Origin of the sequence: Methylobacterium iners (genome assembly GCF_022179305.1) — a bacterium.
Lineage (GTDB): Bacteria > Pseudomonadota > Alphaproteobacteria > Rhizobiales > Beijerinckiaceae > Methylobacterium > Methylobacterium iners.
The window spans coordinates 1-49,555 of record NZ_BPQP01000069.1; the positions used below are offsets into that span (position 1 = coordinate 1).

General features: G+C 68.5%; 49 protein-coding genes and 2 pseudogenes. 24 read left to right on the plus strand and 27 right to left on the minus strand.

What is annotated here, in order from left to right; all coding sequences use genetic code 11:
• Window positions 1–237 (plus strand): annotated as a pseudogene (locus tag MFF55_RS20025) (ATP-dependent zinc metalloprotease FtsH); the annotation flags it as partial.
• 197 nt (window positions 238–434) lie between these two features.
• Window positions 435–1,775 (plus strand): phosphoglucosamine mutase, encoded by a 1,341-nt coding sequence (glmM, locus tag MFF55_RS20030; protein WP_238245872.1) that lies wholly within the window; start codon window positions 435–437, stop codon window positions 1,773–1,775.
• Window positions 1,776–2,124: 349 nt separating this feature from the next.
• Here the strand turns inward: glmM and MFF55_RS20035 are convergent, their stop codons facing one another.
• On the minus strand, window positions 2,125–2,508 hold the full coding sequence (locus MFF55_RS20035; protein ID WP_238245873.1) for an MmcQ/YjbR family DNA-binding protein: 384 nt from the start codon (window positions 2,506–2,508) through the stop codon (window positions 2,125–2,127).
• A 188-nt stretch (window positions 2,509–2,696) separates the two neighbouring features.
• On the opposite strand from MFF55_RS20035, the gene MFF55_RS20040 reads away from it, so the two are divergent.
• Complete coding sequence (locus tag MFF55_RS20040; RefSeq protein WP_238245874.1) at window positions 2,697–3,575, plus strand: outer membrane protein; 879 nt, start codon at window positions 2,697–2,699, stop codon at window positions 3,573–3,575.
• Window positions 3,576–3,742: 167 nt separating this feature from the next.
• The gene (locus MFF55_RS20045) at window positions 3,743–4,558 is read left to right on the plus strand and encodes an outer membrane protein (protein ID WP_238245875.1); all 816 of its coding nucleotides are present in this window, start codon (window positions 3,743–3,745) and stop codon (window positions 4,556–4,558) included.
• A 7-nt stretch (window positions 4,559–4,565) separates the two neighbouring features.
• On the opposite strand, the gene MFF55_RS20050 is transcribed toward MFF55_RS20045, so the two are convergent.
• Entirely contained in the window at window positions 4,566–5,255 is a 690-nt protein-coding gene (locus MFF55_RS20050) for a retropepsin-like aspartic protease family protein (RefSeq protein WP_238245876.1), read from the minus strand.
• The gene (locus MFF55_RS20055; protein ID WP_238245877.1) at window positions 5,252–5,467 is read right to left on the minus strand and encodes a DUF1289 domain-containing protein; all 216 of its coding nucleotides are present in this window, start codon (window positions 5,465–5,467) and stop codon (window positions 5,252–5,254) included. The genes MFF55_RS20050 and MFF55_RS20055 overlap by 4 nt, the downstream gene beginning before the upstream one ends.
• A 220-nt stretch (window positions 5,468–5,687) precedes the next feature.
• On the opposite strand from MFF55_RS20055, the gene MFF55_RS20060 reads away from it, so the two are divergent.
• Together MFF55_RS20060 and MFF55_RS20065 are read left to right on the plus strand one after the other, a co-directional pair.
• Window positions 5,688–7,016, plus strand: coding sequence for an NAD(P)/FAD-dependent oxidoreductase (locus tag MFF55_RS20060; protein WP_238245878.1), 1,329 nt, complete (start codon window positions 5,688–5,690; stop codon window positions 7,014–7,016).
• Between the two features lie 13 nt (window positions 7,017–7,029).
• Window positions 7,030–7,350, plus strand: a complete 321-nt coding sequence (locus MFF55_RS20065) for a hypothetical protein (protein WP_238245879.1) — start codon at window positions 7,030–7,032, stop codon at window positions 7,348–7,350.
• A gap of 121 nt (window positions 7,351–7,471) precedes the next feature.
• On the opposite strand, the gene MFF55_RS20070 is transcribed toward MFF55_RS20065, so the two are convergent.
• The 7 genes from MFF55_RS20070 to MFF55_RS20100 all read right to left on the minus strand — a co-directional run bounded on the left by MFF55_RS20070 (window position 7,472) and on the right by MFF55_RS20100 (window position 15,041).
• A complete protein-coding gene (locus MFF55_RS20070; protein WP_238245880.1) occupies window positions 7,472–8,305 on the minus strand; it encodes a sterol desaturase family protein in 834 nt (277 codons plus the stop codon).
• A 101-nt stretch (window positions 8,306–8,406) separates the two neighbouring features.
• On the minus strand, window positions 8,407–9,273 hold the full coding sequence (locus MFF55_RS20075) for a creatininase family protein (protein ID WP_238245881.1): 867 nt from the start codon (window positions 9,271–9,273) through the stop codon (window positions 8,407–8,409).
• Between the two features lie 169 nt (window positions 9,274–9,442).
• Window positions 9,443–10,714, minus strand: a complete 1,272-nt coding sequence (locus MFF55_RS20080) for an O-antigen ligase family protein (RefSeq protein WP_238245882.1) — start codon at window positions 10,712–10,714, stop codon at window positions 9,443–9,445.
• Window positions 10,715–10,838: 124 nt separating this feature from the next.
• Complete coding sequence (locus MFF55_RS20085) at window positions 10,839–12,296, minus strand: Do family serine endopeptidase (RefSeq protein WP_238245883.1); 1,458 nt, start codon at window positions 12,294–12,296, stop codon at window positions 10,839–10,841.
• A 126-nt stretch (window positions 12,297–12,422) separates the two neighbouring features.
• Window positions 12,423–13,058 (minus strand): phasin family protein, encoded by a 636-nt coding sequence (locus MFF55_RS20090; protein ID WP_238245884.1) that lies wholly within the window; start codon window positions 13,056–13,058, stop codon window positions 12,423–12,425.
• Between the two features lie 60 nt (window positions 13,059–13,118).
• Window positions 13,119–13,481 carry a phasin gene (locus tag MFF55_RS20095; RefSeq protein WP_238245885.1) on the minus strand — a complete coding sequence of 121 codons (363 nt, stop codon included), beginning with the start codon at window positions 13,479–13,481 and terminating at the stop codon, window positions 13,119–13,121.
• 294 nt (window positions 13,482–13,775) lie between these two features.
• Complete coding sequence (locus MFF55_RS20100) at window positions 13,776–15,041, minus strand: glycosyltransferase (protein WP_238245886.1); 1,266 nt, start codon at window positions 15,039–15,041, stop codon at window positions 13,776–13,778.
• 125 nt (window positions 15,042–15,166) lie between these two features.
• Here MFF55_RS20100 and MFF55_RS20105 point away from each other — a divergent pair, with 125 nt between their 5' ends.
• Both MFF55_RS20105 and MFF55_RS20110 read left to right on the plus strand, forming a co-directional pair.
• Window positions 15,167–16,456, plus strand: a complete 1,290-nt coding sequence (locus MFF55_RS20105; RefSeq protein ID WP_238245887.1) for a glycosyltransferase family 4 protein — start codon at window positions 15,167–15,169, stop codon at window positions 16,454–16,456.
• 49 nt (window positions 16,457–16,505) lie between these two features.
• Entirely contained in the window at window positions 16,506–16,688 is a 183-nt protein-coding gene (locus tag MFF55_RS20110; protein ID WP_238245888.1) for a hypothetical protein, read from the plus strand.
• Between the two features lie 217 nt (window positions 16,689–16,905).
• Here MFF55_RS20110 and MFF55_RS20115 read toward each other — a convergent pair whose 3' ends face one another.
• From MFF55_RS20115 to MFF55_RS20130, 4 genes are all read right to left on the minus strand, one after another.
• Window positions 16,906–19,239 (minus strand): amylo-alpha-1,6-glucosidase, encoded by a 2,334-nt coding sequence (locus MFF55_RS20115; RefSeq protein WP_238245889.1) that lies wholly within the window; start codon window positions 19,237–19,239, stop codon window positions 16,906–16,908.
• A gap of 149 nt (window positions 19,240–19,388) precedes the next feature.
• On the minus strand, window positions 19,389–20,522 hold the full coding sequence (locus MFF55_RS20120) for a glycosyltransferase family 4 protein (RefSeq protein ID WP_238245890.1): 1,134 nt from the start codon (window positions 20,520–20,522) through the stop codon (window positions 19,389–19,391).
• Between the two features lie 238 nt (window positions 20,523–20,760).
• Window positions 20,761–21,516, minus strand: coding sequence for a ComF family protein (locus tag MFF55_RS20125; RefSeq protein WP_238245891.1), 756 nt, complete (start codon window positions 21,514–21,516; stop codon window positions 20,761–20,763).
• 79 nt (window positions 21,517–21,595) lie between these two features.
• Window positions 21,596–22,093: a hypothetical protein gene (locus MFF55_RS20130; RefSeq protein ID WP_238245892.1), complete on the minus strand. Its 498-nt coding sequence runs from the start codon at window positions 22,091–22,093 to the stop codon at window positions 21,596–21,598.
• A 155-nt stretch (window positions 22,094–22,248) separates the two neighbouring features.
• Here MFF55_RS20130 and MFF55_RS20135 point away from each other — a divergent pair, with 155 nt between their 5' ends.
• The 3 genes from MFF55_RS20135 (at window position 22,249) to MFF55_RS20145 (ending at window position 24,076) form a co-directional block, all read left to right on the plus strand.
• The gene (locus tag MFF55_RS20135) at window positions 22,249–22,755 is read left to right on the plus strand and encodes a DUF2243 domain-containing protein (protein WP_238245919.1); all 507 of its coding nucleotides are present in this window, start codon (window positions 22,249–22,251) and stop codon (window positions 22,753–22,755) included.
• 65 nt (window positions 22,756–22,820) lie between these two features.
• Window positions 22,821–23,714: a methyltransferase domain-containing protein gene (locus MFF55_RS20140; protein ID WP_238245893.1), complete on the plus strand. Its 894-nt coding sequence runs from the start codon at window positions 22,821–22,823 to the stop codon at window positions 23,712–23,714.
• Window positions 23,711–24,076 (plus strand): DUF427 domain-containing protein, encoded by a 366-nt coding sequence (locus MFF55_RS20145; protein ID WP_238245894.1) that lies wholly within the window; start codon window positions 23,711–23,713, stop codon window positions 24,074–24,076. Before MFF55_RS20140 ends, MFF55_RS20145 begins: the two co-directional genes overlap by 4 nt.
• Window positions 24,077–24,082: 6 nt before the next feature.
• Here the strand turns inward: MFF55_RS20145 and MFF55_RS20150 are convergent, their stop codons facing one another.
• Both MFF55_RS20150 and MFF55_RS20155 read right to left on the minus strand, forming a co-directional pair.
• On the minus strand, window positions 24,083–25,396 hold the full coding sequence (locus tag MFF55_RS20150) for a flavin monoamine oxidase family protein (protein WP_238245895.1): 1,314 nt from the start codon (window positions 25,394–25,396) through the stop codon (window positions 24,083–24,085).
• Between the two features lie 13 nt (window positions 25,397–25,409).
• Window positions 25,410–26,357, minus strand: coding sequence for a Kelch repeat-containing protein (locus tag MFF55_RS20155; RefSeq protein WP_238245896.1), 948 nt, complete (start codon window positions 26,355–26,357; stop codon window positions 25,410–25,412).
• A gap of 180 nt (window positions 26,358–26,537) precedes the next feature.
• Here MFF55_RS20155 and MFF55_RS20160 point away from each other — a divergent pair, with 180 nt between their 5' ends.
• From MFF55_RS20160 to MFF55_RS20170, 3 genes are all read left to right on the plus strand, one after another.
• A complete protein-coding gene (locus MFF55_RS20160; protein WP_238245897.1) occupies window positions 26,538–27,254 on the plus strand; it encodes a sulfate transporter family protein in 717 nt (238 codons plus the stop codon).
• 133 nt (window positions 27,255–27,387) lie between these two features.
• On the plus strand, window positions 27,388–29,568 hold the full coding sequence (locus MFF55_RS20165; RefSeq protein WP_238245898.1) for a GumC family protein: 2,181 nt from the start codon (window positions 27,388–27,390) through the stop codon (window positions 29,566–29,568).
• A 1-nt stretch (window position 29,569) separates the two neighbouring features.
• Window positions 29,570–30,895, plus strand: a complete 1,326-nt coding sequence (locus MFF55_RS20170) for a VpsF family polysaccharide biosynthesis protein (protein WP_238245899.1) — start codon at window positions 29,570–29,572, stop codon at window positions 30,893–30,895.
• A gap of 18 nt (window positions 30,896–30,913) precedes the next feature.
• Here the strand turns inward: MFF55_RS20170 and MFF55_RS20175 are convergent, their stop codons facing one another.
• Window positions 30,914–31,711 (minus strand): HugZ family pyridoxamine 5'-phosphate oxidase, encoded by a 798-nt coding sequence (locus tag MFF55_RS20175; protein WP_238245920.1) that lies wholly within the window; start codon window positions 31,709–31,711, stop codon window positions 30,914–30,916.
• Between the two features lie 295 nt (window positions 31,712–32,006).
• Between MFF55_RS20175 and MFF55_RS20180 the strand changes: the two genes are divergently transcribed.
• The 5 genes from MFF55_RS20180 to MFF55_RS20200 all read left to right on the plus strand — a co-directional run bounded on the left by MFF55_RS20180 (window position 32,007) and on the right by MFF55_RS20200 (window position 36,016).
• Window positions 32,007–32,717, plus strand: a complete 711-nt coding sequence (locus MFF55_RS20180) for a response regulator transcription factor (protein WP_238245900.1) — start codon at window positions 32,007–32,009, stop codon at window positions 32,715–32,717.
• A gap of 64 nt (window positions 32,718–32,781) precedes the next feature.
• Window positions 32,782–34,536, plus strand: coding sequence for a sensor histidine kinase (locus tag MFF55_RS20185; protein WP_373874845.1), 1,755 nt, complete (start codon window positions 32,782–32,784; stop codon window positions 34,534–34,536).
• Window positions 34,533–35,084 (plus strand): HPr kinase/phosphorylase, encoded by a 552-nt coding sequence (locus MFF55_RS20190; RefSeq protein WP_238245901.1) that lies wholly within the window; start codon window positions 34,533–34,535, stop codon window positions 35,082–35,084. The genes MFF55_RS20185 and MFF55_RS20190 overlap by 4 nt, the downstream gene beginning before the upstream one ends.
• Window positions 35,085–35,208: 124 nt before the next feature.
• Window positions 35,209–35,610: a PTS sugar transporter subunit IIA gene (locus tag MFF55_RS20195; RefSeq protein ID WP_238245902.1), complete on the plus strand. Its 402-nt coding sequence runs from the start codon at window positions 35,209–35,211 to the stop codon at window positions 35,608–35,610.
• A gap of 85 nt (window positions 35,611–35,695) precedes the next feature.
• Window positions 35,696–36,016, plus strand: coding sequence for an HPr family phosphocarrier protein (locus MFF55_RS20200; protein ID WP_238245903.1), 321 nt, complete (start codon window positions 35,696–35,698; stop codon window positions 36,014–36,016).
• A 6-nt stretch (window positions 36,017–36,022) separates the two neighbouring features.
• On the opposite strand, the gene MFF55_RS20205 is transcribed toward MFF55_RS20200, so the two are convergent.
• The 3 genes from MFF55_RS20205 to MFF55_RS20215 form a co-directional block, all read right to left on the minus strand.
• Complete coding sequence (locus MFF55_RS20205) at window positions 36,023–36,907, minus strand: GNAT family N-acetyltransferase (RefSeq protein WP_238245904.1); 885 nt, start codon at window positions 36,905–36,907, stop codon at window positions 36,023–36,025.
• A 119-nt stretch (window positions 36,908–37,026) separates the two neighbouring features.
• Window positions 37,027–38,124 carry a CobW family GTP-binding protein gene (locus tag MFF55_RS20210; RefSeq protein ID WP_238245905.1) on the minus strand — a complete coding sequence of 366 codons (1,098 nt, stop codon included), beginning with the start codon at window positions 38,122–38,124 and terminating at the stop codon, window positions 37,027–37,029.
• 31 nt (window positions 38,125–38,155) lie between these two features.
• Complete coding sequence (locus MFF55_RS20215) at window positions 38,156–39,643, minus strand: D-alanyl-D-alanine carboxypeptidase family protein (RefSeq protein WP_238245906.1); 1,488 nt, start codon at window positions 39,641–39,643, stop codon at window positions 38,156–38,158.
• 258 nt (window positions 39,644–39,901) lie between these two features.
• On the opposite strand from MFF55_RS20215, the gene queE reads away from it, so the two are divergent.
• The gene (queE, locus tag MFF55_RS20220) at window positions 39,902–40,534 is read left to right on the plus strand and encodes a 7-carboxy-7-deazaguanine synthase (RefSeq protein ID WP_238245907.1); all 633 of its coding nucleotides are present in this window, start codon (window positions 39,902–39,904) and stop codon (window positions 40,532–40,534) included.
• Between the two features lie 98 nt (window positions 40,535–40,632).
• Here the strand turns inward: queE and MFF55_RS20225 are convergent, their stop codons facing one another.
• On the minus strand, window positions 40,633–41,613 hold the full coding sequence (locus MFF55_RS20225) for a hypothetical protein (RefSeq protein WP_238245908.1): 981 nt from the start codon (window positions 41,611–41,613) through the stop codon (window positions 40,633–40,635).
• 160 nt (window positions 41,614–41,773) lie between these two features.
• Here MFF55_RS20225 and queD point away from each other — a divergent pair, with 160 nt between their 5' ends.
• The 4 genes and pseudogenes from queD to MFF55_RS20245 form a co-directional block, all read left to right on the plus strand.
• On the plus strand, window positions 41,774–42,130 hold the full coding sequence (gene queD, locus MFF55_RS20230) for a 6-carboxytetrahydropterin synthase QueD (protein ID WP_238245909.1): 357 nt from the start codon (window positions 41,774–41,776) through the stop codon (window positions 42,128–42,130).
• A gap of 5 nt (window positions 42,131–42,135) precedes the next feature.
• Window positions 42,136–42,843, plus strand: coding sequence for a 7-cyano-7-deazaguanine synthase QueC (gene queC / locus MFF55_RS20235; protein WP_238245910.1), 708 nt, complete (start codon window positions 42,136–42,138; stop codon window positions 42,841–42,843).
• Between the two features lie 551 nt (window positions 42,844–43,394).
• Complete coding sequence (locus MFF55_RS20240; RefSeq protein WP_238245911.1) at window positions 43,395–43,535, plus strand: hypothetical protein; 141 nt, start codon at window positions 43,395–43,397, stop codon at window positions 43,533–43,535.
• 12 nt (window positions 43,536–43,547) lie between these two features.
• Window positions 43,548–43,871: pseudogene (locus MFF55_RS20245) on the plus strand (BLUF domain-containing protein); the annotation flags it as partial.
• A 47-nt stretch (window positions 43,872–43,918) separates the two neighbouring features.
• Here the strand turns inward: MFF55_RS20245 and MFF55_RS20250 are convergent.
• From MFF55_RS20250 to MFF55_RS20275, 6 genes are all read right to left on the minus strand, one after another.
• Window positions 43,919–44,536 carry a sensor histidine kinase gene (locus MFF55_RS20250; RefSeq protein WP_238245913.1) on the minus strand — a complete coding sequence of 206 codons (618 nt, stop codon included), beginning with the start codon at window positions 44,534–44,536 and terminating at the stop codon, window positions 43,919–43,921.
• A gap of 20 nt (window positions 44,537–44,556) precedes the next feature.
• Window positions 44,557–45,138, minus strand: coding sequence for a PAS domain S-box protein (locus MFF55_RS20255; protein ID WP_238245914.1), 582 nt, complete (start codon window positions 45,136–45,138; stop codon window positions 44,557–44,559).
• Between the two features lie 37 nt (window positions 45,139–45,175).
• Window positions 45,176–45,907 carry a PRC-barrel domain-containing protein gene (locus tag MFF55_RS20260; RefSeq protein ID WP_238245915.1) on the minus strand — a complete coding sequence of 244 codons (732 nt, stop codon included), beginning with the start codon at window positions 45,905–45,907 and terminating at the stop codon, window positions 45,176–45,178.
• Complete coding sequence (locus tag MFF55_RS20265) at window positions 45,904–46,092, minus strand: hypothetical protein (protein ID WP_238245916.1); 189 nt, start codon at window positions 46,090–46,092, stop codon at window positions 45,904–45,906. Before MFF55_RS20265 ends, MFF55_RS20260 begins: the two co-directional genes overlap by 4 nt.
• Window positions 46,093–47,248: 1,156 nt before the next feature.
• The gene (locus tag MFF55_RS20270; RefSeq protein ID WP_238245917.1) at window positions 47,249–48,865 is read right to left on the minus strand and encodes an FAD-dependent oxidoreductase; all 1,617 of its coding nucleotides are present in this window, start codon (window positions 48,863–48,865) and stop codon (window positions 47,249–47,251) included.
• 94 nt (window positions 48,866–48,959) lie between these two features.
• Window positions 48,960–49,430, minus strand: a complete 471-nt coding sequence (locus MFF55_RS20275) for a secondary thiamine-phosphate synthase enzyme YjbQ (RefSeq protein ID WP_238245918.1) — start codon at window positions 49,428–49,430, stop codon at window positions 48,960–48,962.
• Between the last annotated feature and the right edge of the window lie 125 nt (window positions 49,431–49,555).

The following is a 49,555-nucleotide window of genomic DNA, read 5'->3' on the forward strand; positions in this document are numbered from 1 at the left end:
GAGGCCCGCCGCATCCTCGCCGAGCACAAGGACGATCTCGAGACGCTGGCGCAGGGGCTCCTCGAATACGAGACCCTGTCGGGCGATGAGATCAAGGGTCTGCTCGCCGGCAAGCCGCCGCTCCGCGACGCGGGCGACGGCCCTCCGAGCCCGGCCCGTGGCTCCTCGGTTCCTTCCGCGGGCCGCGGCCGTCCCAGAGAGACGGATGGTGGGCTGGAGCCTCAGCCTCAGGCGTGATCGAGCATCATCGATGGAACGTGGGCGGCAGGAGCGATCCTGCCGCCCTTTTTTTGCTCGTGGGAGAGGCTGGCGGCGCCTCCTCCTTCGGATGAGTTTATCTCGCTCCGCCCCGTTCACCATCGATTCGCCACGCTTGGATACCAGCCGTCGACGGGGTTGAGGTACAAGGGACCGGCAAACCGGGGACGGACCACGTGCGCAAGTATTTCGGGACCGACGGCATTCGCGGCCGCGCCAACGGCGTCATCACGCCGGAACTGGCGCTCAAGGTGGGTCAGGCGGCCGGCCTCGTCTTCCAGCGAGGCGATCATCGCCACCGGGTCGTCATCGGCAAGGACACGCGGCTGTCCGGCTACATGATTGAGACGGCGCTCATCGCCGGCTTCACTTCGGTGGGCATGGACGTGCTCCAGCTCGGCCCGATGCCCACTCCGGCCGTCGCCATGCTGACCCGCTCCATGCGCGCCGATATCGGCGTGATGATCTCGGCCTCGCACAATGCCTACGAGGACAACGGCATCAAGCTGTTCGGGCCCGACGGCTTCAAGCTCTCGGACGAGGTCGAGCGCGAGATCGAGGCTCTGCTCGACGGTCAGCTGCACAAGCGCCTCGCGGGCGCCCGCGACATCGGACGCGCCAAGCGCATCGAGAGCGTGCACGCCCGCTACATCGAGTTCGCCAAGCGGACGCTGCCCCGCCATGTCACCCTCGACGGATTGCGCGTCGTGGTCGATTGCGCCAACGGCGCCGCCTATCGCGTCGCGCCCGAGACCCTGTGGGAGCTCGGCGCCGAGGTCATCGCCATCGGCGTGGAGCCGGATGGCTTCAACATCAACCGCGACGTCGGCTCGACGGCGCCGACGGCGCTGGTGAGCAAGGTCCGGGAGCTGCGCGCCGATATCGGCATCGCGCTCGACGGCGATGCGGACCGCGTGCTCATCGTCGACGAGAAGGGGCAGGTGGTGGATGGCGACCAGCTCATGGCCGTCGTCGCCCGCTCCTGGAAGGAGGACGGGCGGCTGACCCAGCCCGGCCTCGTCGCGACGATCATGTCCAATCTCGGCCTCGAGCGATTCCTCGGCGGTATCGGCCTGACGCTGGCCCGCACGGCGGTCGGCGACCGCTACGTGCTCGAGCACATGCGCGAGCACGGCTACAACCTCGGCGGCGAGCAATCCGGGCACATCATCATGTCCGACTACGCCACCACCGGCGATGGCTTGGTGGCGGCGCTGCAACTCCTCAGCGTGGTCAAGCGCGTCGGGCGGCCGGTGAGCGAGGTCTGCCACTGCTTCGATCCGCTGCCGCAGATCCTGCGCAACGTCCGCTACGGTTCGGGCGCACCCCTGCAGCAGGAGACCGTGACGACGGCCATCGCCCATGCCCGTGAGCGGTTGGGCAACAGCGGCCGCCTCGTGATCCGCCCATCGGGCACCGAGCCCGTGATCCGCGTGATGGCGGAGGGCGACGACCGCCGCCTCGTCTCGGACGTGGTCGACGAGGTCGTCGACGCGGTGGCGAATGTCGCGGCGTAGTTCGGTTAAGCGCCCTCGCCCCTTGCGGTGAGGAGTTGGTGGTGAGGGTGGCGTGTGATCCGCTCGCTCACCAAGCGGGACAACCCCCCACCCTTCCACAAGGGTAGGCCGATTGCAGATGAAGTGCTTCATCGGGCCGCTGTCTCTCCAGCACCCCCCTTTGTCATTCCGGGGCGCCGCAGGTGAGCCCGGAACCCAGAGCCGCAGGTGACTCCAAACCTTGCGCTGGCAGCGGCTCTGGGTTCCGGGCCCTGCTTCGCAGTCCCGGAATAAAAAAAGGGGGTTGAGGAAACCCATCTGCAATCACCCGGCCACAAGGGGAGAAGATTCGCGCGCTTTACGCCCGACATCACATCTCCCGATCGGATTCCTGCGGATCGTTTGAGCCTGCCGAACGCCGCGGCTCGTAGGTCGAGACCACCCTCGCCGGCGCCGTGTTGCGCCAAGCCGCCAGCAGCGCACCCCGTAGAATCTCCTCGTCGCACTCGGGGAGGTCGAGGTTGGTCCAGCCGCGCCGGCCCCAGGCGCCCGCGATTGGCGCGAACAGGTCGGGCTGGGCCTCGACCAGCATGGCCTGATGCGCTGGCGTCAGCTTGAGCACCACGCGCTCCTCCTCCACCCAGAGCGTCGCGAAGATGCGGCCGCCGACGCGGAAATCGGGGTTGCCCATATGAGCACCCTCCACCGCTTCGGGTAGCATCAGCGCCAGCCCGCGCACGTCCTCGATCCGCATCGGGCGGCCCTTTCCTGAGGTGAAGTGAGGCGGATCTGCCACGTCCCGGAGACGCGGGGAGGATGCGCAGCGAAGATGCAAGGATAAGATTTAACGTTAAGCCGGGTTTAACCCTTCTCTCCGATCCTGCTCTCGTCATCCAGCCGGTGTCTGAAGGTTCCGGCACGTTGTCGAGTGAAGGAAATCTTATGCGCCGCTCCAAGCTCTACGCTTTGGTGCGCTCGGTCACGCTCGTCGCGAGCGTAGGAGCGCCCTGCCTCGCCCAGGCTGCCGACCTCCTGCCGCCTCCCCCTCCCGAGCCCCTGCCCCCGCCCATCGAGATCGGTGGCGGCTGGTACCTGCGCGGTGACGTCGGCGTCGGCGCCGTCGATATCGGCAAGGCCCAGACGACCCTCCTGCGCGGCAACCTGCCCGATGGCTACGCCTTCGAACAGCTCGGCGCCAGCGATCAGTTCTTCGCGGGCGGTGGCGTCGGCTACGGTTTCGGCTTCTTCCGGGCCGACGTCACGGCCGAGTATCGCAGCGGGACCAAGCTCTACGCTGTCGACCGCTTCAACGGCTTCTTCGGCGACGGCACGCCCGGCACCGGCATCAACAAGTACGACGGCAAGCTCTCCACCGTCCTCGTGATGGCGAACGGCTACATCGACCTCGGGACCTGGCACGGCGTGACGCCCTTCGTCGGCGGCGGCGTGGGCTACGCCTACCACAACGTCTCGAACTTCAGCGATGTCGGCGCCGGCACCGCGCTCGGCGGCTTCGGCACCGCGCCGGACAAGCATTCGGGCAGCTTCGCCTGGGCGGCCCATGCCGGCCTCGCCTACAGCGTGACCCCGAACGTCCAGCTCGAACTTGCCTACCGCTACCTGCATATGGGCCAGGCGAAGACGGGCAACGTGGCCTGCGTCAACGATCCGAACTGCTCGCTGGCCAGCTACCGCTTCAAGGACGTCACCTCGCAGGATGTGAAGATCGGCATGCGCTGGCTGCTCGGCGGCGTCGCCGCCGCGCCGCTGCCCCCGCTCGCGGCCGACTACGCGCCGGCACCGATCATCCGCAAATACTGAGACCCACGCCACACCGATGGCCAAGGCGAACGGCGCGGATCACCTCCGCGCCGTTCTTCATTTTCGCGCCCGCCGTTAGGGTTAAGCCGATCCTAAGGTTTCGGGACGAGCATGAGATTGTGTGAAGCGGCTGCCTCCTTGGGCGGCATCATCTGGGATTATCGGTCGTGCTGCGTCTTCCTCGGACCACCCTGGTGCTGGCGCTTCTCGGCGCTGCCCTCGTGCAGCCGGCCCGCTCGGCCGATCTCCGGCCCTCGCTGCCGCCCCCGCCCCTGCCGCCGGAAGCGGTCGAGGTCGGCACCGGCTGGTACCTGCGAGCGGATTTCACGGAATCCTTCTACGACCGTCCCAAGGACGCGACCCTCGTCGATCCCGCGAACCCGGTTCCGCCCCTGACGCGCCTGCGCCTCAGCCACGAGGGCGGTTACGGCGGCGGCGTCGGCTACAAGATCAACGACTGGCTGCGGGTCGACGTCACGGTCGATCAGCGCCTGCGCAGCAGCTTCAGCACCTATTCCTCGGGCTCGAACTTCCGCACGGGTTACAACGTCGAGGCCGGCCAACTCGACGCGCTGACCGGGCTTGTGAACGTCTACGCCGATCTCGGCACCTGGTGGGGGCTCACGCCCTATATCGGCGGCGGCGTCGGCTTCGCCGACAAGAACTTCCGGCGCGGCTACACCCAGACCACCTGTATCCTGGATTCCTGCGACGGCGTGCCGGGGACGGGCTTGCGCGATTCGGTCAAGCGGCCGGACCGCTCCGTGACCACGCTCGCCTGGGCCCTCTCCGGCGGCGTCTCCTACGCGATCGGCGGCGGCTTCAGCGTCGATGCGAGCTACCGCTACGTCAATCTCGGCCGCGCCAAATCCGGAATCGACGAGTTCGGCTACGACACCCGGCTCAAGGACGTCACCGCCAACGAGGTCCGGGTGGGCCTGCGCTACATGCTGACGGGCGGGCCGGACCCGGTCCGCTACTGAGCCGGACCTAGCTCCCCCGCAGGATCAGCCGGTCGCCCCGCACCTCGTAGGAGGGCAGGCGGTTGAGGAAGCTCTGGCCGAGCAGGTTTCCCGACAAGGCGCCGGGGCGGCTGACCATGGCGGGGATGTTGCGCTCGGTGATGGTGCCGACGCTGAGGCTGTCGAGCAGGATCGGCGCGGCGAGCGCAACGCCGTTCGCCGTCGAGACCCGGACGTTGAAGGCGGAATCCGCCGGCCTGATTCCCAGAGCCTCCGCGTTCTCGGCGGTCAGCACCACGGCGCTGGCGCCCGTGTCGAACATGAAGGGCTGGGTCCGGCCGTTGACCTCGGCGCGGACCGTGAACTCGCCGCCGGAACTCCGCGTGACCGTGACGGTGCCGCCCGGCCCCTTGACGGCGGTGCCCGGGCGCAGCTCGCTCATCACACGGGCGCCGACCTCGCGGGCTTGTTCGCGATAGGCGTAGCCGATCACCAGGGCGAGGCCGAGCACCCCCCAGATCAGAAGCGCCTTCAGGCTCTCGCCCATCCGATCGCGGAACTGGTGCCAGAACCCTGCCACGACGAGGGTCAGGAAGGTGCCGGTGACGGCGAGGCTCGCAAGCTGGTCGGACTCGATGCCGCCGACATTGCCCGAGCCGTCCGTCACGATGAGCAGGACGAGGACCAGGCCGAGGACGCCGAGGGCGAGGTACATCATGGGGCAGCCGGCGCCGTCGCTCGCAGGGGATAGGCGGCGCGGAGCCGCGCCGGAAGCGTCGCCATAATCGCCTGCCGCTGAGGCTCGAGCAACGAACCCCACAGGGCGATCTCGTCGCGGGTCCGGCCGCAGCCCTCGCAGAGGCCGGTGACGGCATCGAGAACGCAGACCTTGTTGCAGGGGCTGGACGGCTTCGGCGGGCGCGGGATCATGCCGTTCCATGCCCTGCGGGGCTGCCCGCGATCAAGTCTCGCGGCCTGCGACCCACCATCCGGCATTCCGATTGCGTCACCAGGCTTCGGAGCAAGCCACGTACCTGCACCGCGGGGCTGCCGCGCGCATGGCGCGAGCCGCAGGCGTGGAACTTTCACACCTTTATCGCCTATCAAGCGAATGGGCCGCGGTTTGGCCGCAACGTGAGGACGAGGGCGTATGGTACCGGTCGACGAGGGCAACCTGCATCGCATCGTGGTCGTCGGCGGCGGGGCCGCGGGCTTGCAGCTCGCCACGAAGCTCGGTCACAAGCTCGGGCGGCGGGGCAAGGCGCACGTGACGCTGGTCGATCGGGCGCGCACCCATATCTGGAAGCCGTTGCTGCACGAGGTCGCCGCCGGCAGCCTCGATGTCGGCCATCACGCGGTCGACTACCTGCACCACGCTCACAGTCATCATTTCCGGTACCGCATCGGGCAAATGACTGGTCTCGACCGGGCGGCACGCCAAATTCAGCTTGGGGCGAGCTACGACAACGAGGGCCGCGAGGTCACGCCGGACCGGTCGATCCCCTACGACACGCTGGTGCTGGCGGTGGGTTCGACCACGAACGATTTCGGCACGCCGGGGGTGAAGGAGCACGCCATCGCGCTGGATACCCAGGAGCAGGCGGTGCGCTTCCACCAGCGCATGATCAACGCCATGCTGCGTGCCCACACGCAGGAAGGCCCGGTACGGCCGGGACAGCTCCACGTCGTGGTGATCGGGGCCGGGGCCACCGGCACCGAGCTCGCGGCCGAGCTCCACCGCACCACCCGCGACGTGGCGGCCACGGGCATGGACCGGATCGACCCGGCCAAGGACCTCAAGATCACCCTCGTCGAGGCCGCAGACCGCATCCTGCCGGCGGTGCCGGCGCGACTCGCGGGCGAGGTGATGCAGCTCTTGGGCAAGATCGGCGTCGACGTCCGCACCGGCGCGCGCGTGACGGAGGTGCGCGCCGACGGCGTCCTCCTCGCCGATGGGAGCGTCATCCCCTCGGAGCTCGTCGTCTGGGCCGCGGGCGTGAAGGCCCCGGCCTTCCTGCACGACATCGGCGGTCTCGAGACCACCCGCAACAACCAGCTCGTGGTGACCCCGACCCTGCAGACGACGCGCGACCCCGACATCTTCGCGATCGGCGACTGCGCCTACCTCGTGGAGCAGGGCTCCGACGTGCCGGTCCCGCCCCGCGCCCAGGCCGCGCATCAGCAGGCGAGCCACCTCATCAAGTGGATTCCCGCCAAGATCGAGGGCCGGCCGCTCAAGCCCTTCAAGTACCGGGACTTCGGCTCGCTGGTCTCCCTCGGCGAGTACTCGACCGTCGGCAACCTGATGGGGTTCATCCAAGGCAAGAACATGCTCATTGCCGGCTTCTTCGCCCGGCTGATGTATCGCTCGCTCTACAAGATGCACGAGCAGGCCCTGCACGGGACCATCAAGACCGCCCTCGACGCCCTGGCCCGAGCGCTCACCCGGCGCACGGAGCCGCGGGTGAAGCTGCATTGAGCGGGGCCGCCCGATGATCGACCTGATCAAGATCATCACCGAGCGCAACCCGGCGCTCGGCCGCTTCATCATCGTGCTGCGCAGCGACTCCCGCGCGCGCGATCCCGCCAACCCCGACCAGCTCAGCCTGGAGGCGCAGGCCTGGATCGACGCGCACGCGCCCGGCGCACGGCTCTCGGCCGAGACGGTGCTGATCGCGTCCTATCCAGGGGGAATGCCGGCCGAGCGAACCGTTACGGTCCTGGCCTTCGCCGACGCCCGCCAACTCGCCGCCTTCGCGACCGCGTGGACAGGCGATCCGGAGCCGGAGGAGAAAGAGGAGAGTTCCACTTAGCCGTGAAGCGGCCGGATGACGGGGGCGCCTCGCCCTTGGGGTGCGTCTGCCGCTCCGGTTTTCGGGGATACGGCGGCGATCTCGTAACGAGTGTGTTCGCGGTGGCTCGCGACCGTGTCGCTCACGCGCTCTGTCGGAAGGGACGCATAATCTGTCCCCCGAAATCCTTCGGGAATGTCGGATCGTCGATCCCGAAACGTTCAGGCCGCTCGCCCTTCGGCATGTAGTAGGTCCTGAACATGAGATCGAGGATCGGGAAGGTGGCGGCAAAGTTCTTCGATCCGCCCTGATCGATGCCGGTATGGTGCCAGCGATGGTAGATCGGGCTGACGATCACCGTCTTCAGGATGCCGAAGTCCCAGTTCAGGTTGCTGTGGATCAAGGCGGAGTGCCAGATCTGGAATGGCGCCACGAAGGCAATGACTTCCATCGGCATGCCTAGGAGAAGCAGGACGACGTCCGGCAAAGCGATGTGAACGAGGTCGTCGACCGGATGGAACCGGCGGGCGGATACCCAATGCAGCTCTTCCGAGGAATGGTGGACGGCATGGTAGCGCCACAGGGACATGGTGTGAAACGCGCGGTGGGTCGCGTACATCATGACGTCGATAAGGCTGATATAGACTAACGCGCTCAGCCAGAACGGTATTCCTGTCAGAAGCTGCAGTCCGGGCAACCCGTCGAGTCCCAAAGCGCCGCTTCCGAAGATCATCGAGAGGCCGAACGACCCGAGGATGATTAGCATCAGCGCGAGGTAGCGGTTGATCAGTGGCGTCGCGAACCACCAGCAGACATCCGTGATGATCTCGGATTTGCGCCACCAGTGTTTGCCCGGAGTGGAGGGGAACAACACGCAGAGGATCGTGAGCACCACGGCGAGTGCGAGCGTCGTCGGCAGGCCGGCCAGGACCAATTCGCCGAACTGGATCATGATACCCAGGACCTGATCCGTCATGTGTCGTCCTGCACGCGCGATACGCCCCCATCCTGCTTTGACAGACGCGGGTTAACGTCGAGTCTAGGCCGTCCTGACGATCAGCTCGAGACGAGCCGCCCTTAATGCGCCGCTTGGCCGATCCTCGCGCGGGCGCCATCGATCTGAGCGACCGCTGCATCCACGCGCAGTCCGATCAGGATCCGCCCGCGATGGGCCGAGGACCGGAGTGGGTCACCGCTGGCGCCGGTGGCCTCGAGGTGGAAGGTCGCGGTGGAGAGGCGGTCGAGGTCAACGCCCTGCGGCCAGATCGCCAGGAGTTCGGAGGTGTCTTGGATGCCGGCATGCCGGCCGATCGCGGCCGGTGTCTCGCCTGACGCTTCGAGCCGGGCCCTCTGGGATGCGTCGTCGTAATAGGCGGTCACGTCGACGACGCGGATCCCCTGGGAAGCCCAGGCATCGGACAGCCGCTTCGCGACCTCGGCTTGCGGCCGCAGGCTGCCGCCGTGATCGGCGATCAAGCAGATTGTCCTGAACCCTGCGGCCTTCAGGCTGCGGGCGATCCCCTCCAGCGTGCCGGCATAGACCTCGTCCGGAACGCCAATTGTGCCCGGATATCGCAGGTGCCCCTCGGGTGGATCGTAGCCGCCCTGCGGTACGTACGAGACGACGGGGGCGACCAGGGTCTGCCCAAGCTTCTCGGCGATCCGACGCGCGGCCCATCCGACGATGCGATCGTGCTTCCCGGTGACCATGTGAACCCCGTTTTGCTCGATACCGCCGCTCGGAACGATCACGGTCGTCGCGCCGCGTTCGATGGCGCCGCGCACCTCCACCCAGGACATCTCCGCGATATCGAGCTTGGTCGAGAGAGGGGCCGTCAGCGGCCGGTCGGCCGCGTAGAAGGCGGCGATCAGCGCCGCGAGACACAGAGCGCCCAGCTTCACCGCGACCGGTCGGCGCGACGCCAGGAAGGATGGGAGAGACATGGATGGCTCGGAGGGGTCCGATGGTCGTCGCGCCATGCTATGCCGCGCAGGTTAACGGACCCCCTTGCGCCTCGCCCGATCTCGGGTCGCGCCTTCGAGGAAGGGCTCCGCCCGCATCGGACCCGCTGCCCTACAGATCGCCCCTTTCGCCCTGTTTGACCGCGGGCTCCTAAACCTTCCCCACCGAGGAGGGGTACCTCCCGAGCCAGTTCAGCCGCGCCGCTTCCAGCGCCCAGATCATGCCGAGCATCATGTAGACGTGGCGCCATTTTTCGATGTCGATCTGCATCGCCTGCAGGAAGAACATCAGGAGGGCCGGGAACACGATCTGCGCGTGCCGCCGGTAGGGCGAGTCCGCCCCCATGAGCCGGACACCGATGAAGCACGTCGCGGTGACGAGAACGAGGAACACCGCCCCGCCGAGCCAGCCGCCATTGGCGAAGCTGCCGATGTAGGAATTGTGCGGCTCGAGCCCGAAGGTCCGGCGCCAGCGCACCGGGCCCATGCCGAGCGGTTCCTCGATCAGCATCGCCATCCCGCGGATCTGGCTGCCGAAGCGGCCGGTTTCGCCCTGGTCGTAATCCTGTGTGACCGCCGCCCGCTTGGCGAACATCTCGGCGGTGTCGCCGACGGTGAGGGCCCCCGCGATCGCGGCCGCGCCGCCGACGAAGGCGAGCAGGCTCAGCGTGAGGATGCGCCGCCGCAACTGCGCCGACCGGCTCGACCGGTAGACCGCGCCCGTCATCACCAGCGTGGCGAGGATGGATCCGCCCCAGGAGCCCCGCGAGAACGACAGGAAGATCCCGACGACGAGGACGAGCAGGGCCGCCGAGGCCAGGAGGGGTCGGCGGCTCGTGCCCGTGAGGAGCCCGTGCATGAGGTAGAGGGCGCCGAGGGTGAGAAAGGAGCCGAACACGTTCGGATCCGTGAAGGTCCCCGAGGCCCGCCCGTACTTGTAGAAGAGGTCCTCCTGCGGGATGAAGCCGAAATAGCCGACGATGCCGAAGACCGCCGAGAGCAGGCAGCTCGCCGTATAGGCCTTCAGCGCGAGTTCGATCCGACCGTCCGTCTCGTCCGAGAACAGCATGGCGAAGAAGGTGCCCGTGACGGCGAGATAGGCGAGCTGGACCGTCCAGGTGACCGGCAGGGGCTCGTCGAGGTAGGGCACCAGAGCCATGACGATCGCTGCCACGTAGAGAACCAGCAGCCCGACAAAGGGGATGACCCCGCGGTGCAGCCGCAGCCCGAGGCAGAGCCAGAGCAGGATCGTGGGAATCGCGACGAGGTCGTAGGGCGAGGTCTCCGAGAATGCGAAGCAGGCGAAGAAGATGAAGGCGGCCAGGAGCAGGCGGGCGAGGCCGTGCAGGGCGTCGAGGACGGTGACATGCGCCCAGGCGCCGGCGCGCCAGGGCGACGGCGGTGAGGCGATCGAGGACGCCATACGCATACGCAACTCCGCGGACCGCAGATGGCGGCCCGGTACAGGAGAGCGATCAAGCGCCAGAATGATTGAGATTTGGAGAAGCGCCCCGAGGCTCCCACATCGCGAAGGAGCGGGAAGCGTCCTATCCGCCAAACACCGAGGTCAGCACGGCGCCGCCGCGGTTGATCGAGACCTCCCAGGCGCTGAGGCTGTTGCGTGTCACCCGGTCGAGGTCCTTCGTGACCGTAATCGGCACGCCGTTGACCGAGACGATGACGTCGCCCTTCTGCAGGCCCGCACGGTTGGCGATCGAGCCCTCGTCGACGCTCGCCACGGCAACGCCCTCGGCAGGGAAATCGACCTGCAGCTCCTCAGCCACCGCCGGCGAGGTGTTGACCACGGTCGCTCCGAGGAAGGGCGAACGGGTTCGGACCTTGAGGACGTCACGGGGGCGGGTCTCGGGGGCGGCAGCGAGCTTCACGGAGACAGTCGAGCGCGTCGTGCCCCGCTGGATGCCGAACTTGGCCTGTCCGGTCAGGCCCTTGAGGGCGAAGCGGTAGCCGAAGGCCTCCGGGTCGTCCACGGGCTTGCCGTCCACGGTCAGGATGAGGTCGCCGCGCTTCAGGCCCGCCTCTTCGGCGGGGCTCTTGGCCTGCAGGCTTGCGACGAGGACGCCGGTCGGATGGTCGAGCCCCATGCTCTCGGCGATATCCGGCGTCACGGTCTGGACCCGCGCCCCGAGCCAGGGCCGGCGCACGGTGTTGGCGCCGTTCTTCGCCGTCTCGACGACGGCCCGCACCATGCTCGCGGGGATGGCAAAGCCGATGCCGTGGCTGCCGCCCGATTGCGAGTAGATCGCCGTGTTGATCCCGACGAGCTGCCCTTGAAGGTCGACCAGCGCGCCGCCGGAATTGCCCGGGTTGATGGCGGCGTCGGTCTGGATGAAGAACTGATAGTCGGAGGACCCGACCTGGGTGCGGGCGAGCGCCGAGATGATTCCCTGCGTCACCGTCTGGCCGACGCCGAAGGGATTGCCGATCGCCATCACGAAGTCGCCGACCTCGAGCACCTCGGAATCGCCGAAGGGCATCGCCACGAGACCGGGCGCGGGATTCTTGATCTTGACCACCGCGAGGTCGGTGCGGGGGTCACGCAGCACGATCGTGGCCTCGAACTCGCGCCGGTCGGCGAGCGCGATACGAACCTCGTTCATGTTATCGATGACGTGGTTATTGGTGACGACGAGGCCGCTCTCGTCGACGATGACGCCCGAGCCGAGCGATCGCTGCGCCCGCTCACCCGGGGCGCCGCCGCGTCCGCGCCCGGCGCCGTCCTCGCCGAAGAAGCGGCGCATGAACTCCTCCATCGCGCTGCGGGTCGGCCCGCGCTTGTCGACGTGCGAGGCGTAGACGTTGACGACGGAGGGCGCCGCCCGCTTGACCACGGGGGCGAAGGAGAGCTGGACCTGCGGCTTGGTCTGCGGGGTGATCCGCTCCTGCGCCACCTCCGGCGTCTTCATGATCTGCGCGGCGACGGGCCCGGATCCTGTGACGAAGGCCAGGGCGAGGCAAGCGGCCGGCAGGAGCGGAGAACGCGGCATCGAAGTCTCCCGGGTCTGTGGGCGGCCCGACGCGGATGTCGCGTCAGGCCACGGCCCGGGTTCTAGAGCATTTTCACGCGCGGCGAATCCGTCCGGCGGGAAGAAAATACGACGGCCAGCGACGCCTCAGCGCGGACGGAACGCCTCGGCGAGACGGGTGGCACGGCGGGCCAGGACGCTGAAGCAGGTGAGCGAGGCGTCGGCCGCCCGCTGCATCTCGCCGACCTGCAGGCGGATGGCGTCGGCGGGCGTTTTCGCCGCGGCGAGCGCACGGAAATGACTGATGGTCGCCTGGCCTTCACCCTGCAGGAATGCCACCAGGGTCGCGTTGACCTCCGTGAGTTCGGACATCGCGTCGAGCGCGGAGCCTCGCATGGGAAGAGTCGGCACCGGCGAGGCCGACAACTTCGGCGATGCGGGCTGGAACACCGGCACCGGCGCGTCAACGTCGGAGGCGGGCTGAGGTCCGGGAACCTCCGTCGCTGGCGGCTCGTCGAGATCGATCGCGACAGGGTTCGTAGCGGCCGGGTCGGCCTGAAGCGCGTCCGGCGAGACGCTTTCGAGCAGCGCCTCGCGCGTCGAGATCGCGCTGTCTTCGGCAGTGTCAGCCGGGAGTCCGATCGCAGCTTCGGCCGGAACGATCTCCTCCCGAATGACCGGAGGGATATCAGCCGTGGAATCGACCGTCGTGGGCCGCGCCGAACGTCCCTTGTGCCGCTTCACCATCGGTAGCTCCCTTGTCGTATCGCGCCGCCCCGTCAATCGGGACCGCGAGTCGCCGCCGGAGCGCGCCCGTTGAGGTACGGGCGCGCCGCAGCGTGATCAGGCGGCCGGACGAAGCGCGCCCTGCGCCAGGACGCCGAGGTCCTTGGCTTGGCTCTGCAGCGCCGCGGCCTGGTTGCGCAGGAACTCGGCCTGAAGCTCGAAAGCCTCGCGCAGATCGCGGGTGCGGGCAAGCTTCTGCGCGAAATCGAAGGTCGCGTTGGCGTTCTCTTGGACGTGATCGAAGCTCTTCGCGACCACCGAATGCATTGAGGCCTGGGCGGTCTGCGACGAAACCTGGAGCTGCTGGGCCGTCTTGGAGACCGTGCCGAACATGCTCGTCACGGCGTTGCGGGCCTGATCGACGCTCTTCTCGGCGAAGTCGCGCATCTCGGTCGGGATCTCGAAGGTCGGGGCGTTCATGCCAAATCTCTCTCGCTTTCCAGTGTTCGCGCGGAATTGCGGCGCCACGCTACCTATATGTTGCAGTGCAACATAAAAGTCAAGACGGGGCACTCGACAGGTCGTGCGTTCAACGCGTTGCGCCTGCAAAGTCTTGGCAGTACGAGGGATTCGCTCGACACCAATCTATCCAAGTCCGGTCTCGACGGTCAAATCCCGCGACGACTTTCGTGACGAAGAACGGGATCTGTCACTCGCCGTCGATGCCCTGTCGTGCCTCCGTCCTGCCGGCTCTCCTCTGTCGTCGCTGATAGATCAACTGACGGCATCGAGCGGTTGGTCGAGGGAGAGAACAGCCGCGGCGGGGTGCGCCCGCTCGCGCAGAAGGCCGTGGTAAAGCTTGACCAGGGCCTCGGCATGAGCCGCCAGCGTCATCGGCGCGGCCCAGTAGCGGGCATGGGCAGCACGGCCCAGAGCGCGGGCCTGATCATCGCTGGCGAGGCGGCGCAGGGCGACGGCGAGAACGCCGGCCTCCGGCTCCACCACGAAACCGTTGACCCCGTCCGCGACCTTCTCGGCCGCGCCCGCGCGGTTCGAGGCGATCACAGGGAGCCCGGCCGCTAGGGCCTCATAGACCGTCAGCGGCCCGGTCTCGTACCAGCGCGAGGGGGCGACGACGACGCGAGCCCGGCTGCGCAGGAGGCGCTCGACCGCCTCAGGCGCCTGCCAGCCGACGAGCTCCACGTTCGGCCGGCCGCGAAGCTCCGCCTCCAGCGGGCCGGTGCCGATGAAGAGCGCGGTGAGTCCGGCGAGGGCGGCGGCCTCCGCCACGAGGTCGGCGCCCTTCTCGCGGGTAAGGCGGCCGACATAGGCCAAGGCGTTCCCTGACGCGGGATCGGCCGGCGGCGCGAAGGGAACGCGCACGGGATTGTCGATCCGGTGGTGCGCCAGGTCGAAGCGGCCGAGCAGGCCGCCGATCCGCATACGGCTCGCGTCGCAGACATGCACCACGTCGAGGCGCCGGCGGCCGATCGCGGCCCGCAAAGCCGCCGTGCGGGCGACGCGGACGAGCTTGTGCGCGCGGCTCTTCCCGTCGCAGGGCGCGGCGAGGCAGGCGACCGATATCGGCGTGAGCGCGCAGGGCTCGGTCCTGTCGAAGCGGTAATGCACCCCGTTCGGGCAGGCCAGGAAGTAATCGTGCAAGGTCGTGACCACAGGAACGCTGCGGGCAAACAAAACCGGGAAGACGCTCGGCGAGAGGCTGCGGGTCCATTGGTGGAGGTGAAGGACGTCCGGCGGCCAGGCGAGACCGTCGAGGGCGCGCACGAGGCGCCGGGCCGCCTCCCTGTGCCAGATCGCCGAGAGGGCCGCGCTCAGGGCTGAGCGCGTCCAGACGTCGGCGAGGCCGAGGCCGATGCGGGTGATGCGCGGATGGTCGAGCAGCGGGTCGGCCGGCCCTTCGATGGCCTGGACGTAGGTGACGGTCAGGCCGGTTTCGGCGAGGCCTCGGGCGGATTCGAGCGCGACCTTCTCGGCGCCCCCGCTCGGGACCGCGAACTCGGCCAGGACGACGACATGCATGACGGCTCGCGACCCTCAGGTGACCACCCGCGCTCGCGGCGCGGCTGCCCCTGAGGTTTACCGGCGATCAACGCACGGGGAGTAAACGTCGGGGGAAAAGCATCCGCGACGAGGATCTTCACGCCATGCACGTCGTCCTCGTCGCCGACCATGCCTTCGTGAATGGCGGACAGGCCAAGGTCGCCATCGACGCGGCGCTGGGCCTGCGCGAACGCGGCTACCGGGTCACGCTCTTCGCCGCGGTCGGGCCGCCGGATTCGCGGCTGGAGGCGGCTGGCATCCGCGTCGTCTGCCTGAACCAGGACGACATCGAGCGGGCTCGCAACAAGCTCGCCTTCGTGGTGCAAGCGATCTGGAACCGCGAGTCCGCCCGCCGCCTCGCGGCCGAGCTCAAGCTCTGCGATCCGCGCGAGACCGTCGTCCACGTCCACGCCTTCGCCAAGGCGCTCTCGCCCTCGATCGGCGTGGCGCTGCGCGCCTCCGGGCTGCCGCTCCTCTACACGATGCACGAGTTCTTCCTCGTCTGCCCGAACGGTGGCTTCTACGAGTACCCGGCCGCGCGCATCTGCCGGCGCATTCCCATGTCGCGGGACTGCGTGACAACGAATTGCGACGCGCGCAGCTACCCGCGCAAACTCCTGCGTGTGGTGCGCCATGCCGGCCTCGATCACGTTGCCGGCCTGCGCCGGCTGTTCCGGCATGTCGTCACGATCAGCGACCTTCAGGAGCGCGCGGCCGCCCCCTACCTGCCCGCCGAGACGGTCTATCACCGCGTCGACAACCCGATCGACGTCGCCCGCGAACCCCATGGGACGGAGGGGCGCGCCGACTTCCTGTTCGTCGGCCGGATCTCCACCGAGAAGGGCGCGCCGATCTTCGCCGAGGCCGCGCGCCGGGCCGGCGTGAGGCCGGTCTTCGTGGGCGACGGCCCGCAGCGCGACGACCTCGCGGCGCGCTATCCGGAGGCCGTGATGCTCGGCTGGAAGGACGCGCCGGCCGTGCGCAGCCTGATGCGCGGCGCCCGCGCCCTCGTCTTCCCCAGCGTCTGGTACGAGGGCCAGCCGCTCACGGTCTACGAGGCACTCGCCTGCGGCACGCCGGTGATCGTCAGCGACGCCTGTGCCGGCCGCGAGGCCGTGGAGGACGGCGAGAACGGCTTCTGGTTCCGCTCCGGCGATCCGGAGGCGCTGGCCGCGCACCTGCGGCGGCTGTCGGACGACACCCTCGCCGCCCGGATGGGACGGGCCGCCTACGACCGCTATTGGCTGGCGCCGCTGACCCTCGACTCGCATCTCGACCGCCTGGCCGAGGTCTACGAGACGGTGACGCGCGAGGCGGCCCCGGCTGCCGGGCGCGACGCGCGCCGCCGGCATTCGGTGGATGGGGCGGAAACACCGGCGACGGCCCTGCGTTGACCCGCGATGTGCCGGCGTACCGGTGCGAGCGTGATCAAGGAGAGGCTCGATGCCTGACGACGCGAAGCGATCCAAGACCGACGAGAAGGTGGGCTACCGCCAGGACGGCACCACGCCCAGCGACAAGCACCGCCCCGAAAACCAGCAGGGTGCCCTGAACGAGAAGCTCGACGAGGCGCTGGAGGAGACTTTTCCGTCGAGCGATCCCGTTTCGGTGAAGATCACGAAGTGACGGTTGCTTCACCACGGTTGTAATCCCGGGACCGCGAAGCGGAGCCCGGGACCCAGAGCCGCTGAGGGGCCACGCTTAAGCACTGTCGGCGGTTCTGGATTCCGGGCTCGCCTGCGGCGGCCCGGACTGACAAAGCGGGGCGCCGCAGGCGAGCGGACACGACGCATATCAGCCCCGATCGTGGCTGAACCGGCGCCCCAATGCACCCCAGGTGCCGCTACTTTAGCAGCGACACCTGCGCATCGCCCTTGCGCTTCAGGACGTTGACGGTGACGTCCTCGCCATAGCGCTGCAGCCGCAGGTCGAGCCGCGAATCCCCGAGCTTCAGGTTGAAGATCGAGATGCCGTCGAGGAAGGCCGGCAGGACCGGGTTGCGGAAGCGGATGCGGTTGCGGTCGTGCTGCAGCTCGATCCCGAGGCAGGCGGCGAGGAAGGCGAAAGGCGCGGCGGCCGCCCAGGCCTGTGGCGAGCAGGCCACGGGGTAGGAGACCGGCCCGCGTTGGCGCCGGCGCATGAAGCCGCAGAAGAGTTCCGGCAGGCGCTTCTGATCCTGGTAGAGGGCAGTGTCGAACATGCCCTCGAAGATCCGCGCAGCCTCGGCCTTGAGGTCGTAGCGGGCAAGGCCCAGCGCGATCATGGCGTTGTCATGGGGCCAGATCGAGCCGTTGTGGTAGGACATCGGGTTGTAGCGCGCTTCGCCTCGGGCGATCGTGCGCACGCCCCAGCCGTTGAACCCGTCCTTCGAGAGGAGGTTCGCCGCCACGCTCGCCGCACGCTCAGGCAGCGCGATGCCCGTGAAAAACGCGTGGCCGGCATTCGACGAGCGCACCGCGCATTGCCGCTTCTCGCCGTCGAGCGCCAGGGCGTAGGTCCCGATCTCCTCGCACCAGAACGCCTCGTCGAAGGCCTTGCGCAGGGCCTTGGCCTGCCGCGAGAGCTGCTCGGCCATCTCGTCATGGCCGAGCATCGAGGCGAGCTTCGCCGCGCCGTTCTTGGCGGCGTAGACGTAGCCCTGGACTTCGCAGAGTGCGATCGGCCCCTTCGCGAGACTTCCATCCGTGTGGAAGATCGAGTCGTGGCTGTCCTTCCAGCCCTGATTCTCGAGCCCTTTGTCGGTGTCGCGGGCGTACTCCACGAAGCCGTCGCCGTCGCGGTCGCCGTGCTTGTCCATCCATTCGATGGCGAGCTCCAGCGCCGGCCAGATCGCGCGAACCGTGTCGAGGTCGCCCGTGACGGCGTAGTATTCCGAGGCCAGCATGACGAAGAGCGGCGTGCCGTCGATCGTGCCGTAATAGTGCCGGAAGGGCACCTCGCCGAGCATCGCCATCTCGCCCCGGCGGGTCTCGTGCAGCACCTTGCCGGGCTGGGCGTCCGCAGAAGGATCGGCGGCCTTGGCCTGTGTCGAAGCGAGGTAGCGCAGCACGCCCTTGCCGAATTTCGGATCGATCCAGAGGGCCATCATCGCGGTGATGATGCCGTCGCGCCCGAACACGGTGGAGTACCAGGGGATGCCCGCGAATGGATAAATGCCCTCCGGGGTGCGGCTCGCCAGCATGTAGAGGTCGGCGGTGGCACGGCAGGCGGCCTCGTTGAACTGGTCGTTCGAGGAGATCACCGTGGTGATGCCGGCGGTGAGCTGGCGCAGGTCGCGGCGGGAATCGCGGTAGGCCCGGGCGAAGATCACGCCCTCGGCCAGGCCGCGCGGATGGCGCGGCCCGGCATTGCTGCCGGCCGCCTCGGAGAGACCGGCCGCGGCGTCCTCGCCTACTCGCTCGGCGGCCGGCGCGCTCGTATAGGCGCGGTGCGATTCGAAGACGACGCGGATGAAGAGCGACGATTTCTCGCCCGGCGCGAGCGAAACCCTGAAGACCGCCTTCCCCGGCTCGATATGCTTCGGTTTAGGTCCGAAATGAAGGTTCGTGGTGCGAACCATCTCGTCGAGGCCAACGTAGCGGAATTGCACCTCGGATTCGCTGGCGATTTGAACGCTGCGCTTGCCGCGATGCGCCCGGTCCATCCCGCGCACCTCGAAGAGGTCGCGGAAGTCGGCATCGAAGGTGAGGGCGATCGTGAGGTGGCGGTGGCGCGAATCGTAGTTGCGCAAGCCGATCCGGTCGTAGCAGGCGCCCCGGAACAGGAACTTGGTGCGCTCGATCGCGATCAATTCGCGGGGGATCGAGGTCTCGTCCTGCGCGTCGATCCGGATGTCGGGCGTCGTCATGTCGACGCTCAGCGCGCCGTTATCGTCCTGCATCACCGAGGAGAGCAGCAGCGGGCGCTGGTCCTCGATGGTGAAATGCAGCCGCGAGAGGTAACGGGTGTCCTGGAAATAGAGCCCCTCGGGGCCGGGCAGCACGCCGATGTCGCCGTAGCTGTCGAGGACGGCGAAGGCCTCGCCGAACTTCAGCGAGCGCAGGGGTCGTTCGACCAGCGAGGTCTGCGCCTCGATATGGTACTGGGGCAGGACCTCGTCGGCATCCTGGAATCCCAGGGGCGAGCGCCCCTCGCGTTCAGCCACGCTCGCCGTCGCCTTGAGGTCGTTCGCCGCCATGCTGGTACGTCTCCGGAAGTGAGGGGCCGGAATTCAGGGCCGCGAATCGAAGGGCCGCCGGATCGCTTATGCGACACGACGGCCCTCAACGGCAGCCCCGGGAAGGTCATCTTTCGGCATCGATCCATGCAGGACCGATGCCGATCATATCAGGCAGGCATCGCCGCCGCCGTCAGGGACGGACGCGAGGAGCCGTTCAAGTCGCCGTATTGCGGGGCGAAGGCCGCCGCAGCCGGAAGCTGAATCACGTTGCCGTCGCTCGCAAGCAGGGTCTCGTAGGCGCTCACGTATTTGTGCACCATCTTCTCGGCGGTGAAGCCGCTCTCGAAGTGCCGCCGTACGCCGGCGCGGCTCATCGTCTTGACCCGGTGAACGGCCTCGACCGCCTCATCGAGGGTGTCGACGACGACTCCGCTGACCCCATCAGCGATGACTTCCGGCACAGAGCCGTTGCGGAAGGCGATCACCGGCGTGCCGGCCGACATCGCCTCGATCATCACGAGGCCGAAGGGCTCCGGCCAGTCGATCGGGAAGGCGAGCGCCAGCGCGTTGCCAAGGAAGTCCTTCTTCTGCTCCTCGTTGATCTCGCCGATGTACTCGATCAGGGGGTGGTGGATCATCGGTTCGATGACCTCATCCCAGTAATCCTGGTCGGCCTTGTCGACCTTGGCGGCGATCTTCAGCGGCACGCCGGAGCGCTTGGCCATCTCGATGGCGCGGTCCGGGCGCTTCTCGGGCGAGATGCGGCCGAGGAAGGCGAGGTAGCCGCCCTTGGCCTCGGGGTAGAACGGGCAGTTCTCCTTGGGCAGGCCGTGATGGATGGTCGAGAGCCAGTTCGCGTTCTTCGGCATGGGCAGGCGCTGATGGTCCGAGATCGAGACCAGCGGCATGCCCGTGAAGGTGCGATAGACCGGCATGAAGTCCGGCACGTCGAGGCGGCCGTGCATCGTCGTGAGGCACTTGTGGTTCAGGTCCTCGAACATCGGGTACTGAAGCAGGTCTATGTGGAAGTGGAGCACGTCGAACTCGTGCGCGCGGCGCCGGATCTGGTGCAGCATCGCGAGGTGGCTTGCGGTGTGGTCGCGGTAGCCTAGCAGGCGCAGGCCCTCCGGCGTGCAGGCCGCGAGCTTGGCAGAGGTCTCCGAATCGCCGCTGGCGAACAAGGTCACGTCGTGACCCTGGCGGACAAGTTCTTCGGTGATCCAGGACACCACGCGCTCGGTGCCGCCGTAAAACTTCGGAGGTACAGCCTCCGACAGCGGAGCGATCTGGGCAATGCGCACGAATTGTCTCCTATGAGGTCGAATGTTGCGCCGAATTAACGCGATCCGGCCTGAGTGGGACATGAACGAAACCGACGGCCAAGGTTATGGTTCCGCAGCGCACCATTCGCCTACAGGGAAATTGCTCGAGACCGGCGATGTCCCCGGAATCCCGCGCTTGCCAGGGTGTGCCGGCCGTTGCGCCTCACGACCGGAGCCCCCCATGAGCCAAGACGGGCAAGGGGCCTTTCCGGTTCCCTCAGCCTGCTTCAGCAGCCACGAGCGCGAAGGTGAGGATGTCCACCGACCGGGCGCCGGCGCGCATCAGCACCCGCGACGCGGCGTTGGCGGTCGCTCCCGTGGTCATCACGTCGTCCACGAGAAGCACCCGTCGGCCCTGGAGCTTGGCCCTGGCCGCATCCGGTACCCGGAAGGCGCCCTGAAGGTTTAGCGCGCGGGCCGGACGGCTGAGGCCCACCTGCGGCCGCGTCCGCTTCACGCGAGCGAGCGCTCCTGCTTCGACGGGAAGGCCGGCGATGCGGCCGACGCCGCGACCGAGAAGCGCCGCCTGGTTGAAGCGCCGACGCCAAAGGCGCGACCAGTGCAGAGGCACGGGAACGAGACAGTCTGCTTCGGCCAGCAATTCGGCTCCGGCGGCGGCCATCATCCGCCCCATCGCGGCGGCGAGATCGAGCCGGTCCTCGTAGTTGAGCCGGTGCACGAGGTCGCGGGCGACGCCGTCGTAGAGGGCCACCGCCCGAGCCCGCCCGAAGACGGGCGGATCGGCGATGACGCGCGGCGAAAGCAGGGGCCCGAGATCGACGGCGAACGGCGTCCCGAGCCGCTGGCAGTAAGGCCGCTCGATCAGTCGCAGGCCCGACCAGCACGAGGGGCAGCGAGCATGGGCATCAGCGATGGCGCTGCCGCAGCCCGGGCAGGTCGGCGGATACACGAGTCCGAGGAAGCCGGCCCAGGCCGACCGGGCGCCCCTCCGGAAGACTTGCGCCGCATCCATGCTCGCCGGCCGTCACCCTCATCGTCCCACTCCTTCATCGGTGCGGCTCCGAGCTGGGCAGTCAAGGTTGGTGCCAAGGCTATCCCCGGGCATATGATCGGTCGTGGGCGCCCTCGACGCTTTCGAGGCGATCCACGTCGCGGACGAGCGCCGTGGCGAGGCCGGCTGCGACCGCATCTTCCGTCAGGGCTCGCCCCCAGTCGGAAGCCGAACGCGTGGTGCCGCCCCGCGCCTTGCGGCCGATAAGCGTTCCGGCGATCGCGCCCGCCATGCCGATGAGACCCGCTGTCACCGGCGAAGCACCTCGTCCTGCGAGCGCCACCCCGCCGACGGCGCCGAGGGCGAGGCGCACCGCGACCGACGGGAGAATGCGACGGTCGGGTGCGAAGGGCATCTTGTCACCCGCCATTTCGGCGAGGGCCATGGCGCTCGCGAAGCTGCGCGCTTCGGGACTTCCCGGGATCCACCTGACCCGCGACCGGCCCTCCGCGGCGGCGAAGCTCAGCGCGGCGCAGGCCGTCATGCTGCGCATTCCCGTCACGAAGCCGATGCCGAACGAGGTCCTATATCTTTGCATCACGCCTGCTCCTTCGCTGTTGCGGGGACAAGCCGCGGGCGGGTCGGATGGTTTCGGCGCGACGAGGGCTTAGCCCATGTGATCCGAGATGGGCGGTCTTCGGCGGTATGGAGGGTGCCCGGTCCGCTCTGCGCGGGCCCGCGAGGAGATGGATGATGGATGCGAGAGACGGCGGCAGGACCGGATTTCCGACATCGGCCGCGATCCTGTTCGGCCTCGGTGTCGGCGGCTTCTTCGACGGGATCGTGCTTCACCAGATCCTGCAATGGCACCACCTCGTCACCAGCGCCGGATATCCGCCGGACAGCGTCGAGAACCTGAAGATCAACACGCTCTTCGACGGCCTGTTTCATGCCGCCACCTACCTCTTCACCCTGGCCGGCCTCGTCGTGCTCTGGCGATACGCGCGGCGGAACCACGTGCAATGGTCGGGCCTGCTGCTGCCGGGCGGTATCCTAATTGGCTTCGGGCTCTTCAACCTGGTCGAGGGGGTGATCAACCATCACCTGCTCGGCCTCCACCACGTCAACGAGACGGTGCCGCGCGAGCAGTGGATCTACTGGGATGTCGGCTTCCTCGCCTGGGGCGCGGCGATGCTGGCGGGGGGCTGGATCATGCTGAGGCGCGGGAAGGCGCGCACTCTGGCCGGTTCGGTCTCTTAGGAGGCTTCCGACCGTCGAGCCCCGATCGAGGTGGCGGATCGCGCCGGCGCCTCCATTTACCGGCGATGACCCATCCCCCGCCCCTCTTCGACACCGCGCTCGCGCGCCGACGGCTCGCGCGGGCCAGGGCCGCGGGCTATGCCGACTTCCTGCTCGCGCGCTTGGCCGATGATCTTGAGGACCGGCTCGGCGCGGTGCTGCGGCGCTTTCCCCGCGCGCTCGACCTCGCCACGCCGACGCCTGTCGCGGCGGACCGCCTGCACCGCGATTCGCGCATCGACACGCTCATCCGCCTCTGTGCCGTCACCGGTGAGCCCGGGCCAGGCCTCCTCGTCGGCGATCCCGAGGCGCTGCCCCTGGGCGGCGGTGCGTTCGATCTCGCCGTGTCCCTGCTGGCGCTCCAGCACGTGAACGATCTGCCCGGCGTCCTGGTCCAGCTTCGACGGGCCTTGCGGCCGGATGGGCTGTTCATGGGCGCCCTTCTCGGCGGGCGCAGCCTCTTCGAGCTCCGCCAAGCCTTCGGCGAGGCCGAGAGCGGGGTCGAGGGCGGGATCAGCCCCCGCGTCGCGCCCTTCGCGGAGGTGCGCGACCTCGGCGGCCTGCTGCAGCGGGCGGGCTTCGCCCTGCCCGTCGCCGACACCGAGACGCTCACGGTGCGCTACGACGATCCCTTCGCGCTGATGCGCGACCTGCGCGCCATGGGCCTGACCAACGTGCTGACCGAGCGCCGCCGGACGCCGCTCCGCCGCGCCACCCTGATGCGGATGGCCGCGATCTACGCCGAGCGCTTCGCGGACCCTGACGGACGCCTGCGCGCGACCTTCGAGATCCTGTGGCTCTCCGGCTGGGCGCCGCATGAGAGCCAGCAGAAGCCGCTGAAGCCCGGCAGCGCCAAGGCGCGCCTCGCCGAGGCACTGGGCACGACCGAACGGAATCCTGACATGGGGAGCGAACGATGAGGGAACCTGGACCGGACCATCCGATCACGATTGCGCCGCATCCCAGACGCGTCCGCGTCCGGCTCGGCGGCGTCGTCATCGCCGAGAGCCGGGCCGTCCTGACCCTGAAGGAGGGGCGCTTCCCGCCCGTCCTCTACATCCCCCGCGCCGACGCCCGGATGGAGCATTTCAGGCCGAGCGCTCGCCGGACGCATTGCCCCTACAAGGGTGACGCGGCCTATTTCAGCCTGCAGGTGGGCGATGTCGTGCGGCCCGATGCGGTCTGGAGCTACGAGGACCCCTTCCCCGCCGTCGCGGCGATCACGGGCCACCTCGCCTTCTATCCGGACAGGGTCGACGCGATCGAGGAAGGGCCGGCCTGAGCGGACTCAACGCCCGAGCGCCGCTGCCACCGCGCGGGCGGCCCTTTCGCCCTCCTCGTAGGCGCCGCCCGCAGTCCCCCATTGCAGCCGCGAGAGCGCTTCGCCGGCGAACCAGAGCCGGTCGGCGATCGGCTCAAGGAGGACCTGGCGCGCGCCGGCATGGCCGGGCGGGACGACCGCCCAGGACCCGCGCGACCAGGGATCGTGCCGCCATTCGCTGACCGCTGAGACCGTGAGGTCGCGCAGCGCCCGCTCGCCGAAATGCTCGGCGAGCACGGTCCGGACGAAGCGGCGGGTGCCGTCCGGGCCGCCGCCGCGGGCGTCGAGGCTCGCGCAGGACGGCAGATCGAGTTCGAAATAGTGGAAGGGCGTGCCGTCGAGCCGGGTGAGCAGGCCCGGCGGCATGTGCCGGCCCCCGACGATGCTCGCGAGCCGGTCCGCCCCGCGGAAGGGGCTTGAGGGCCAGTGCAGCACGGCATGCTCGTAGATGCCGGGGCGAAACCCGTCGATGGCGCCGCGCACCGCCTCGGGCAGCGCGGGCGTAAATGCCGGCCCCTGCTGCAACACCATCATCGGCAGGGTGATGATTACCGCCCTGGCCGAGAGAGCGGTACCGTCGGCGGTTTCGACCCGGACCCCCGCACCCGACCAATCGATGCCGGTCGCCTCCGTGCGAAGGGCGATGGGCAAACCCTGGGCGAGGCGGGCCAGGTAGGCGCCATAGCCGCCGGCGATGAAGCGGTTGTCGCCGTACTCCATGCTCGGGAAATCCTGGAGCGACACCTCGTCGAGTGGCCGGCCGGACACCAGGCCGTGGACCAGGGCGACCCGCTCGCCCCAGGGTCCCAAGCCGGGAGGCAGCGCGCGGGCCGCCGGTCGGTCCAGGCCGCCGCGAGCCGCTTCCGTGGTGAGGAAACGGTCCGTGACGGCGAAGGCCCGCCCGTGCGCCGACGCTTCCGCGGGCCGGCCAGGGCGGCGCCCGACCCAGAGATGGCTGTTCTGCGCAGCGACCCGCAGGGGCTCGCCCCGCACGGTCCCGAGTTGGACGAGCGGGTTGATCGGCCCGGCATGGAGCCAGTGTGCCCCGAGGTCGACGGCGTGCCCCCTGAGATGGGTGGTGACGACGCGGCCGCCGACCCGGCCGCGCGCCTCGATCACCGCCACCCTGACGCCACGGGCGGCGAGCAGCCGCGCCGCCGCGATGCCCGCCGCGCCGGCGCCGATGACGACGACCTCGGGATCAGCGGGCAGCTCGGCGAAGCGCGGCGCGATCGTGGGACGAAAGCGCTCGTGCTCCGGCCGCGCGATGCGGTTCAGCATGCTTCGCGGTCGGTCATCGCGTCGCCGCGCCGCCCTTCGGGTCGAACACCTCCACGATGCCCGAGCGATCACCGCCGGGCTTGGGGCTGCCCACCAGGGTGTAGATGCGTCCCTCGTGCGTCACCGCGCCGAAGCCGTGGCGGGCCGTCGGGAGCCGGGCGAGGCTCCGCCAGAAATTGCCCGGCAAGTCGAAAGCCTCGACGGCGTCATAGGTCTTCAGGTTCGATTCGCCGCCAATCACGTAGACCTCCTGCCCGAGCGCTGCCGAGGCGGCGCCGCTCCGACGCGTCGGGAGCGGCGCGGCGGCCGCCCAGGAGTTCTTGGCGGGATCGTAGACTTCGTTGGCTGCGAGGTTCTCGGCGGGATTCCCGTCGACCCGGCCGCCGATCGCCACGAGCCGGCCGCCGGAGGCCTGGACGGAGAGATGATCGCGCGGCGTCGGCAGGGGCGCGGCCTTGATCCAGCTGTCCGTCGCCGGGTCGTAGATCTCGTGGGCTGGGTTGTTGGCCCGGCCTGTGACGCTGCCGCCGACGACGTGGATGCGGCCGCCGATGATGGCGGCACCGCCGGCCGCGCGGGCGGTCGGCAGCGGGGCCCGCGGCTCCCAGACCTTCGTGCTCGGGTCGTAGGACCAGACCCGGGCGGTCGCTTCCCAGCCGTTGACGTAGCCGCCGAACACGTAGATCCGGCCGCCATGCCCGACGGCCATGGTGTGGTGCACCGGATAGGGAAAGGCGGTGCCCTTCTCCCAGGCGTCGCGGCTCAGGTCGTAGACGAGAAGCTCCGTCGCCCCGTTGAAGTCGCCGACGACGTAGGCCTTGCCGTCGATGGACGCGACCGCGACCTCGGAGCGCTCGGCCGACGCCGAACTCGCGCCGGCCCAGGCGCCGACTCCGTGAGCGCCCGCCGGCCCGCCGGCGATGAGGGCGAGCAGGGCAAGGGCTGAGAGCGTGCGCGTCATCCAACCATCTCCGGACGGGCCGACGACGTGCCAACGTCCGGGCCTGAGAAAAGTGCGGATCGCGACGGACCGCCCCCGGGCCCGGACTTGCGCGTCGCCGCCGCTGCGGCCAGAACCGCCCCGGGTGGGCGCGAAGGGCGCGGCTCCGGCCGCGGAGATCCCGATCAAGGACAGCATCGCATGCTCTTCAAAGCCGCACTCGCGGCGTTCCGCCAGGTCTTCTCGCCCCCGCTGCGCGCGATCCTGTGGAAGTCGCTGGGGCTCACCCTGGGCATCCTCGTCCTCGTCTGGTTCGGGCTGACGCGGCTGATCAACTGGTTCCTCTCGAACCACCACCTCTCGGCCGAGTACCCGTTCCTCGACACCGCGGCGGTCTTCCTCGCGGGCGCGGGGCTGTTCGTGGCGCTCGCCTACATCATGCCGGCCGTCTCGATCCTGGTCGCCGGCTACTTCCTCGACGACGCCGCAGAGATCGTGGAGCGGACCGACTTCCCCGGCGACGTTCCCGGCCGCGCCATGCCCCTCGGGAAGGCGATGTTCTACGCCGTGCGCTTCGCGGGGCTCGCGCTCCTCGTGAATCTCGTGGCGCTGATCCTGTTCTTCGTGCCGGGCGTGAACTTGGTCGCCTTCTTCGGCGCCAACGCCTACCTGCTCTCGCGCGAGTATTTCGAACTCGCCGCCGCCCGCTTCCGGCCGCTGGAAGAGGCGGCGGAGATGCGCCGGCGTCACGGATTCGCGACTCTCTCGGCCGGCTCGCTCCTCGCCGGGATGATGATCGTCCCGATCCTCAACCTGCTCACCCCGCTCTTCGGCATCGCGCTGATGGTCCACCTGCACAGGGGGCTGAGCCGCCGCGCACCCGCGATCGGTCATGCCGAGACCCGACGCCTGCGGTGACCCCCGCGTCTCATTTCCGAAAATGGGACGCCAGCCCGCTCCGAGATGAAGCATTTACCGCGTTTCCCGATGCTTTCGCACCGGAAACCTCCGATTCGACACAAATCTCGTACCGTCGGATCATGCATGCGACTTGCACGAGGACGAGACCGAGTACCTGGGCATCCGGCCCGGGCGTGCTCGTCCTGAGGCGGTTCCTTCGACCATGACGCGCTTCGAGAGCAGGATCGACGGCCGCAGCGAGGCCTATGCGCCGACGCTGGCGCTCGCGCCGCCGGCCTCCGCGCCCGCCGACATCGACCGCACGGCGGAGCTCGGGGACATTTGGCGGATCCTCGCGCGACGGCGCGGCTGGATCTTTGGGACGGTCGCCCTGATGGTCGCCGGCGCCCTCGCCTACGGGCTGCTCACGCCGGCGCTCTACACGGCGTCGGCGCAGATCTTGATTGATCCACGCGATCGCCAGGTGATGACGAACGACATCAACCCCGTCGCGGTCGCGCCCGACGGCGGCGTCACCCAGGTCGAGAGCCAAGCCCGGGTAATCGAGTCGGCGAGCGTGCTTCTGCGCGCCATCGCCGCCCTCAACCTTACCGAGGACCCCGAGTTCGGGGGCGCTGGGGGCGGCTTGGCGGCGAAGCTCCGCGGCTTGATCGGCCAGGCGGCGCCTGCTCCGACGCCGGCCGAAATCGAGGAACGGACGCTCCGGAACGTGAAGAAGCGGCTCGCGATCAAGCGCGCCGACAAGGTCTTCGTCATCGACATCATCCTCACCGCCAAGGACCCGAACAAGGCAGCGAGCATCGCCAACGCCATCGCCACCGCCTACCTCGCCGATCAGACCGACGCGCGGACCCAAGCGGCGCGGCGCGCCTCCGATTCGCTCGCCGCACGCCTCGACGAGCAGCGCGAGCGGGTGCGCGAAGCCGAGAACCGGGCCGAGGCCTATAAGGCCGCTAACGACCTCGTGCGCTCGGGCGGGCGCCTCGTGACCGAGCAGCAGCTCACCGAGATCAATCTCCAGCTCAGCACGGCCCAGGCGAAGACTGCCGAGCTCAAGGCGCGGATCGACCAGATCGAGCGGGCCCGCAAGGGCGCCAACGACGCGACCGCCGAGGCGATCCAGTCCTCCGTGATCACGCGCCTGCGCCAGCAGTTCGCGGAGCTGTCGGAGCGCCAGGCGGATCTCGGCAGCCAGCTCGGGAGCCGCCATCCCACCATCGTGTCGCTGGGCGCCCAGATCGGCGAGGTGCGCGGGCTGATCAACGCCGAGCTCGGCCGCGTCGAACGCTCGGCGCGAGCCGATTACGAGCGGGCGCTCGCCAGCGAGCGCTCGGTCGCGGCGAACCTCAAGCGCCTCCAGAGCCAGAACAACACGACGGCCCAGGCCTCGGTTCGCCTGCGCGAGCTCGAGCGGGAGGTCGAGGCGAACCGGGCCGTCTACACGAACTTCCTCAACCGCGCCCGCGAGATCCGCGAGCAGTCGGGAATCGATTCGACGAACGCCCGGATCATCACCCGCGCGACTCCGCCCCAGGACAAGAGCTGGCCACTTCCCGGGCTCTTCGCGCTGGGCGCCCTTGCCGCCGGCATGGGCCTCGGCACGGGGGCAGCGATGGTGCGCGAGTACCTGAGCCCCACGGTTCTCTCGCGCAACCAGCTCCAGCGCCTCGCTGAAGCGCCGGTGATCGGGACGATCCCCAATCTCGCGCTCGGCCGGAAGGCACGAGGTTCCGACGCGGAGGCCACGAAATCGGCAAACCTCGTGCTTGCCCGGCTCTTGAGCGCGCGGCGTACCGCCTCCGGCGGGCCGGGCAGCGTGTTCGTCACCTCCGGTGCCGCCGACGAGGTCTCGCGCCGCCGGACCGCGCAGCTCCTCGCCGGCGCCGCGGAAGCGCGCGGGCTGCGGGTGCTCTACATCGAGACCGATCCGCGCGAGGGCGGCTCCTCGCCCGGCTTCTTCGACATCCTGCGCGGCGAGGAGGCCCTCAACACCGTGCTGCGGACCCAGCAGCCGGCCAGCAGCATCCGGCTGCTCGGAGTGGGCCGCCAGAAGCGCGGCGAGCTCGTGCCGAGCTCCGCCGCCCAGGAGCGCTTCCGCTCCGAGGTCGAGCATCGCTTCGACCTCGTCGTGATCGACGGCGGAGCATTGGTCGAGAACGTCCAGGCCGGGCCGCTGATGGAGCTCGCCGACGCGGTCCTCTTCGTCGCCCGCGCCGGCATCACCGTACAGCGCGACGTGCTGGAGGCCGTCGAGGCTGCGGCGCTGGTCGGGCGGCCGATCTCGGCCGCGCTCCTCGTCACGACGGCTTAGGATGCGCGCCGGCCTTGAGGCATCGGCGGCCTACGCGCATCCCGCGAAGAGGCATCGGCTCGCACGACGCCGGCCGGTGCCGATCTTGGCCCTCGTCGTGACCACGATCGTGCTCTTCGCCTTCTCCGGTGGCGTCCTCTGGCACCTCGGCCTGAACTATGACGGCCTCAGCGGAAGTGCCGCCTCCAAGATCCATCCCTCGACCTACCTTGCGGTATTCCTCGTCGGCTGGACGGTGCTCGCCTCCGGCAATCCTGTCGGCGCGGTGGTGCGCACGGCCCAGGCCCGGCCGGCGAGCCTCTTCCTGCTCTGCGCGGGCCTGATTCTCGCCGCGCATATCGCACTGCGCAGCGGAAGCGGTCTCGCCGGTTCCATCGACACCTTCGTGACGCCCGCGCTCGTCGTGATGGTGCTGGCCTCGTTCGGCAGCGACGACCTGCGAGCCCTGGAGAAGACCCTGCACGCGGTCATGCTGGTCAACGCTCTGCTCGGCCTGGCCGAGTTCGCGAGCGGCACGCTCGTGTTTCCCTATCGCTTCGACGGGGCGGTCTTTCCGACGGATACCCGGTCGGCCGCGCTCCAGGGGCATCCTCTCGTCAACGCCTTCATCACGTCGATCTATTTGCTTGCCCTCCTGTCCGGGGGAGGCTCCCTCCTGGCGCCCGCCCTCCGCTTCGCGATGATCGTCCTCCAGCTCGTGGCGCTGGTGACCTTCGGCGGTCGCTCCGCCACCGTCCTGGTGCTCCTGCTCGGCGGCGCCTACGCGCTCGTCGCAGGCTTTCGCGTCCTCCGGAGCGGCCGCGTGCCGCTGCTCGGCGCTGGGCTGGCACTCGTCATCGGCACGGTTGCGCCGATCGTGGCCGTGGCGCTCGCCGTCGGCGGGTTCTTCGATCAGCTTCTCGAGCGCTTCGTCTCGGATGGCGGAAGCGCGAATGCCCGTGTCGAGATGTTCGAGCTCTTCGACCGCATCCCCCTGCGCGACCTCATGTTCGGGCCCGACACCGCGCTCGTCGATTCCCTGCGGCGGGTCAGCGGGCTCGAATGGGGCATCGAGAACCCGATCGTCCGCATGGCGCTCTACCAGGGCATCGTGCTGACCACGCTGCTCACGATCGCGGTCGTGGTGTTCGTGACCGAGCTCGTCCGCCGGTCCCGCGCGGGGACCTTCCTTCCCGTCCTGGCCTTCGCGATCCTGCTGAATTCCGCCGAGAGCCTCGCCAGCAAGACGACCATGCTCACGAAGTTCGCCGTGCTGATCCTGGTCCTGTATCGGCCTCAGGTTCCGCCGCCGGCCCACACCCCTGCCGCCACGCGCCGGGGGCGGTGACGGATCGATCGGCGGCCTTTAGTTCGCCGGGCCCGAGGAAGGATCGGCCGACCTGGCGGCACTCGCCATCTCGACCAGAACCTTGCGCAACGAGCCCATGTCCTCGACGGGACGCGGGAAGGTCACCCGTGCGGTGCGGTCGCCGGCCAGGAGGTCGAGGCCCTCGGGATCGAGCCCGGTGAGGCGCCAGGGCCCCGGCTCCTCACCGGCCGTGACTGCATAGAGCGCGATAGCGTCGGCATGGTCGGCGTTCATATGACTGACCGCCCCTGCTTCGCCGGTCGCCAAGTTCTCCGCGATCGCGGGGTCGAGCAGCAACTCGGCCTGCGTCAGAGTCGCGGCCTTGGCGAAGCCGCCGTTGAGGTGGCCCGCCGAGGGCGTGAGTGCGAAGAACCCGAAATCGGGGAAATCGGCATAGAGCTTGGCCTTGGGATGCCGAGCGAGGAAGCGCTCCCGGGCCTGCTGCGACTCCGTCTTGCGGACCTGCCCGGTCACGGTCAGGCGCGGGTGAGCCAGCGGGTCGCCCTTTCCGCCCACGCTGAACAGCAGGGAGGCGCGCGGGTCGGCGAGCAGGTTGCGGGTATGGGCCGAGAGCCGCGACAGCAGCATCAGCGGCGTGCCGTCGACGTCGGTGGCGATGGTCACGAGCGAGGCGAAGGGCGTGCCGTCCTCGGTGTCGATCGTCGCCAGTGCGCCCGAACGGACGCTGCGCAGGAGCTCGCGCGCGAGGCCGATCGCGTCGAAGGGCGCCTCCGCCGCGGGCAGCGGCGTCGCCGGCCCTCGGCGCGCCGTCTGTTTTTCCGAGCCGTTCTCCATCCGCTCATCCGCCACGGCGTGCCCTCCGTCATCCGCTTCGTCGGGGCCGAACATAGCGGTATCCCGGCGCTTTGGACGAGGGCGGCGGGCCGCGACCCGTTGGCCGCTTACGGTCAAGCTACGACCAACACTCGCTTTTTTCCCGCGTTGTCGCTACACGAGGCGACTCTCCGCGCGAACGCGATCCGCCTCGGCCGATCGCCGCCGCGTCTTTGCCGGCCCTCGACGGGGCCGGATGCGGAGACGCGGACGAGAACCTCCGCGAGGCCGCATCCGAGCAAGTTAGGGAACGCGAATGCCGACCATCGCCCTCGTGGACGACGACCGCAACATCCTCACCTCCGTCTCGATCGCGCTCGAGACCGAGGGCTACCGCATCCAGACCTACACCGACGGCGCTTCGGCCCTCGACGGCCTCAAGCACTCGCCCCCCGATCTCGCGATCTTCGACATCAAGATGCCGCGCATGGACGGGATGGAGCTGCTGCGCCGGCTGCGCCAGAAGTCTGATCTTCCGGTGATCTTCCTCACCTCGAAGGACGAGGAAATCGACGAGCTGTTCGGCCTGAAGATGGGCGCCGACGACTTTATCCACAAACCATTCTCGCAGCGCCTCCTCGTCGAGCGCGTCAAGGCGGTGCTGCGCCGCTTCGCGCCGAAGGACGGCCCGGGCGCCGCGCAGCGCGAGGCCGATGCCGCGGCCCGCTCGCTCGAGCGCGGCCTGCTGATGATGGACCCGGAGCGCCATACCTGCACCTGGAAGCAGGAGCCGGTGACTCTCACCGTCACCGAGTTCCTGATCCTCCAGGCGCTCGCCCATCGGCCCGGCGTCGTGAAGAGCCGCAACGCCCTGATGGACGCGGCCTACGACGATCAGGTCTACGTCGACGACCGGACGATCGACAGCCACATCAAGCGGCTGCGCAAGAAGTTCAAGGTCGTGGATTCGAACTTCGACATGATCGAAACCTTGTACGGCGTCGGGTATCGCTTCAAGGAGAGCTAGCATCCCCGCGCCCGGTCCCTCCCGGACCGTTGGCGAGCTTGGCGAACCTGCTTTCCGGACCATCGTGCCGACCACTGACGAAGAGCACACGCGGCCTCGCGGCCTCCTGAAATGGCCGCGCGCGCTGTGGCAGGGTATCGGCCGGAGCGCCTCGTCGAGCCTGACGCGCCGCATCGTGGTGCTGAACCTAGTCGGGCTCCTCGCCCTGCTGTTCGGCTTCCTCTACCTGAATCAGTTCCGGCAGGGGCTGATCCAGGCCCGGGTCCAGAGCCTGCTGATCCAGGGCGAGATCATCGCAGGCGCCATCGCCTCCTCGGCCTCCGTCGAAACGGACGCGATCCGGATCGACCCGGACAAGCTGCTCCAGCTTCAGGCCGGCGAAGGCGGCAACGCGGGCGAGGACGCGCCTTCCCCCCTTGCCTTCTCGCTGAACCCCGAGCGGGTCGCGCCGCTCCTGCGCCGCCTCGTGACGCCGACCGGCAACCGCGCCCGCGTCTACGACCAGGAGGGCGGGCTGCTCTTCGACACGCGCACGCTCTCGGCGCGGGGCGATCAGCTCACGATCCGGCGGCAGAAGCGCAACTTCCTCGAACAGGGCTGGGACTTCGTTCAGACGCGGGTCCTCGGGCGCGACCTCGCCGATCGTCCCGCCGGAACGGAGGAAGTCGGGCCGGCGAATGGCCGGAGCCTCAAGGAGGTTCAGGTCGCGCTCGCCGGATCGCGGGGGACGCTCGTCCGGCGCAACGAGGGGGGCGAGACCATCGTCTCGGTGGCGGTGCCGATCCAGCGCAGCGGCTCCCTGCGCGGCGCCCTGATGCTCTCGACGCAGGGCGGCGACATCGACCGCGTGATCGCCTCGGAGCGCTTCGGGCTGCTGCAGGTCTTCCTCATCGCGGCCATCGTGATGCTAGTCCTGTCGATCCTGCTCGCCGGCGCCATCGCCGGGCCGGTGCGGCGCCTCGCCGATGCCGCCGAGAAGGTCCGGCTGGGCATCAAGTCGCGGGAAGAGATCCCGGACTTCACGAAGCGCACCGACGAGATCGGGCACCTTTCGGGGGCCCTGCGCGATATGACCCAGGCGCTTTACCGACGCATCGACGCCATCGAGAGCTTCGCGGCCGATGTCAGCCACGAGCTCAAGAACCCGCTGACCTCCCTGCGCAGCGCCGTCGAGACGCTGCCGCTCGCCAAGACCGACGAGTCCCGCGGGCGGCTCATGCAGATCATCCAGCACGACGTGAAGCGCCTCGATCGGCTCATCAGCGACATCTCCGACGCTTCCCGCCTGGATGCCGAGCTCGCGCGGGCCGAGGCGCGGCGCGTCGACATGAGCCGGCTGATCACGACGGTGGTGTCGGTGGCCAACGAGCGCCGCCGGCCCAAAGACGCGCTGATCCACCTCGACATCGAGGCGCCGGCCGCCGATCTGGAGATGCCCTTCGCGATCTTCGGCCACGACAGCCGGCTCGGCCAGGTCATCAACAACCTGCTCGACAATGCCCGATCGTTCTCGCCGCCCGACGCCAAGGTGCGCGTGGCCCTGCGCCGCGTGCGCAATGAGGTAGAGCTCATCGTCGAGGACGAGGGCCCCGGCATTCCGCAGGACGCCCTGGAGCGGATTTTCGAGCGCTTCTACACCGACCGGCCGGAACAGGGCTTCGGCCAGAATTCGGGGCTCGGCCTCTCCATCTCGCGCCAGATCGTCCAGGCGCATCGCGGCACCATCCGAGCCGAGAACCGGCCAGGACCCGCCGACGAGGAGGGCGAGCCGACCGTGCGCGGCGCACGGTTCATCGTGCGGCTACCGAGTGTCCGGTGAGGCCTGCCGCGACCGATGGCGGCGTAGCGCCGGATGCGGCATCCGGGGCGACGATCCACGCGGTCTGCGTGGTGCTGGGGGAGGCCGGGCTCCTGATCCGCGGTGCTGCCGGCAGCGGTAAGTCCCGACTTGCTCTGGAACTCATCGAGCGCGCGGGGCGCAGCGGCCGGCATGCGAGCCTCGTGGCTGACGACCGGGTCGTGATCACGCGATCATCGGGACGGTTGGTCGCCCGGCCGCACCCGGTTCTCACCGGGCTTATCGAGGTCCGCGGGCTGGGTATCCTTCGCGTTGCACAACGGATGGAGGCCGCCGTGCTGCGGCTCGTCCTCGACCTCGTCGATGCCCGGCCGAGGCTGCCCGAACCAGCCATCGATGCCTGCGAGATCCTGGGGGTCTCGCTGGCGCGCCTCGCCCTCGATCGGACGTTGCTCAGCTCCCCCTCGGCGGCAGCGCTGGTCGAGGATCGCTTGATCGCCGACCGCGAGGGCGTTGCCGGACTGTCGCACCCGCCGATTCTCGCATGGGGGAACCCGCCCGACGTGTAGCGCGGGCGGGGAGAGAGTGGCATGATCATGACGGTTTGGTGAGCAAAACGTCGCTAACGTCTTGCGCGCCACCTTGCGGTGCACAAGATGCTGCTCCGCTCACAGGGCGTCGGAAAACGCGTCGATGATTGGAATGGTGCTCGTCACCCACGGGCTGCTCGCCACCGAGTTCAAGGCCGCGCTCGAACACGTCGTCGGTCCGCAACAGCAGATCGAGACGATCACGATCGGCCCCGAGGACGACATGGAGACGCGGCGGCTCGACATCATGTCCGCCGTCGGCCGGGTCGACACGGGCACCGGTGTCGTGGTGCTCACCGACATGTTCGGCGGCACGCCGTCGAACCTCGCCCTCTCGTGCATGAATGGCGGCCGCGTCGAGGTGGTGGCCGGCATCAACCTGCCGATGCTGATCAAGCTCGCGAGCGTCCGCGACGAGGAATCGCTCGGTGACGCCGTGCTGCACGCCCAGGAAGCGGGCCGCAAATACATCAACGTCGCCTCGCGCGTCCTGGCCGGAAAATAATCTTTCCTCGCATCGCTCGACGTCCTAACGACGTTGAGGGTTTCGCGCCTCGCGGCGCGGGAGCGATCGGGGAGCGGCCAAGAGCATGAGCGAGACCTTCGACGACGCCGACGAGCTTCCCTCGGTGCCCGAAGGCGGGCTCCTCCGCATCCTCCCGGTCATCAACAAGCGCGGCCTGCATGCCCGCGCCTCCGCCAAGTTCGTGCAGACCGTGGAGCGTTTCGACGCCGTGGTGACGGTCACCCGCGCGGGGGAAACCGTCGGCGGACGCTCCATCATGGGTCTGCTCACGCTCGGTGCGGCGCAAGGCACCAGCGTCGCGGTGACGGCCGTCGGCGCCGATGCCGAGGCCTGCCTCGCCGCGATCGAGGAGCTGCTCGCCAACCGCTTCGGGGAAGACGATTAGCGCCGGCTACGCCGACGCTTCGCTCCGCGGGCGGCCGCTCTCGGTATCCACCGCGCGCCAGATCAGGGCCTGGGGACCGATGCCGAGCCGCAGCCTCGCGGCGACGGCGGCGCCGTCGCGGCGCATCACGTCGACGCTGGCGAGCCGGCGCTGCGCGAACCGCCGCATCACCACGCGAACCATCGTGGCTTCGGACGGGTCGTTGACGAGGGGGCTCGGCGAGAACCGAGCGTCGAGGCCGAGATACATCTCGACCGCATCGCGGATCCGCTCTGGATCGGCGATCCGCTCGGTCTCCGGCGGCGGGGAGCGAAAGGCGTCGAACGGCCTGACGCCGACGACGCTGTCCGGCGGAATGGCGGCACGGCGCGCGGAGCGCACCGGCGCGATGGTCCGCTCGAACAGGGAGGGGCGCCGGACCTGCGGATCGAGGGCGATCGCCCTGACCGGCTGAATGCCTCGCAGGTGATCCAGCAGCGCCTCGCGCACCTTCTCCCCGCGGTCAGGATCGATCGACGGCCCGATGGTCAGGCCGGGCGGGTGCCAGATTTCGGCGACGCCGTTGCCCCAGAGCCGGTGCGGCATGGCGAGCGGTATCACGGCCTGCAGGTGCTCGCGGCCGGCGAGCGAATTCCACGCGAAGGCGAAGACGAGATCGACCGACCGGGCTTGGTGCTGGGCCGCGGTGAGCAGGTAGTCCGGATCGGCGCGGAACGGCTCGGCGACGCGCAGGCGCGTCAGCAGGGCGCGCCAGGCCGCGACCTCGGCCTCGCCGACGGCCGCCGGGCGATGCAGATCGATCCGCCAGGAGGCTTCACCGCCGAGCGTCTCGGCTTCGACCGCGGATTGTCCGCCGGCGCCGCCTTCGATGACCGTGAACCGTGCTCTCATACTTCGCGTCCCGCTTGTCCTCGTCCCGTTCCGGGACGGCGGCGCCGGTGGGCGCCATCCTCGGACGGGTTCGGACCAAGAACGGTGCCGCCGCAGGTTGCGCCGGGACGGGACTTTGCTCAGCCGCCGGGAATCGCGAGCGGGTTTGCGGTCAGCGCCGCGGCATCCGGTGCATCGGGGCGCGGTCGGCCGAGGAAGGCGTCCCAGAGGCTCGTGACGAAGGCCGGGTCGAGGTCGCGCACGATGAGGACGAGGCGCGAGCGCCGGTCGTCGTCCGGCCAGCGCTCGAGGTGGACCGGCGTATGAATCACGTGCTGGACGCCGTGGACGACGAGCGGCCGGTCGGGCTCGTCGGCGAGCGCCACGAGCCCCTTGAGGCGCAGCAGCTTCGGGCCGTGGCCGGAGCGCAGCAGGTCGAGGAACATCTCGAACGCCGCCCTCGGCACGGGCGCGTCGCTGGTCAGCCCGAAGGCGCGGATCGTGGCGTCGTGGCGGTTCACGTCGTGATGATGGTGCTCATGATCATGGCCGTGGTGATGATCATGGAGCGCCTCGGCGCCGAGCCAGCTCCGGACGTCCTCGCTCTTGCCGTCGAGGCCGAAGAACCCGCCGAGCAGGTCCGCGGCCGGCACGTCGGGACCATCGATCGGGGCCGCAGGGTTGAGGCCGCTGAGGCGAGCGGCCAAGGCGTCCCCGCCATCCGCGGCGAGATCGCGCTTGGCCAGCACGATCCGGTCGGCGACCGCCGCCTGCCGCAGGGCCTCGGGGTGAGCGTCGAGGGTCGCCGCGCCGTTGACGGCATCGACGACGGTGACGACGCCCTGCAGCCGGTACCGCATCACGAGGTAGGGATGGTAGATCAGCGCGTGCAGGATCGGCGCGGGGTCGGCGAGGCCGGTCGTCTCGATGATCACCCGGCGGAACGGCTTGATCCGACCGTTGTCGCGCTTGCGCAGCAGGTCTTCCAGGGTGGCGATGAGATCGCCGCGCACGGTGCAGCACAGGCAGCCGGCGCCGAGCAGGATCATGTCCTCGTCCACCGTCTCGATGAGCAGATGGTCGAGGCCGATCTCGCCGAACTCGTTGACGATGACGACGGTGTCGGCGAGCGCGGGGTCGCGCAGCAGACGGTTCAGCAGGGTGGTCTTGCCGGCCCCGAGGAAGCCCGTGACGACGGTGAGCAGGATCGGATCGGGCGGTCGGGCGGGCTCGGTCATCGCCACGCCGTAGCGCGACCGGCCCGGCCGCTCAATCCTCCGAGGCCTTGCGGGCTGCCGCCGCCTTCGCCGCCGGCTTCGCAGCGACCTTCGCGGCGGGTTTGGCCGCCGGCTTCGCGGCAGCCTTGGCGGCGGGCTTAGGCGCGGGCTTGGCCGAGGCCTTGTCCGAAGCCTTGGCCGCCGGCTTCTTGGGCGATGGCGCGATCACCGGCGCCGTCTCGATCGAGGTGTAGGCGCGGGTCGCGGCCGGAACCGCCTTCGGCTTGGCGACGGAGGCCGCCCGGTCGCGGGCTGCAGCCTCGGACTTCGCCTGGCGGGCCGCCTCGCGCTTCGCCTTGACGGCTTCGAGCTTGGCGCTCCGGGCGGCCTCGCGCTCGGCCTTGTCCGCCTCCTCCTGGGCATTGAGCGCCATCGCGCCCTCGGCCGGATCGCGCCCGATCCAGACCGGGATCGGCTGCAGCGGCGCGCGCGGCGGCAGGGCCCGCCCGCGCAGGGCCGCGCTGTTCATCGTCGCGAAGGCGAGGGCGGCCGTCGGCGCGCCGGCGGCGAGGAACTGCGCGTTGGCGTTGTCGGGCGCGACCCCGGCCGTGACGGCGGTCTGGCCGCTGTCGGTCGGCATCGGCTTGCGCCGATCGCAGATGTAGGGCCGCATGTCCGGCGCCGCGGCGACGCTCGATGCCGGCAGGGATTCGAGCGTCTGCGCCCCCCAGCCCGTCGATTGACCGAAGCCGTAATCGAACAGATCGGAGGCCTTGATGTCGCGCTCGCGGGCGCTGGGCTGGCCCATCACGACGGTGATCAGGCGTCGGCCGTTGCGCGTGGCGCTCGCCACCACGTTGAAGCCGCCCGAGCAGATGAAGCCGGTCTTCATGCCGTCCGCGCCGGCGTAGCGCCCGAGCAGGCCGTTGTGGTTGGCCATCACGGAGCGGCCGAACTGGATGGCGCTGATCGAGAACAGGTCACGCGAGCCCGGGAAGTCGCGGATCAACGCCCGGCCGAGCACGGCCATGTCGCGGGCCGAGGTGTACTGGCGGCTGTCGGGTAGGCCGTGCGGGTTGGTCCAATGGCTCTCGCGCATGCCGATGCGCGCCGCCGTCTCGTTCATCATCGCGGAAAAGCCCTCGACGGACCCGCCGAGATTCTCGCCGATGGCGTAGGCGACGTCGTTGGCCGACTTCACCATGATGATCTTCAGGGCGTTGTCGAGGGTGAGCTGCGTGCCGGGCTTGAAGCCCATCTTGGAGGGCGGCTCGGCCGCCGCGTTGGCCGAGACCGTCAGGAGGGTGTCGAGAGAGGCCCTGCCCTGGCGCACCATGTCGAGGGCCACGTAGGCGGTCATCAGCTTGGTGACGGAGGCCGGAAACCAGGGGTCGGTCGGGGCCTGGCTGTAGATCACCTTGCCCGAATCCACCTCCACCACGAGGATCGGGGCGGTGACCGCGCCGGCGGCGCCGGAGGCGACGACCCCCAGCACGGCCGTGAGCCCCAGGGCGAAGTGCCGGAATGTTCGGTTCGACATCAGGCCTGTCTCGACAAGGGACGTTCCGGCCGCATGACGGGCCGCGTCGTCCTGGGATAGCTAGGGCGTAGACCGGGCATCGACCCGCACCGATTGCGCTCACGATATGGGCTCATGAGCGCGCCGTCCGTGGCAACAGCGTGGCGTGCTTGCGATTTCCACCGGTCGCGGGGCGGAAATTGTGGCGCTGCCGGCCCTCCCCTCCTATGTCGGGGCCCGGAGCGACGCCGCGGCAGCCTTGCGCGGCGCGGATGGACGATGGCGTACGCGGTCAAGGAACTCTTCCACACGCTGCAGGGCGAGGGCGCGCAGGCGGGGCGCGCCGCCGTGTTCTGCCGCTTCTCGGGCTGCAACCTCTGGTCGGGCCGCGAGGAGGATCGCGCCGAGGCGGCCTGCCGCTTCTGCGACACGGATTTCGTCGGCATGGACGGCGAGGGCGGCGGCCGCTTCGCGGACGCGCAGGCGCTGGCCGGGGCGATCGCGGCGACCTGGGCCGGCGGTTCCCACCATCGCTACGTCGTCTTCACCGGCGGCGAGCCCCTGCTGCAGCTGGATTCCGCCCTCATCGACGCCGTGCATGCGCGCGACTTCGAGATCGCGGTGGAAACCAACGGCACTCTGCCCGCCCCGGCGGGGATCGACTGGATCTGCGTCAGCCCGAAGGCCGGCAACCCGCTCGTCCAGACCTCCGGCCACGAGCTGAAGCTCGTCTACCCGCAATCCGGTCTCGACCTCGACGCCTTGGCGGCGCTCGGATTCCGCCATCACTGGCTGCAGCCGATGGACGGACCCGAGGGGCCGGCCAACACGCAGGCCGCGATCGAGCGCTGCCGCCGGGACGCCCGCTGGCGCCTGTCGCTGCAGACCCACAAAATCATCGGGATTCCGTGATCATGAGGGTCCGTCGTGATCAATGTCGGAATGCGCAAGATCAACCTCGAAACGCGCAAGATCATCGTGATTCCGCACGATGATCGGCAGCATGATTGTCATGGGCGTGCCAGTTTGCGCGCCCGTTTCGCGGAGCGACGATCCTCGCGGGTGGTGCGGTCGATCCGCGGGGCGAAGCCGGGCTGGCTCTCGCCGTCCGGGTCGTCCCCGCTCGGCGGGAGGTCCGTTGCCGAGGGGCCGGCGGAGCGCGGGCCGGCATAGGGCGCCCGGACGCCGGTGAAGCGCAGGTCCGAGAAATCGGCGAGGCAGCGCGCCGCGTCCAGGAGCTCGGCCGAGGAGGTCACCGCGCCGATCGCCTCCGCCGGGAGGCGGTACAGCCGGCCCTCGTCCGAGAAGAGCAGGTCGCCATTGCGGTCGAAGGCGGCCCAGCCGGCGAGCGGCAGGTCGATTGCCGCGCCTCCCGACGTCACCAGCCTGTGCTCGATCGCCTCCTGCGACGAGACCTGGCCGCCGTTGGCTACGCGACGAGGCCAGGATCCCCGGAAGCGGATCAGGGCATGGCCGTGCGGGCCTGGCCACGCGTCGTGGTCCTTGCCGGGCCTCGGCTGCCAGGGACAGGCGCGCAGCGGCGCGTGCGGGGCATCGAGGCTTCGACGGAAGGGCAGCACCGTGATGCCGCGGGGCAGGTTGAACCCGTCCGCGAGGGCGTAAGGGCCCAGGCCGTGTTGCAGGACCATCTCGCGGTCGGACAGGAACCAGCCGCCGCCGTGCCAGGTGTCGCCCATCGGCCAGAGCGCGACCGCGGTGAAATTGGGCGGCTTCGAGAGGACGGTCCAGGTTCCGTACGGACCTCGATACTTGCCCATGAAGGTGATGAGCCAGCGCCCGTTCGGGGACAGGCCGCCCCAGGACGGCTGCACCATGCCCTCGAACCATTGGCCGACCTGGAAGGAATCGTCCGAGCAGTCCCAGGCGATGAGGCAGGTGTGCTTGGAGGGGCCGCGCCGGTAGAGGACCGCCATCGGCGAGGCGCCGGCGAAGGTGGCGTAGAGCGTGCATTTCCACCGCTCCGGCGTCATGGGGACATCCTCCTCGCGCCGGCGGGGCAGTGGCCCGCACCGGCCGTCGGCCGCGGCGACGCAAGCGGCGGGTTTCGGTGCTAAGGGAGGCGCCTGAGGACGACGCCGTCCCTCGTGACCCATCTACCCGCTCCATCGAGACCATTGAAGCCGATTGCCGATGAAGATCACCCAAGCCTTCACCTTCGAGGCGGCGCATTGGCTGCCGAACGTGCCCGACACCCACCGCTGCCGGCGCATGCACGGGCATTCCTACCGGGTCGAGCTGACGCTCAGCGCGCCGGTCGATCCGCAGACCGGCTGGGTGGTCGACTTCTTCGACGTCGAGACGGCCTTCGCGCCGATCCTCGCCCGGCTCGACCATTACTGCCTGAACGAGGTCGAAGGCCTCGAGAACCCGACCGCCGAGCACATCGCGGCCTGGATCTGGCATCGCGCCAAGGGCGCGCTGCCGGCCCTGTCGTCGGTGCGCGTGTACGAGACGCCGATGTCCTGGGCCGAGTACGAGGGCGATTGACGCGAATGACCGACGAGGGCGCCCTGGTCCTGTTCTCGGGCGGGCAGGATTCCACCACCTGCCTCGCCTGGGCGCTGGCGCGCTACGCCCGCGTCGAGACGCTCGGCTTCGATTACGGCCAGCGCCACCGCATCGAGCTCGAGGGCCGCGAACGCCTGCGGGCGGGGATCGCCGCCCTCGATCCCGCCTGGGCCGGGCGGCTGGGCGAGGACCACACGCTCAGTCTCGACGCGCTGGGCCGCATCTCCGAGACGGCGCTCACCCGCGAGGGCGCCATCGCCTTCGCGGCCGATGGCCTGCCCAACACCTTCGTGCCGGGCCGCAACCTCCTCTTTCTCACCTTCGCGGCGGCGCTGGCCTATCGCCGGGGCCTGCGCCGGATCGTCGGCGGCATGTGCGAGACCGATTTCTCGGGCTATCCCGATTGCCGGGACGACACCATCAAGGCGCTGCAGGTGACGCTGAACCTCGGCATGGACCGCCGCTTCGTCCTTGAGACCCCGCTGATGTGGGTGGACAAGGCCGGCACCTGGGCGCTGGCCCAGGACCTCGGCGGCCGGGCCCTCGTCGACCTCATCGTCGAGGACACCCACACCTGCTACCTCGGCGAGCGCGGCACGCGGCACGAGTGGGGGTACGGGTGCGGGACGTGCCCGGCCTGCGAGCTGCGGGCGAAGGGCTTCCGGGCGTTTTCCGCGAGGCCGATCCCCTGAGCCGGCGGATGCCTCTCCCTTCGCTTCGGGAAGATCGACCGCCAGAGTTCCGCCGCATCGCCTGTGCGGAGGCAGACACGCTGGATGATCTCGGCGACCCATCGTGCGCTCCGAGCGCTCGTAACGGGACGAGCGCGCCTGCTGGGTCGCGCCATGGGTCCGTCTCAGACCTTTACGGTTCGCAGGTGACGCTCACCGCATGGCGCCGTGCCACTGCCCAAGTCGCAGAACGATGGCCTGAGGTCTGAACTCGGCCGGCCGACTGGCGAGCTTTCGCTCCCGATCCATTGCGGAAGTCCGGCTCGCGACGGCTTCGCGCCATTAGCCGACACTGGGCTCGGATGGGCTGAACTGCTGCTCTCGACCTGCTGCGGAAGGTCCGCTTTCAGGAGGGCGAGCGCGATGGTGGGGCCCTCGAGTAGCAGCACCTTCGGTGTCCGTGGGACGGCCTGGACGATAAGGTTCAATGCCAACTCAGGTCAGTTGCGCTATCCTGCCGCTTACGCATCGGGTGGGACAGCCTGCCTGGCATAAACGGAGCGAGCCCTTCCATGTTCGACGAATACGGCGTTCCCCGCGGCGCTGAGTTGGACGAAGCCGGGCTGCCCCCGCTTTATCATTTCGTCTATTGCAGCCGTGCCGCCGACGGCGTCGACGACGCCGAGGTCAGTCGCATCGTCGAGGCGGCCTAGCGCCACAACCTCGCGCGCGGCATCACCGGGGTGTTGGTTTTCGGCAGCGGCGTCTTCTTCCAGTGGATCGAAGGGCCGGCCGCCCAGATACGGAAGCTGATCGCGAGCCTGCATGGCGATCCGCGCCATTATGATATCGTCTCCCTGAGCCAGAGCGAGGAAGAGCGAGAGCGTCTCTATCCAAATTGGGACATGGAGAGGGTCGAAGCCGAGGACATCCGCCTGGTGCTCCAGGACGCGCTCGAAAGCGCGGAAGACAAGAACAACGTCGCGGCACTCACACGGATTCTCAAGCAACTCGACTCGGGGCCGCTCGACTCGCTTGGGCAAGGCTGATCGGGCCGGCAACCCATACCTTCAAGCCAATCCGCCGGACGGGCCGCTCAGGAAGCTTCGAGGGGGATGTCCAAGGTGCAGACGGCGCCTGCAGGCTCGTAGAAAATCTTCACCTTGCCCCCAAGCTCGTTGGCCAGTCCGCGCTCGATCATCCGGCTGCCGAACCCGCGACGGGTGGGCGGCAACACGGGTGGGCCGTCGCGTTCCCGCCAGTGCATGGTAAGACGCGGCCCGGCCTCGTAGGGGTCGTTCGCATCCTCGACGGTGGCCCAGGACACCGACACGGCGCCCGTCTCGTTCGACAAGGCTCCGTACTTTGTCGCGTTCGTCGCAAGCTCGTGCAGCATCATCGACAGAGCAAGGGCGGTGCGTGGCACCACCCGCACGGCATCACCCTGCCAGCGACAGCGTTGCCGATCGGCATTGTGGAGGCAGAGAGCATCGGACACGATCCGGCTGAGGTCTGCGCTCTCCCACTTCTCGGCAGTGAGCAGGTCGTGGGCTTTGGCCAGGGCGATCAGTCGTGCCGTGATCGCTTCGCGGGCCTCGCCGAGGGACATAGCGGACCGGAGCGATTGGGTCGTGAACGCCTGGACCGTGGCGAGGGTATTCTTCACCCGATGATTGAGCTCGTGGATGAGAAGCTGCTGATGCTCGCTGGCCATCTGGATCTCGGTCAGATCCCTTAGGATCTTGAGAAAGCCCGCAAGCCCGCCCGCATCGGCATCATCAGGCCGTTGGCCCAGAATCGCTTGCCGTCCTTGCGCAAGTGCCAGCGGTTGTCGTCGGCACGGCCTTCGATGACCGCCAGCCGCATCTCCGCCTCCGCCATGGCCTCCCTGTTGTCATCGGCCGTGAAGATGACGTTCACAGGACGGCCGATGGCCTCCTCCTCGCTCCATCCCAGCAGGTTCTCCGCGCCCGTATTCCAGCCTGTGATGCGGCCAGCCAAGTCGATGGTGAAGATCGCGTAGTCCCGCGCGCTCTCCACCGCGAGCCGGTAGCGGGCCTCGTTTGCCGCCAGCAAGGTCGATTGTGCCGTTAGGGTGACGAGAGATTGCTCCAGCTTTGCCGACCGCTCCTGCTCCAAGGCCAGGGCCGCCCGGCACTCCGCGATCTCGCGCTCGTACTCCACGATCGCCAACGGCGTGCCGTCGGCCACACGCTGCACGGCCTCATCCAGGGCTCGCCTCAGACGGGCGTTCTCCGCTTCGAGCGCGGCTTCGCGATCAACGTTAGAAAGATTGGACGTGTCGCGACCTATCAACCTGTTCCCTCCCGAACGACCCCAGTCCGCAGCCGGGTTACGGCTGCCCGAACAAGGTGTCGTTTCGGCTTCGCCAAGCTTCATCCAAGAGCCATTTGTAATCCTGGTCTGGCATGAGGGGGACGGCTCTGACGGCAGCGTTCGCTATGGGCAGGAAGAAGCTGTCGCGCTCCTGCGAGACCTTCAGAGATCGGAGCGAAACGACGATGCTGTCCTTTCCGGGCGTAAAGAAGCCGCCTGCGGCGACGACAGCGTAATCCCGACGGTCCTTCGTCCCAAAGACGATGTTTCTGACCTCACCGACGATCTTGTCGTCGGAGCTGCGAACTTCGGCACCGATGATCTGATCAGAACGCAGGCCCAGGGACAGATCGTCGACGCTGACCAATGGCCTGGCATCTTTCTCATCGCGTCGGCCCTTCCTGGCCCCGCGCTGAACCTTCGGGTCTCGTGCGGCCATCTGTTCTTCGGCGGCATCCTCGTCGTTGTCGCCCAGATTGCTCATGTTCGGGCCGGCGATCAGCTCACGGATGTTGCCCATGAGGCGCTCGCAATCGGCGTGTCGCCCATAGGTCCAAAGCGTGAAGGCAGCATCCCGCAAGCTGCGAAGGTCCTTCACGGTCTGCCGGTTCTCAGGACCACGAAGGTCAGGCTTCTGGAGGATTGCTTCCTCCAGCTTGGCATCCGAGATCTGGCACTCGGCGAGGGCGGGCGTCATGCCAAGCAGGCCGAGGAGAAGGGCGGCGAGGACGCGGGTGGGCGGGTTCATTTTGAGCCTTCGTCGGCCAACGGGAATGCTACGAGTAAGCGTTCAGCGGACGGGACATGTCTGGTGCGCTCTGGCTCGCGGGTACGACGGGCAGTCGAGCCTGGACTTTCGTCAAACGAAGGTTCGCTGCCGACCGATACCAGATCATCCGTCATTCCCGGTGCGACTTCGATCACGATCAGCATGGTTGCAGTCATGGCGCAAACATCTGAAGTATCCCGCAAGCTAATGCGGAGTCGATAGGCGTTTTCCCCTAAAGACAATCCTGCGGACGTCTCAGAAAACAACCGATGCACCTTGTTGGGAAGAGCGCTGCGATTGCGGTGCTCGGTGCCTTCGTCATCGCGAAAGGCCTGCCCGTCGTGCCCTCGAATAGGTAACGCGTCATGAGGCTCTCCGCATCGAACAGGCGGGAGCACAACGAGCTCTCAAGCGCTGACGCCCAAATCCGATGGCCAGCGACAACAGGAAGATAAGCAACATTTCGCAATAATACAACAATTTTTCTATTATATTCTCGAGATTGATTTGGTTGCTCAAAAATAATCCGAGACTTCAAAAATGATTTTGGAACAAATTACAATCCTCAAGCATAACTTTGACCGTACAGTGATGTATAGCTGTAGCGGAATGTGTGAGGGCCTTTGTGATAATATTAGATCCAGTGAGCGGAAAGCGCGTAAAATTTCCAGTATTGAATGTCGAGAAGCCGTCCGTGCGGCTACCCTACGCTGATCGGCACAACCACATCACCGTATGCGGGGCTCAGTCCGCTGTAACGGTGGCGCGCCCGAACTGTGCCCGTCCCTGTACCAAGCTCTGATCGTCAACATGTGACCAGTCAAGGGAAGCGTTGCAACAAGGATGTTGGTGACCGCCGAGGATGGCCAGCCGATCTACTCGACTACGCTCTCCTTCGCGGGCCTTCGGCTGGTCCGGTAAGCATCGAAGACGTTTGGACGCCGTGCCGGCGAATGTCCCCTCTTGAGGGCGGCGCGACCCGACTTCTGCGGCAAGGTTTGGCCCGGGGCAGAACGTCCGCTTCGGGACGGAAGGCCACAGCCGCTTCCCACCCCGACAAGACCTTGGTCGTCGAGCGCTCGAATGTCCGCTTGAAGTCACGCCCGGCCGTTCACCGCCTCAGGCGAATGACCGCATTCCACCCAAGGCGGACGTTCCGTCCTCAAGCCGTACCGGCTGGCGCGTGAAGAGGTTTCATGACGAGACAGCTGTGCGAGGGAACCAGCTGTTGTTTTCCAACTCGTCGGCTTTGCTGAAGAACGGAAAACTGCTGCCTTCCGAATGGAAACCTTCCAGTGTCCAAGATCGAACGACCGACACTCAATGTTGGACATAATCCCAGACCTTGGAGATGACGACCGACCCTTCTCCCACGGACGATGCGACCCGCTTGACCGAACCAGCGCGCACATCGCCGACCGCGAAGATGCCGGGGTGGGACGTCGCATAGGGCGAGCCGGCGCCGACCGCGTCTCCGGTCAGCACGAACCCGTGTTTGTCGAGTTCAAGGAGCCCCGAGAGCCATTGGGTGTTGGGTGCAGCCCCGACCATGACAAACACGGCGCATGTCGGGATCGTCCGGACCGTCCCATCCACGACGCTGCGGATGGTCACCGCTTCGAGGTGATCCTGGCCATGAAGGGCGCTGACCTCGGAACCGTATTCGATCGTGATCGCCGGATCGGCTTCCAGGCGGCTCGAAAGGTAGTTCGACATCGAGGCCGCGAGTGAGGGACCGCGCACGAGAAGGCGGACATGCCTGGCCGAGCGACTGAGAAACATCGCGGCCTGGCCTGCGGAGTTGCCGCCACCGATGACGATGGTCTCGGCGTTCCGGCAATAGCGCGCCTCGATTTCCGTGGCCGCATAATAGACGCCTGCTCCCTCGAACGCCTCGAGCCGGTCGATCGGCAGGCGCCGGTACTGAACACCGGTCGCGACGACGACGGCACGCCCGCGAACCCGCTGATTGTTCTCGAACGTGGCACAGAATGCGCCGTCTTCGAGCCGCTCCAGCTTCGCCACCCGCCGTGGCATCGCGAACCGCGTCCCGAATTTCATTGCCTGCACCTCACCGCGCCAGACGAGGTCTGCGCCCGAGATGCCGGTCGGAAATCCCATGTAGTTCTCGATCCGACTCGACGTGCCGGCTTGGCCACCGATCGCGAGGTCCTCGACGACCAGCGCTCGTAGGCCCTCCGCGCCTGCGTAGACGCCCGCTGCCACGCCGGCCGGGCCGCCGCCGACGATGAGAACGTCGAAAGTCTCGTCGTCGACGAGGTTGTAGTTGAGGCCCAGCAGATGGGCGACCTTGTCGGGCGTCGGCTCCGTCACGACGACGTCGCGTCCGAAGATCACCGCCGGCCGGTCGGAGGCGATCGCACAGCTCGTGGCGACGGCTTCAGCCTCCGGGCTGCCCAGCGCGTAGGACCTGTAGGGAAGGCGGTTGCGGCTCGCGAACTCCGCGACCCGTCGCACGGCCCGGTCGTCATCTTCGCCGATCAGCACCAAGGTGCCGTCTCGCGAGTCGAGTTGCCGCCGCCGCCGTGCAGCGAGAACCGTGATGATGATGTCCGACATCTCGGGGATTTCGGACATCAGCCGCAGCATCTCCAGCCGCGGCACCTCGACGACGGTGGTATCCCGGACCGCCCGCATGGGCATCGACCAATTGCCGCCGCTCAAGATCGAGATTTCGCCCATGAACTGCGTCGGCCCGAGCGTGGACGGAACGTGACGCTCATCCGTGAACGGATTCACCACTTCGATCTCGCCCGCTTCGACATAGACGAACCGATCGGCAGGTTCGCCAGCGCGGACGAGGAAAGTCCCAGCCGGGTAATGCCGTTCGACCCCCGCGGCCTGCAGCGCTGCGATATGCGATGCTGCGAGGGGGACGCGCTGCATCTCCTGCAGGTCCCGGCCGATCGTCTCCATGTTCCGATTCCCTGCGCTCTGACCGGTGCGGTGAAGCATTGATCACGCAGCTTGGCCAGACAAGTCGACAGCGTTGCAAGGTGCCCGAGCTTCGCTACGCACCGATCGCGTGCAGCAGGATCTCACGCCGATGCGGCCGGTCGCGGTGCTCGATGAGGTAGAGGCCCTGCCAGGTGCCGAGCCCGAGCCGGCCGCCGACCACCGGAATCGTGAGGCTCGTATCGGTCACCATCGTGCGGATATGGGCGGGCATGTCGTCCGGTCCCTCGATGCCGTGGACGTAGCCGGCATGGCGCGGCGCGAGGCTATCGAGCGCCGTCATCAGGTCGGTGCGCACGTCCGGATCGGCGTTCTCCTGGATGGTCAGCGAGGCCGAGGTGTGCCGGCAGAAGACGGTGACCAGCCCCTGCCCGATCCCGCTCCGCTCGACGAAGCCGGCGACCGTCGCGGTGATGTCGGTGAAGCCCTGCCCCGGCGTCGCGACCGCGAACCGCGCGCTGGCCTGCCGGCGGACCTCGCCGGCCCCGAAATCCTCGATCTGCCCGATCTTGCCAGACCGTCTCATGGGGGTTCCGTCCGATCGTTGCGCCGCATCGGCCCTTTCCCGGACGCCTGGAGCGTCAGTGGAAGGCGATCGGGGACCCAGCGCAGGAACCGGCCGCGCCAGCGGCTCATGATGATCGGCGCCAG

What these genes read in the sequence shown, in the direction of transcription:
- queC (WP_238245910.1), top strand. Translation starts at nt 42,136, where the DNA reads ATGACCGACGAGGGCGCCCTGGTCCTGTTCTCGGGCGGGCAGGATTCC.
- MFF55_RS20170 (WP_238245899.1), top strand. Translation starts at nt 29,570, where the DNA reads ATGCGCGCCGGCCTTGAGGCATCGGCGGCCTACGCGCATCCCGCGAAG.
- MFF55_RS20155 (WP_238245896.1), bottom strand. Translation starts at nt 26,357, where the DNA reads ATGACGCGCACGCTCTCAGCCCTTGCCCTGCTCGCCCTCATCGCCGGC.
- MFF55_RS20205 (WP_238245904.1), bottom strand. Translation starts at nt 36,907, where the DNA reads ATGAGAGCACGGTTCACGGTCATCGAAGGCGGCGCCGGCGGACAATCC.
- MFF55_RS20075 (WP_238245881.1), bottom strand. Translation starts at nt 9,273, where the DNA reads ATGTCTCTCCCATCCTTCCTGGCGTCGCGCCGACCGGTCGCGGTGAAG.
- MFF55_RS20225 (WP_238245908.1), bottom strand. Translation starts at nt 41,613, where the DNA reads ATGACGCCGGAGCGGTGGAAATGCACGCTCTACGCCACCTTCGCCGGC.
- MFF55_RS20040 (WP_238245874.1), top strand. Translation starts at nt 2,697, where the DNA reads ATGCGCCGCTCCAAGCTCTACGCTTTGGTGCGCTCGGTCACGCTCGTC.
- MFF55_RS20105 (WP_238245887.1), top strand. Translation starts at nt 15,167, where the DNA reads ATGCACGTCGTCCTCGTCGCCGACCATGCCTTCGTGAATGGCGGACAG.
- MFF55_RS20275 (WP_238245918.1), bottom strand. Translation starts at nt 49,430, where the DNA reads ATGAGACGGTCTGGCAAGATCGGGCAGATCGAGGATTTCGGGGCCGGC.
- MFF55_RS20200 (WP_238245903.1), top strand. Translation starts at nt 35,696, where the DNA reads ATGAGCGAGACCTTCGACGACGCCGACGAGCTTCCCTCGGTGCCCGAA.
- MFF55_RS20175 (WP_238245920.1), bottom strand. Translation starts at nt 31,711, where the DNA reads ATGGAGAACGGCTCGGAAAAACAGACGGCGCGCCGAGGGCCGGCGACG.
- MFF55_RS20265 (WP_238245916.1), bottom strand. Translation starts at nt 46,092, where the DNA reads ATGCTGATCGTGATCGAAGTCGCACCGGGAATGACGGATGATCTGGTA.
- MFF55_RS20035 (WP_238245873.1), bottom strand. Translation starts at nt 2,508, where the DNA reads ATGCGGATCGAGGACGTGCGCGGGCTGGCGCTGATGCTACCCGAAGCG.
- MFF55_RS20210 (WP_238245905.1), bottom strand. Translation starts at nt 38,124, where the DNA reads ATGACCGAGCCCGCCCGACCGCCCGATCCGATCCTGCTCACCGTCGTC.
- MFF55_RS20055 (WP_238245877.1), bottom strand. Translation starts at nt 5,467, where the DNA reads ATGATCCCGCGCCCGCCGAAGCCGTCCAGCCCCTGCAACAAGGTCTGC.
- MFF55_RS20070 (WP_238245880.1), bottom strand. Translation starts at nt 8,305, where the DNA reads ATGACGGATCAGGTCCTGGGTATCATGATCCAGTTCGGCGAATTGGTC.
- MFF55_RS20140 (WP_238245893.1), top strand. Translation starts at nt 22,821, where the DNA reads ATGACCCATCCCCCGCCCCTCTTCGACACCGCGCTCGCGCGCCGACGG.
- MFF55_RS20270 (WP_238245917.1), bottom strand. Translation starts at nt 48,865, where the DNA reads ATGGAGACGATCGGCCGGGACCTGCAGGAGATGCAGCGCGTCCCCCTC.
- MFF55_RS20250 (WP_238245913.1), bottom strand. Translation starts at nt 44,536, where the DNA reads ATGGCCAGCGAGCATCAGCAGCTTCTCATCCACGAGCTCAATCATCGG.
- MFF55_RS20100 (WP_238245886.1), bottom strand. Translation starts at nt 15,041, where the DNA reads ATGCATGTCGTCGTCCTGGCCGAGTTCGCGGTCCCGAGCGGGGGCGCC.
- queD (WP_238245909.1), top strand. Translation starts at nt 41,774, where the DNA reads ATGAAGATCACCCAAGCCTTCACCTTCGAGGCGGCGCATTGGCTGCCG.
- MFF55_RS20195 (WP_238245902.1), top strand. Translation starts at nt 35,209, where the DNA reads ATGATTGGAATGGTGCTCGTCACCCACGGGCTGCTCGCCACCGAGTTC.
- MFF55_RS20180 (WP_238245900.1), top strand. Translation starts at nt 32,007, where the DNA reads ATGCCGACCATCGCCCTCGTGGACGACGACCGCAACATCCTCACCTCC.
- MFF55_RS20080 (WP_238245882.1), bottom strand. Translation starts at nt 10,714, where the DNA reads ATGGCGTCCTCGATCGCCTCACCGCCGTCGCCCTGGCGCGCCGGCGCC.
- MFF55_RS20085 (WP_238245883.1), bottom strand. Translation starts at nt 12,296, where the DNA reads ATGCCGCGTTCTCCGCTCCTGCCGGCCGCTTGCCTCGCCCTGGCCTTC.
- MFF55_RS20095 (WP_238245885.1), bottom strand. Translation starts at nt 13,481, where the DNA reads ATGAACGCCCCGACCTTCGAGATCCCGACCGAGATGCGCGACTTCGCC.
- MFF55_RS20145 (WP_238245894.1), top strand. Translation starts at nt 23,711, where the DNA reads ATGAGGGAACCTGGACCGGACCATCCGATCACGATTGCGCCGCATCCC.
- MFF55_RS20135 (WP_238245919.1), top strand. Translation starts at nt 22,249, where the DNA reads ATGGATGCGAGAGACGGCGGCAGGACCGGATTTCCGACATCGGCCGCG.
- MFF55_RS20050 (WP_238245876.1), bottom strand. Translation starts at nt 5,255, where the DNA reads ATGATGTACCTCGCCCTCGGCGTCCTCGGCCTGGTCCTCGTCCTGCTC.
- MFF55_RS20130 (WP_238245892.1), bottom strand. Translation starts at nt 22,093, where the DNA reads ATGCAAAGATATAGGACCTCGTTCGGCATCGGCTTCGTGACGGGAATG.
- MFF55_RS20260 (WP_238245915.1), bottom strand. Translation starts at nt 45,907, where the DNA reads ATGAACCCGCCCACCCGCGTCCTCGCCGCCCTTCTCCTCGGCCTGCTT.
- MFF55_RS20150 (WP_238245895.1), bottom strand. Translation starts at nt 25,396, where the DNA reads ATGCTGAACCGCATCGCGCGGCCGGAGCACGAGCGCTTTCGTCCCACG.
- queE (WP_238245907.1), top strand. Translation starts at nt 39,902, where the DNA reads ATGGCGTACGCGGTCAAGGAACTCTTCCACACGCTGCAGGGCGAGGGC.
- MFF55_RS20115 (WP_238245889.1), bottom strand. Translation starts at nt 19,239, where the DNA reads ATGGCGGCGAACGACCTCAAGGCGACGGCGAGCGTGGCTGAACGCGAG.
- MFF55_RS20060 (WP_238245878.1), top strand. Translation starts at nt 5,688, where the DNA reads ATGGTACCGGTCGACGAGGGCAACCTGCATCGCATCGTGGTCGTCGGC.
- MFF55_RS20215 (WP_238245906.1), bottom strand. Translation starts at nt 39,643, where the DNA reads ATGTCGAACCGAACATTCCGGCACTTCGCCCTGGGGCTCACGGCCGTG.
- MFF55_RS20065 (WP_238245879.1), top strand. Translation starts at nt 7,030, where the DNA reads ATGATCGACCTGATCAAGATCATCACCGAGCGCAACCCGGCGCTCGGC.
- MFF55_RS20240 (WP_238245911.1), top strand. Translation starts at nt 43,395, where the DNA reads ATGTTCGACGAATACGGCGTTCCCCGCGGCGCTGAGTTGGACGAAGCC.
- MFF55_RS20160 (WP_238245897.1), top strand. Translation starts at nt 26,538, where the DNA reads ATGCTCTTCAAAGCCGCACTCGCGGCGTTCCGCCAGGTCTTCTCGCCC.
- MFF55_RS20110 (WP_238245888.1), top strand. Translation starts at nt 16,506, where the DNA reads ATGCCTGACGACGCGAAGCGATCCAAGACCGACGAGAAGGTGGGCTAC.
- MFF55_RS20125 (WP_238245891.1), bottom strand. Translation starts at nt 21,516, where the DNA reads ATGGATGCGGCGCAAGTCTTCCGGAGGGGCGCCCGGTCGGCCTGGGCC.